Annotated in this window: 45 protein-coding genes (2 of these 45 running past the window's edge); 18 read left to right on the top strand and 27 right to left on the bottom strand. The window is 74.2% G+C overall.

Annotated features, from left to right (window positions below; all coding sequences use genetic code 11):
* Positions 1-223, top strand: partial view of an ATP-binding protein gene (locus ACFYNS_RS06150; RefSeq protein WP_360299890.1) — the final stretch only. The gene continues 245 nt to the left of window position 1, outside the view; only the last 223 of its 468 coding nucleotides appear in the window; its start codon lies off the left edge, out of view; it ends in the stop codon at positions 221-223.
* A 239-nt stretch (positions 224-462) separates the two neighbouring features.
* Positions 463-1,284, top strand: a complete 822-nt coding sequence (locus ACFYNS_RS06145) for an SAM-dependent methyltransferase (protein ID WP_360299887.1) — start codon at positions 463-465, stop codon at positions 1,282-1,284.
* A gap of 145 nt (positions 1,285-1,429) precedes the next feature.
* Here the strand turns inward: ACFYNS_RS06145 and ACFYNS_RS06140 are convergent, their stop codons facing one another.
* The 9 genes from ACFYNS_RS06140 to ACFYNS_RS06100 form a co-directional block, all read right to left on the bottom strand.
* Complete coding sequence (locus ACFYNS_RS06140) at positions 1,430-2,668, bottom strand: ATP-grasp domain-containing protein (protein WP_360299884.1); 1,239 nt, start codon at positions 2,666-2,668, stop codon at positions 1,430-1,432.
* Positions 2,665-5,493: an amino acid adenylation domain-containing protein gene (locus ACFYNS_RS06135; RefSeq protein ID WP_388601106.1), complete on the bottom strand. Its 2,829-nt coding sequence runs from the start codon at positions 5,491-5,493 to the stop codon at positions 2,665-2,667. Before ACFYNS_RS06135 ends, ACFYNS_RS06140 begins: the two co-directional genes overlap by 4 nt.
* A 53-nt stretch (positions 5,494-5,546) precedes the next feature.
* Complete coding sequence (locus ACFYNS_RS06130; RefSeq protein ID WP_360300168.1) at positions 5,547-6,371, bottom strand: SDR family oxidoreductase; 825 nt, start codon at positions 6,369-6,371, stop codon at positions 5,547-5,549.
* Between the two features lie 71 nt (positions 6,372-6,442).
* On the bottom strand, positions 6,443-7,174 hold the full coding sequence (locus ACFYNS_RS06125; protein WP_360300163.1) for an alpha/beta fold hydrolase: 732 nt from the start codon (positions 7,172-7,174) through the stop codon (positions 6,443-6,445).
* 1 nt (position 7,175) lies between these two features.
* Complete coding sequence (locus ACFYNS_RS06120) at positions 7,176-12,260, bottom strand: amino acid adenylation domain-containing protein (RefSeq protein ID WP_388601104.1); 5,085 nt, start codon at positions 12,258-12,260, stop codon at positions 7,176-7,178.
* A gap of 99 nt (positions 12,261-12,359) precedes the next feature.
* Entirely contained in the window at positions 12,360-16,181 is a 3,822-nt protein-coding gene (locus ACFYNS_RS06115; RefSeq protein WP_388601102.1) for an amino acid adenylation domain-containing protein, read from the bottom strand.
* On the bottom strand, positions 16,117-17,415 hold the full coding sequence (locus ACFYNS_RS06110; RefSeq protein WP_388601100.1) for an MFS transporter: 1,299 nt from the start codon (positions 17,413-17,415) through the stop codon (positions 16,117-16,119). Before ACFYNS_RS06110 ends, ACFYNS_RS06115 begins: the two co-directional genes overlap by 65 nt.
* Positions 17,416-18,526: 1,111 nt before the next feature.
* Positions 18,527-19,429: a helix-turn-helix transcriptional regulator gene (locus tag ACFYNS_RS06105; RefSeq protein WP_360302863.1), complete on the bottom strand. Its 903-nt coding sequence runs from the start codon at positions 19,427-19,429 to the stop codon at positions 18,527-18,529.
* 403 nt (positions 19,430-19,832) lie between these two features.
* Positions 19,833-20,069, bottom strand: a complete 237-nt coding sequence (locus tag ACFYNS_RS06100) for a DUF397 domain-containing protein (protein ID WP_360302860.1) — start codon at positions 20,067-20,069, stop codon at positions 19,833-19,835.
* 214 nt (positions 20,070-20,283) lie between these two features.
* On the opposite strand from ACFYNS_RS06100, the gene ACFYNS_RS06095 reads away from it, so the two are divergent.
* The gene (locus ACFYNS_RS06095) at positions 20,284-20,454 is read left to right on the top strand and encodes a hypothetical protein (protein ID WP_360302858.1); all 171 of its coding nucleotides are present in this window, start codon (positions 20,284-20,286) and stop codon (positions 20,452-20,454) included.
* On the opposite strand, the gene ACFYNS_RS06090 is transcribed toward ACFYNS_RS06095, so the two are convergent.
* The gene (locus ACFYNS_RS06090; protein ID WP_388601097.1) at positions 20,431-22,608 is read right to left on the bottom strand and encodes a HelD family protein; all 2,178 of its coding nucleotides are present in this window, start codon (positions 22,606-22,608) and stop codon (positions 20,431-20,433) included. The two genes, ACFYNS_RS06095 and ACFYNS_RS06090, sit on opposite strands and share 24 nt — an antisense overlap.
* A gap of 207 nt (positions 22,609-22,815) precedes the next feature.
* Positions 22,816-23,475 (bottom strand): TetR family transcriptional regulator, encoded by a 660-nt coding sequence (locus ACFYNS_RS06085; protein ID WP_360302852.1) that lies wholly within the window; start codon positions 23,473-23,475, stop codon positions 22,816-22,818.
* A 406-nt stretch (positions 23,476-23,881) separates the two neighbouring features.
* Between ACFYNS_RS06085 and ACFYNS_RS06080 the strand changes: the two genes are divergently transcribed.
* The 4 genes from ACFYNS_RS06080 to ACFYNS_RS06065 all read left to right on the top strand — a co-directional run bounded on the left by ACFYNS_RS06080 (position 23,882) and on the right by ACFYNS_RS06065 (position 28,236).
* Positions 23,882-24,793, top strand: coding sequence for a universal stress protein (locus ACFYNS_RS06080; protein ID WP_360302849.1), 912 nt, complete (start codon positions 23,882-23,884; stop codon positions 24,791-24,793).
* Between the two features lie 390 nt (positions 24,794-25,183).
* Positions 25,184-26,734 carry a cytosine permease gene (locus tag ACFYNS_RS06075; protein ID WP_360303390.1) on the top strand — a complete coding sequence of 517 codons (1,551 nt, stop codon included), beginning with the start codon at positions 25,184-25,186 and terminating at the stop codon, positions 26,732-26,734.
* Positions 26,735-27,015: 281 nt separating this feature from the next.
* On the top strand, positions 27,016-27,801 hold the full coding sequence (locus tag ACFYNS_RS06070) for an aldo/keto reductase (protein WP_360303392.1): 786 nt from the start codon (positions 27,016-27,018) through the stop codon (positions 27,799-27,801).
* A gap of 3 nt (positions 27,802-27,804) precedes the next feature.
* Entirely contained in the window at positions 27,805-28,236 is a 432-nt protein-coding gene (locus ACFYNS_RS06065) for an HIT domain-containing protein (RefSeq protein ID WP_360303388.1), read from the top strand.
* Between the two features lie 66 nt (positions 28,237-28,302).
* Here ACFYNS_RS06065 and ACFYNS_RS06060 read toward each other — a convergent pair whose 3' ends face one another.
* Entirely contained in the window at positions 28,303-29,838 is a 1,536-nt protein-coding gene (locus ACFYNS_RS06060; RefSeq protein ID WP_388601093.1) for an ATP-dependent DNA ligase, read from the bottom strand.
* Between the two features lie 370 nt (positions 29,839-30,208).
* Here ACFYNS_RS06060 and ACFYNS_RS06055 point away from each other — a divergent pair, with 370 nt between their 5' ends.
* Positions 30,209-31,276, top strand: a complete 1,068-nt coding sequence (locus ACFYNS_RS06055; RefSeq protein ID WP_388601091.1) for an ATP-dependent DNA ligase — start codon at positions 30,209-30,211, stop codon at positions 31,274-31,276.
* 138 nt (positions 31,277-31,414) lie between these two features.
* On the opposite strand, the gene ACFYNS_RS06050 is transcribed toward ACFYNS_RS06055, so the two are convergent.
* On the bottom strand, positions 31,415-32,056 hold the full coding sequence (locus ACFYNS_RS06050) for a TetR family transcriptional regulator (RefSeq protein ID WP_360303463.1): 642 nt from the start codon (positions 32,054-32,056) through the stop codon (positions 31,415-31,417).
* A 157-nt stretch (positions 32,057-32,213) separates the two neighbouring features.
* Between ACFYNS_RS06050 and ACFYNS_RS06045 the strand changes: the two genes are divergently transcribed.
* Positions 32,214-33,596 carry a carboxypeptidase regulatory-like domain-containing protein gene (locus ACFYNS_RS06045; protein ID WP_360303461.1) on the top strand — a complete coding sequence of 461 codons (1,383 nt, stop codon included), beginning with the start codon at positions 32,214-32,216 and terminating at the stop codon, positions 33,594-33,596.
* A gap of 146 nt (positions 33,597-33,742) precedes the next feature.
* Here the strand turns inward: ACFYNS_RS06045 and trxA are convergent, their stop codons facing one another.
* Complete coding sequence (trxA, locus tag ACFYNS_RS06040) at positions 33,743-34,135, bottom strand: thioredoxin (protein ID WP_360302936.1); 393 nt, start codon at positions 34,133-34,135, stop codon at positions 33,743-33,745.
* A 707-nt stretch (positions 34,136-34,842) separates the two neighbouring features.
* On the opposite strand from trxA, the gene egtA reads away from it, so the two are divergent.
* From egtA to egtD, 4 genes are read left to right on the top strand one after another with little or no spacing between them, the layout of a single operon-like run.
* Positions 34,843-36,396: an ergothioneine biosynthesis glutamate--cysteine ligase EgtA gene (gene egtA, locus ACFYNS_RS06035; RefSeq protein ID WP_388601088.1), complete on the top strand. Its 1,554-nt coding sequence runs from the start codon at positions 34,843-34,845 to the stop codon at positions 36,394-36,396.
* Positions 36,390-37,724 carry an ergothioneine biosynthesis protein EgtB gene (egtB, locus tag ACFYNS_RS06030; RefSeq protein WP_388601087.1) on the top strand — a complete coding sequence of 445 codons (1,335 nt, stop codon included), beginning with the start codon at positions 36,390-36,392 and terminating at the stop codon, positions 37,722-37,724. The genes egtA and egtB overlap by 7 nt, the downstream gene beginning before the upstream one ends.
* Positions 37,725-37,764: 40 nt before the next feature.
* Positions 37,765-38,520: an ergothioneine biosynthesis protein EgtC gene (gene egtC / locus ACFYNS_RS06025; protein WP_388601085.1), complete on the top strand. Its 756-nt coding sequence runs from the start codon at positions 37,765-37,767 to the stop codon at positions 38,518-38,520.
* Positions 38,517-39,512, top strand: a complete 996-nt coding sequence (gene egtD, locus ACFYNS_RS06020; protein ID WP_360302929.1) for an L-histidine N(alpha)-methyltransferase — start codon at positions 38,517-38,519, stop codon at positions 39,510-39,512. The genes egtC and egtD overlap by 4 nt, the downstream gene beginning before the upstream one ends.
* A gap of 114 nt (positions 39,513-39,626) precedes the next feature.
* Here the strand turns inward: egtD and ACFYNS_RS06015 are convergent, their stop codons facing one another.
* Both ACFYNS_RS06015 and ACFYNS_RS06010 read right to left on the bottom strand, forming a co-directional pair.
* Positions 39,627-39,842 carry a hypothetical protein gene (locus ACFYNS_RS06015; protein WP_360302927.1) on the bottom strand — a complete coding sequence of 72 codons (216 nt, stop codon included), beginning with the start codon at positions 39,840-39,842 and terminating at the stop codon, positions 39,627-39,629.
* Positions 39,843-40,191: 349 nt separating this feature from the next.
* Positions 40,192-40,476 (bottom strand): hypothetical protein, encoded by a 285-nt coding sequence (locus tag ACFYNS_RS06010; RefSeq protein WP_360290040.1) that lies wholly within the window; start codon positions 40,474-40,476, stop codon positions 40,192-40,194.
* Between the two features lie 366 nt (positions 40,477-40,842).
* Here ACFYNS_RS06010 and ACFYNS_RS06005 point away from each other — a divergent pair, with 366 nt between their 5' ends.
* The 3 genes from ACFYNS_RS06005 (at position 40,843) to ACFYNS_RS05995 (ending at position 43,191) form a co-directional block, all read left to right on the top strand.
* A complete protein-coding gene (locus tag ACFYNS_RS06005; RefSeq protein WP_388601081.1) occupies positions 40,843-41,730 on the top strand; it encodes an ATP-binding cassette domain-containing protein in 888 nt (295 codons plus the stop codon).
* Complete coding sequence (locus ACFYNS_RS06000) at positions 41,727-42,386, top strand: hypothetical protein (protein ID WP_360290038.1); 660 nt, start codon at positions 41,727-41,729, stop codon at positions 42,384-42,386. Before ACFYNS_RS06005 ends, ACFYNS_RS06000 begins: the two co-directional genes overlap by 4 nt.
* Positions 42,387-42,954: 568 nt before the next feature.
* A complete protein-coding gene (locus ACFYNS_RS05995) occupies positions 42,955-43,191 on the top strand; it encodes a chaplin (protein WP_075000811.1) in 237 nt (78 codons plus the stop codon).
* Between the two features lie 128 nt (positions 43,192-43,319).
* Here ACFYNS_RS05995 and ACFYNS_RS05990 read toward each other — a convergent pair whose 3' ends face one another.
* From ACFYNS_RS05990 to ACFYNS_RS05940, 11 genes are all read right to left on the bottom strand, one after another.
* Entirely contained in the window at positions 43,320-45,002 is a 1,683-nt protein-coding gene (locus ACFYNS_RS05990) for an enoyl-CoA hydratase-related protein (protein ID WP_360290036.1), read from the bottom strand.
* A 101-nt stretch (positions 45,003-45,103) separates the two neighbouring features.
* Positions 45,104-46,093 (bottom strand): hydrogenase expression/formation protein HypE, encoded by a 990-nt coding sequence (gene hypE, locus ACFYNS_RS05985; protein WP_388601430.1) that lies wholly within the window; start codon positions 46,091-46,093, stop codon positions 45,104-45,106.
* 130 nt (positions 46,094-46,223) lie between these two features.
* The gene (gene hypD, locus ACFYNS_RS05980; RefSeq protein ID WP_388601077.1) at positions 46,224-47,351 is read right to left on the bottom strand and encodes a hydrogenase formation protein HypD; all 1,128 of its coding nucleotides are present in this window, start codon (positions 47,349-47,351) and stop codon (positions 46,224-46,226) included.
* Positions 47,348-47,671, bottom strand: a complete 324-nt coding sequence (locus ACFYNS_RS05975; RefSeq protein WP_360303053.1) for a HypC/HybG/HupF family hydrogenase formation chaperone — start codon at positions 47,669-47,671, stop codon at positions 47,348-47,350. The genes hypD and ACFYNS_RS05975 overlap by 4 nt, the downstream gene beginning before the upstream one ends.
* A gap of 23 nt (positions 47,672-47,694) precedes the next feature.
* A complete protein-coding gene (hypF, locus tag ACFYNS_RS05970; RefSeq protein WP_388601075.1) occupies positions 47,695-50,109 on the bottom strand; it encodes a carbamoyltransferase HypF in 2,415 nt (804 codons plus the stop codon).
* Positions 50,096-50,893, bottom strand: coding sequence for a hydrogenase nickel incorporation protein HypB (gene hypB / locus ACFYNS_RS05965; RefSeq protein WP_388601073.1), 798 nt, complete (start codon positions 50,891-50,893; stop codon positions 50,096-50,098). The genes hypF and hypB overlap by 14 nt, the downstream gene beginning before the upstream one ends.
* Positions 50,894-50,897: 4 nt before the next feature.
* On the bottom strand, positions 50,898-51,278 hold the full coding sequence (locus ACFYNS_RS05960) for a hydrogenase maturation nickel metallochaperone HypA (RefSeq protein WP_360303059.1): 381 nt from the start codon (positions 51,276-51,278) through the stop codon (positions 50,898-50,900).
* A gap of 64 nt (positions 51,279-51,342) precedes the next feature.
* On the bottom strand, positions 51,343-51,972 hold the full coding sequence (locus ACFYNS_RS05955) for a hydrogenase maturation protease (protein ID WP_388601070.1): 630 nt from the start codon (positions 51,970-51,972) through the stop codon (positions 51,343-51,345).
* An 89-nt stretch (positions 51,973-52,061) separates the two neighbouring features.
* On the bottom strand, positions 52,062-52,652 hold the full coding sequence (locus tag ACFYNS_RS05950; protein ID WP_388601067.1) for a hypothetical protein: 591 nt from the start codon (positions 52,650-52,652) through the stop codon (positions 52,062-52,064).
* A gap of 241 nt (positions 52,653-52,893) precedes the next feature.
* Positions 52,894-53,856 carry a LuxR C-terminal-related transcriptional regulator gene (locus ACFYNS_RS05945; protein ID WP_388601065.1) on the bottom strand — a complete coding sequence of 321 codons (963 nt, stop codon included), beginning with the start codon at positions 53,854-53,856 and terminating at the stop codon, positions 52,894-52,896.
* Positions 53,857-53,879: 23 nt separating this feature from the next.
* Positions 53,880-55,610: an AMP-binding protein gene (locus ACFYNS_RS05940; RefSeq protein ID WP_388601063.1), complete on the bottom strand. Its 1,731-nt coding sequence runs from the start codon at positions 55,608-55,610 to the stop codon at positions 53,880-53,882.
* Between the two features lie 476 nt (positions 55,611-56,086).
* Between ACFYNS_RS05940 and ACFYNS_RS05935 the strand changes: the two genes are divergently transcribed.
* On the top strand, positions 56,087-57,166 hold the full coding sequence (locus ACFYNS_RS05935) for a PP2C family protein-serine/threonine phosphatase (protein ID WP_360298545.1): 1,080 nt from the start codon (positions 56,087-56,089) through the stop codon (positions 57,164-57,166).
* A gap of 202 nt (positions 57,167-57,368) precedes the next feature.
* On the top strand, positions 57,369-57,671 hold the 5' portion of the coding sequence (locus ACFYNS_RS05930; RefSeq protein ID WP_388601061.1) for a lytic polysaccharide monooxygenase auxiliary activity family 9 protein. It continues 213 nt past the right edge of the window; only the first 303 of its 516 coding nucleotides appear in the window; the start codon lies at positions 57,369-57,371; its stop codon lies beyond the right edge, outside the window.

Genomic DNA, 57,671 nt, shown 5'->3' with positions numbered 1-57,671 from the left:
GTGCCGCATCCATCTGGACGCCGAACGCCTGCGGATAGAGGTCACCGACGAGGGCACTCAGAGCTGTGCGCCGCAGCCGCGCAGCGCGGCCCCCGAAGAGGTGAACGGCCGGGGGCTGCAGCTCGTCGGCGCCCTCGCGCAGCGCTGGGGCGTCTCCGCGCACGGCGGCCGGTGCGGCCGCGTGGTGTGGGCCGAACTGGGTACGGCCGACGGCGCACTGTAGGGCCCGGCCCCCGGCGGGGGGCGCGCGGCCCGGTGCGGAAACGGCCCTCGCGTCGCGACCCTCCCGAGGCGCCGCGACCCTCCCGGCTCCTCCCGTTCTGTCCCGGCCCCCTGGTCAAATTCCCCCGGGTGAGGGCCACTTGACGTTGGTCCGGACCGCACCGGCGTGACATGCTGCCCGCCAGGGCAGGTGCCCGCGCGGTCGGTGCGCGGTGTGCCGGTGAACACACTGGGGCGCGTATGCGGGACGAGACGGCCGGAACCGGGCAGCACACGGTGGACATCAACGTCCCGAGCGTGGCCCGGATGTACGACCACTACCTCGGCGGCAAGGACAACTACGCCGTGGACCGGGAAGCCGTCGCGGCGCTGGACGAGAAGGTGCCGCGCACCCGCCATCTCGCCCGTAACAACCGCCGCTTCCTGCAGCGGGTCGTGCGCATCCTGGTGCGCGAGTACGGCATCCGCCAGTTCCTCGACCACGGTTCGGGTCTGCCCACCCAGGACAACGTCCACCAGGTCGCCCAGCGCGCGGCCCCCGGATCCCGCGCGGTCTACGTGGACAACGACCCCATCGTGCTCGCCCACGGACGGGCACTGCTGGAGGAGAACGCCGACACCGCGGTGATCCAGGCCGACATGCGCGACACCGACGCGATCTTCGACAGCCCCGAGGTCAAGCGCCTGATCGACCTCTCCCGGCCGGTGGCGCTGCTCTTCGTCTCGGTGATGCACTGCATCCCCGACCACTCCGACCCCGCCGCCGTGGTGCGCCGCGCTCTGGAGCGCGTTCCCTCCGGCAGCTTCGTCGTCCTCAACCAACTCGTCAGCCACGACCAGGAGACCCGCGACTTCGTCACCGGGTTCATGGACCGCAGCACCCACGGCCAGTGGGGCCGGGTGCGCGAGCCGCACGATGTCGAGGCGTACTTCACCGGCCTCGACGTGCTGGAACCCGGCCTGGTCGAGGTCAACGACTGGCGGCCCGACTCCGACCTGTGCGCACGCCAGTTGGAGGACGAGACCTGGTTCGAGTTCGGCGGCGTGGCGCGGAAGCCGTAGCCCCGCGCCGGCTCCGGCCGCCGACCCGCGGAACGCCGGACGGGCGTCGGACCCGCCCGGCCCCGCCCACGACGGACGGGCGCCCGCGCTGCCGGTCCGGAGCCACAGGCATCTGCGGACCCCGGCCGGCAGCGGTGGTGGTCCGCTATCCGCGTCCCCCGCGCGGTGGCCCCAGCGGGCGGAGCACCTCCAGCCGCACCGCCTCGGCACCCTTCTCCAGCGCGGCACAGCACTCCTGAGCCGTCTCCGCGACGGCGGTGACCAGACCGTACCGGCCCGCGACCGCGCCGTGCGGCGGCAGCCGCAGCTCCTGCCCCGGCAGGGCGATCGCGAGTGCCTCGGTCACCTCCGGCGGCAGCGCCGCCGTGTCCACCCGCACCGCGCGGGCCAGGCAGTCCGCCTCGGGGTAGCGGAACCGGACTCCCGCCACCCGCCGGGGGCCGGGGCGGAGGTCGGGCGGCTCCGCGCCGCAGGCCAGCTGAGCCGCCGCCAGCGCCGCGTCGGTGCCCAGCGCCAGCCGCCCGAGGTCGGGGATGCGGTCACCGCCGATCCGGGCGTTGATCTCGACCACCTTCGGGCCCTCGGCGGTCAGTCGCAGCTCGGTGTGGGTCCACCCGGTGCCGAACCCGACAGCGGCGTGCGCCCGTTCCACCACCTCCAGCACGTCCGCGTCGTCCTGCAGCGGGTCGCGGCCGTCGACCAGATGACCGACCTCCTCGAAGGAGGGCGCGAACCCGCACTCCTTGCGGGCCACGAATCCGGGCGTCATCCGGCCCCGGGCCCAGGCCGCGTCCACGCTGATCTCCGGACCGTCCAGATACTCCTCGACCAGCACGTCCCCCGGGGCCACCTCCACGGCGCCGGGCGCCGTGGCTCCCCTGGCCAGCCGGAACCCGGCCGGCAGCCGGTCGGCCGAAGCCACCAGCACCACGCCGGCACTGGCGTTGAGCGCCCGCGGTTTGAGTACCACCGGATAGCCGATCCGGGCCGCGGCGGCCCGCGCCTGCGGCAGCGAGGCCACCGGCACCGAACGGGCCTGCGGCACCCCCGCCGCGTCCAGCGCTATCCGGGTCGCCCGTTTGTCGCGGCAGGTCAGAGCCGCCTCCGCCGTACTGCCCGGCAGCCCCAGGCGCGCGGCGAGCTCAGCGGTCTGCACCACTCTGGTGTCGTCCCACGTGAGCACCCCCTCGACCGCGAACTGCCGCGCGACCGCCGCCATCGCGGCCACGTCCGTGGTGTCCAGCACCGTGTGCCCGGCCAGATGGGCCGACTCCCAGGCGGGGGCCCGCTCCGCCAGGAGATGGACGTCGTGGACGGCGGCGACCGAAGCCAGCAGATACTCGCGGTACACCTGCGACCCGGCACCGATCAGCAGCAGCGTCATGCGGGCACCCCCTCGGCGGCCAGCACCGGGGCGAGCCGGCGCACGGTGCGGTGCAGATAGAGCTGCGGCAGCGGGAAGCCGGGGAGTCCCGCGGCCTTCAGGGCCGCCAGCAGCCGCACCCCGAGCAGCGAGTTGCCGCCGAGGGCGAAGAAGTCGTCGTCCAGCCCGACGCGGAAGCCGAACACCCGCTCCCACGCCACGCGCAGCCGCGACTCGACGTCGTCCCCGGCCGGTCCGTCCTCCTCCTCGGCGGCGACCGCACCGGTCAGCGGCAGCGGCAGCCGCGCCGTGTCCACCTTCCCGTTGGGGGTCAGCGGCAGCGCGGGCAGCGCGGTGACGGTGGCGGGCACCATGTGCGCGGGCAGGAAGCGGGCGGTGTGCTGCCGCACCTCCTCGCCGTCGCCGCCCCGCTCGCCCGCCGCCCCGTCCGGGCGCAGCACGACGTAGGCGTCCAGCCGGGCCCCGGCCGGGTCGCCGTCCGCACCCGGGCGCAGCACCACAGCCGCCGCCGTCACCGCCGGCGCGTCCAGCAGCCGTGCGCGGATCTCGTCCAGTTCGATACGGAATCCCCGCAGCTTCACCTGGTTGTCCAGCCGCCCCAGGTGCTCCAGCCTGCCGTCCGGCAGCAGTCGCCCCCGGTCCCCGCTGCGGTACATCGGGCCCGGCGCGTGCGGATCGGGCAGGAAGCGCTGCGCGGTCAGCTCCGGGCGGTTGAGGTAGCGGCCGGCCACACCGGCCCCGCCGACATGGATCTCGCCGGGCACCCCGGGCGGCAGCTCCCGGCCCTCGGGGTCGAGGACGTACACATGCCAGCCGGGCAGCGGCCGCCCCACCGAGCGGGAACCCGCCAGTGCCGCACCGCGGGTGACGGTCTGCGCCGTCACGTGCACGGTGGTCTCCGTGATGCCGAACATGTTGACCAGGCGGCACTCCCGCTCCGGATGCCGGTCCAGCCAGGACCGCAGCGGCCGGGTGTCCAGCGGCTCACCACCCAGGACGACCAGCCGCACCGAGTCGCTGACCCGGCTCTCCCGGTCGGCCTGGCTCAACTGGGCGAACGCGCTCGGCGTCTGACTGAGCACCGTCACCCGTTCGTCCGCCAGCAGCGCGGCGAACCGGGCCGGTTCGCGCGCCGCCCAGTACGGCACCACCACCAGCTTGCCGCCCGTCGTCAGACAGCCCCAGATCTCCCAGACCGAGAAGTCGAACGCACTGGAGTGGAAGAGGGTCCACACCTCGTCCCCGCCCAGCCCGAAGTCCCCCTCGGTGGCCGCGAGCAGCGCGGCCACGTTGCGGTGCGGCACCACGACACCTTTGGGACGCCCCGTCGAGCCGGACGTGTAGATGACGTAGGCCGCGTCGTCGGGGGAGAGCGCTCGCGGTACACCGGCGTCCTGCACCGGGTTCGGCCGTCCGCTGCCGCCGCGGGCCGCTTCCTCCAGCGCGGCCGGCCGGAGGAGACGCACCCCCTCCGGCTGCGGAAAGCTCTCCGACTCCGTCACGACGAGGGGTACAGCGGAGTCCTCGGCGGTGAACGCGAGCCGCTCCGCCGGATACGCCGGATCCATCGGCACGTACGCGGCGCCCGCCTTCAGCACCGCCAGCAGCACCACCACCAGATCCGTGGAGCGCTCCAGGCAGACGCCCACCCGGTCGCCGGGCACCACCCCGAGGCGGCGCAGCCCCTCGGCGAACCGGTCAGCGCGCCGGTCGAGCTGCCGGTAGCTGAGGGTCTCCCCCTCGCAGACGAGAGCCGGCGCGTCGGGTGCCCTCGCGGCCCGGCGCCCCACGGCCTCCTCGATCCGCTCGTCCGGTACCCGCGGTGCCCGGCCCAGCCCGCCCAGCCGGGCCAGCGCCTGGCGGTGCTCCTCCTCGAACAGGGGCACTTCGCCCACCAGGGCCTCCGGGGCCGCCGCGGTCAGCGTCCGGTGCGCGGTCGCCAGCATGCCGGTCAGCCACTCCGCAGCCGCGTCGCCGAACACGTCGCGCCGGTAGGCGCACCCGGCCCGCAGCGCGGTTGAGCCGTCGTCGGCGACCCACAGCGAGAGCGGATGCACGGGGGCGAGGAACGGCCGCACGTCGAGCGGTTCCGCCTTCACCCCCTCCCCGCCGAGCACCTCGGCGGGCGGCAGGACCGTCAGCCCCACGGCGGGTGCGGGGCCCGGCGCGGGGACCGCCCGGCCGACCTCCGCCAGATACTCCGCCACGGTCCGGCCCGGTGCCGCGGAGAAGGCCACCCGCTGCTCCGCGTCCACCCCCAACTCCACCTCGGAGGCCCCGGTGCAGCGCGCGAGGACCAGCCCGAGCGCCGCCCGCAGCGAGACCGGGTCAGCCGCCCGGCCGCGGGCCGGGACGGTGAAGCCGCGGTGCCCCACGGTCGGAGCCCCGGCCTCGCCCAGGCCCCACTCCGGTGCCGGGCGGCGGTCGAGGTCCCGCAGCGCCGACCGCAGACGCGCCTCCCGTTCGGCTGCCGCGTCGCCGGCCCGGACCGCCGGGTCCACCGTCTCGCCCAGCAGGGCCCGGGCCAGGTCGCAGGGGTCGGCCAGCACCGCCCGGTGGGCGACCACGACCAGGTCCGCCGCCCCGTCCGCGTACCGCAGCAGCACCGCCCGCAGCCCCGGTCCGGTGCGCGGGTCGGCGGGCCGGGAGAGCTCCCGCTCCCGCCGTGCCGCCGCGATGTCCGCGTCCGCGCCCCCTGGCACGTCCTGCACCCACAGCCGTACCCCGTCCGCCGCGCGGGCGAGCGCCCGCTCCATCGGCCCGGTGCCGGCTTCCGCGTGCAGGCGTACGGCGAGCGCCTGGCACAGCCGGCCGGTGTCGTCCATCGTCCCTCTCTCCCCGCTGTCGCTGTGCTGCCCGATGTGACCTGTGCCGCCGCTCATCGGCTGGTGAACCCGCCGTCGACGGTGACGGTGGAACCCGTCACCTGCCGGGAGCCGTCGGAGCCGAGCCACAGCGCGGCCCCCGCCACGTCCTCGGGCTCGATCAGGCGGTTCATCGGCTGCGCGGCCACGAAGGTCTCCTCGTGCTCGGCCACCGGCACCTCCAGCGAGCGGGCGATCTCGCTGAGCATCCGGCCCTCCGCGGCGCCGTCGTCCCGCACCGAGCCGGGGCACAGCGCGTTCACCCGGACCGCGAACGGGGCGAAGTCCAGCGCCGCGGACTTGGTCAGCCCGATCAGCGCGTGCTTCGCGGTGACGTACCCGGCGAAGTGCCGGTAGCCCACCAGCCCGGCCGTCGAGGAGACGTTGATGATGCTTCCCGCACGCTGTGCGGCCATCGCGGAGCCCGCGGCGCGGATCATCCGCCAGGCACCCGAGACGTCGACGTCCAGCATCAGCTCCCACTCGGAGGGTGTGATGTCCTGCACCGTCTTGCCCGAGGGGGCTGCGATACCGGCGTTGTTGAGCAGGATGTCGATCCGCCCGAACCGGTCCAGTGCCCCGTCCACCACCTCGCGCACGGCGTCCAGGTCGCGTACGTCCGCCTCGGCGGTGACCACGGTGGCGGTCGGGGACAGCTCCTGGCACAGCCGCGCGGTGTGCGCCAACTGGTCCGCGTTGCCCAGGGGGTAGGGCACGCCCGCCAGGTCGTGGCCGATGTCGGTCAGGAGCAGCTCCGCCCCGGCGCGGGCGTAGGCCACCGCGCACGCCCGTCCGATGCCGCGCGCTGCCCCCGTGATGACCGCCGTCTTGCCCGCCAGCTGTCCGGTGGTCGGGCCCCCGGCGCCGGCGGCGTCCGCCGGGGCGGGCGGGGGAGAGGCGAGTACCCCGTTCACCGTGCCACCCCCTGCGAGGCGAGCTCCGCGTCGAGCAGCCGCACCAGGGCGGCGGGCTCGTCCACCAGATACATGTGTCCGCCCGGCAGTTCGACCTGCCGGCAGCCTGCCGTGGTGGCGGACCCCCACTCGACCGCCTCCGCACGGGAGACCAGTTCGTCCTCCGCGCCGCGGATCGAGACGATGGGGACCGCCAGCGGCTTCTCGGAGGGGGCCAGGTAGTTCTCGTGCATCTCGACGTCCGCACGCAGCGGCGGCAGCAGCATCTCCCGCAGCTCCGGATGCTCGAGGGCCGGGTGGGTGTATCCGGCGAACTCCCGCACCCGCTCCAGGAACAGCGCGTCGGACAGCCCCGTGGCGCGGATCCGGCGCCGCGTCCACGGCCCGGGGGAGCCGCTCACGAAGAGCTTGACCACCGCGGGATGGCCCAGCGCCGCGATCCGGTGGGCGGTCTCGTAGGCCACCACGGCCCCGAGACTGTGCCCGAACAGCGCCACGGTGGGTTCCCCGGCGAGCTGGTCCAGGATCCCGGGCAGCAGCCCGTCCGCCGCCTGGGCGACGTCGGTGTACAGCGGCTCCCCGAACCGCTCCTCGCGGCCGGGCAGTTGCACCGGGCAGATCCGGACGGTGTCGCTGCCGTATTCCTGGCAGCGGCGGAAGGCGGACGCCCCCGCTCCCGCGAACGGGAAGCACAGCACGGGGATCGGTCCGGATACGGGAACCGGCATCTCAGTCCTCCCTCTCGGTCGCGGACACCCAGGCCCGCTCGATCAGTTCCGCCGTCCCGGCGGGGTTGCCCCGGACGAAGTAGTGGCCGCCGGAGCCGAGCCGGTGGAAGTCCACCTCCCGCGCCACCCGCTCCCAGCAGCGGTACTCCTGGGCGGCGTGCGCCAGGCCCGTGTCGTCCTCGGCGACGACCACGGTGAAGGGGGCCTCGATCCGCCATCCCGGGTCCCGCTCGGTCAGCCCGATGAAGTAGCGGTAGCCGCCGCACACGTCGTGCCGGAACAGGTCGCCCATGAATGCGGTGTAGCGCCGGTCGAGGCCGTCCATCTCCGAGTAGCCGGTCTCCTCGACCATGTAGGTGATGATGTCCTCGTCGCTCCAGCTCTCGATCATCGCGATCGACTCGCGCATGTCGGCGGGGGACGGCAGCAGCTTCGAGCCGACGAAGACCCGCCGCAGGTCGAAGCCGCGCTCCTCCAGGACCCGGGCCAGCTCGACCGTCACCGCGGCGCCGCCGCAGTGGCCCCACAGGATCAGCGGCAGGTCGGGCAGCGATCCCTTCCCCTCCAGCTCCGCGACGGTGCGCTCCACCGTCTCGGCCACGTCGGTGAATCCGCCGGCACCGCCCGGTGTGTGGCCCGGCGGCTCCAGGCCGTAGACGGCGAGGTGCGGGGCGCGCTGCTGCACGGCCTCCGCCAGCGGCTTGAAGTTCACCGGGTGCCCGCACGGGTAGGGCACGCACAGCACCGCGGCCCTGGCCTCCGCGGCGCCCGAGGAGAGCAGTTGCAGCAGTTCCTCGGTCTCCTGGCCCTGCGCGCCGCCGTCGACGAGCGCCGCCAGTTCGCCGAGCCGGGGGACCCGGGTCAGGTCGGAGAGCGTGATCAGTCCGTCCAGCTCCAGCACGACGCGCAGCGCCGAGAGCGAGTTGCCGCCCAGGGCGAAGAAGTCGTCCGCCTCGCCGATCTCCTCCGCCGGGAGGTCGAGGACCTGCTGCCAGGCCGCACGGACCCGCGCGACGGTCTCCGGCGAGGCCACAGTGCCGGGCGGTGCGGTCGGCGCCGGGCGCGCATCCGCCGGAGTACCGCTGTCCCGCAGGGCACCCTCGCCCGCCTCCGCGTCCCCGGCCACCGGCAGGTGCGCCTCGTGCGGCGCGTCGGGCTCGCTCGCCATCAGCTCCAGGACGCGCACGAAGAGGGCGCCGATCCGGTCGATGCGGGCCTCGTCGTAGAGGTGCGTGTGGTAGTGCAGGCACAGCCGCAGCTCGTCGTCGTGGAAGTCGCGGGAGAACTCGGTACGGAAGGGGAACTCCGTCTCGGAGTCCACCCGCATCTCCAGCAGCGAGAACTCCGGCAGCCGCCGCAGGTTCTTCAGCAGGTAGAAGTGGGTGAAGTTGAAGGTGGTGCTGAACAGCTGCCGCCGGGTGGCCAGGTCCTGCTTCATCTGGGCCATCGGGTAGCGCCGGTGCGGCAGCAGCTCCAGTTCCGCGCGGTAGACGCGGCGCACCAGCTCGCCCCAGCTGCCGCCCGCCACCCGGACCTGGAACGGCACGGTGTTCAGATGCAGGCCCAGCGTGGTCTCCGCGTCCGGCAGCTCCGGACGCCCGCTGTGCTCGTAGCCGGTCAGCACCGTCTCCTGCCCGGACACCAGGCCGAGCACCTTCATATGGGCCGCCAGCAGCACGTCCTTGACGGGCACCGACAGCGCGTCCGCCGCCGCCTCGACGCGCCGGGTCAGCCCGGCGGGCAGTGGGACGTCCCGCAGGACGACGCGGAAGTCGTCGGTGGCGACCGCGTCCGGCCGGTGCGGAACGTCGGCGGGGTGCGGATCCGCCAGCACACCGCGCCAGAACGCCGCGGACTGCGGGGAGCGCAGCGCCTCGGTCTCCAGCCCGACGAAGTTGCGCAGGTGGTTGTCGACCGCGGGCCGGGAGGTGTCGGCGCCCTCCCGCACCTGGTGGTACAGCTCGAACAACTGGGTGTGCAGCAGGGAGATCGACCAGCCGTCCAGCGCCGAGTTGTGCTGGCTGACCGTGTACCGGTACCGCTCGTCGTCGAGCACCTGGATGTGCAGGGTGACCAGGCCGCCCGCCTCCCAGTCGAACCTGCGGGCCTTCTCCCGGGCCAGCCACTGCTCGTGCCACTCCTCCTGCGCGGCCGGATCCAGCCGGCGCAGGTCCTCGATCGTCAGCGGCGGCGCCACCTCGCGGTGCACCACCTGCAGGAACTCGCTGTACCCCGTCAGGTGGTAGGTGGTGCGCAGGATCGGGTGCCTGCGCGTCAGCAGCCGCACCGCCTCGGTGAACGCCGCGGCGTCGAACGCGCCGGTGACCCCGTAGCTGAGCACGTCGTGGTACTGGCCGAGGCCGCCGGTGATCTCCGTCTGGAAGATCAGCCCGGCCTGCAGCATCGACAGCGGGTAGGCGTCCTCCGCGTCCGCCGGAAGCAGCGCCCGGTCCTCGTCCGAGACCAGCTCGAACGGCTGGAAGGCGCCGCGGGCCGCGACGTCCTCCTCGGCCGGTGCCGTCCCGGACCCCTCCGCCATCGACGCCGCCAGCAGCGCGATCGTCTGGTGCCGGAAGAGCTGCTGGAAGGTGAAGTCCAGGCCCGCCTCGCGGGACTTGGCCAGCACCGGCACGAAGTGGATCGAGTTGCCGCCGAGGGCGAAGAAGTTGTCGTGCACCCCGATCCGCTCCCGGCCCAGCACCTCGCGCCAGATCCCCGCGAGCACCTCCTCGGTCCTGTTGCGCGGGGCCGTGTGCGACGGTGTCCTCCGGCGCAGTGCGGCCGGGTCGCGCAGCGCCGCCCGGTCCAGCTTGCCGTTGGGCGTGAGCGGCAGTGCGTCCAGGACGAGGATCCGGCCCGGCACCATGTACGCGGGCAGGGCGGCGGCCAGATGCTCCTTGAGCCCGGTCTCGGTCGCCTCCGCGGCCGCTCCGGTGGCGGGGACGGCGAAGCCGCGCAGCGCGGTCTGCCAGCCGTCGTCGACGGCGACGACGGCCGCGTCCCGCACCGCGGGGTGGCTGCGCAGGTGTTCCTCGACCTCGCCGGGCTCGACGCGGAAGCCGCGCACCTTCACCTGCTCGTCCATCCGCCCCAGGTAGTCGAGGCTGCCGTCGGGCAGCCGCCGTGCCCGGTCTCCGGTGCGGTAGAGCCGGTCCTCGCCGGTGGCGGCGCGTGTGGCGGCGCCGGTGGTGAACTTCTCCGCCGTCAGCTCGGGCCGGCCGAGGTAGCCGCGCGCCAGCCCGACCCCGGCGATGTGCAGTTCACCCGGGATGCCGACCGGAGCCTGCCGCCCCCGGTCGTCCAGCACGTACAGCCGGAGGTTGTCCACCGGCCGTCCGATGGGCAGCCGGGCCCGGCCGGTGAGCCCTTCGACGGGCTGGTGGCTGACGTCCACGGTCGCCTCGGTGGGCCCGTAGAGGTTGACGAGTCGCGCTTCGGGCACCAGTTCGGCGAACCGGGCCGCCCGGTCCGGCGCGAGGGCCTCGCCGCTGGCGAAGACCTGACGGAGGGTGCGGATGGCACCTCCGCCGCCGAACCGGTCCAGATGGCCCAGGAACATGCTGAGCATCGAGGGCACGAAGTGCATCGTGGTCACCCCGTGCCGCTCGACGGCCGCGAGCAGCGCGGCCGGGTCCTTCTCCGCGCCCGGTGCGGGCAGGGCGAGCGCGGCGCCGGTGAACGACCACCAGAACAGCTCCCACACCGACACGTCGAAGGAGATGGAGGTCTTCTGCAGGACGACGTCGTCCGCGCCGATCGGATACGCGTCCTGCATCCACAGCAGCCGGTTGACGGCGCTGCGGTGCTCGATCTGCACCCCCTTGGGGCGGCCCGTCGAACCGGAGGTGTAGATGACGTAGGCGACATCCCGGGCTCGACCGCCCTCCCCGAGCGGACCGTCCGCGGACGCGTACGACGCGGTGTCCTCCAGGTCCAGGGCCGGCGTGCCGCCCGCCAGCGCGCCGAACCGGCTCTGGTGCAGCACGAGTCCGGCCGCGCTGTCGGCGAGCAGATGGTCGATGCGCGCCTGCGGATAGGACGGGTCGATCGGCAGGTAGGCCGCGCCCGCCTTCAGCACCGCGAGCACGCCGGCCATCATCGCGGGGCACCGTTCGGTGATCAGCGCCACCACCGAGCCGCGGCCGATGCCGTGCTCCCGCAGGGTGTGCGCCAGCCGGCCGGACCAGGCGTCGAGTTCTCCGTAGGTGACCGTTCCGTCCGCGCTCAGCAGCGCGGGCGCGTCCGGTGTGCGCACGGCCTGCCGGGTGAACAGGCCGTGCAGTGTGGCCTCTTCGTCGAACTCCCGCGCGGTGGCGTTGGCCGCGGCGACGACCTTCTCGTCGTCGGCCGTCCACAGGTCGATCGTCTCCACCGGCCGGTCAGGATCCGCGGTGGCGCCGTCCAGGAGCAGTGTGTAGTGGGCGCCGAGGCGGTCCACGGACTCCTCGGCGAACCGGTCGGCGTCATAGCCGAACTCCACCGCCAGACCGGACTCCTGCCGGAAGGCCGTGACCATGATCCCGGGCGCCCGGAATCCGGGTGCGTGGTGATCCGCGAGCGCCACGCCGGTGTCGAAGGCGTCGGGGCGGCCCGCCGCGGCGGCCAGGGCGGCCACGTCGCAGTCCTGGTGCTGTTCGGCCTCCCGCACCGCTGCCCCGACTCCGGCCAGCAGCTCCCGCAGCGGACCGGCCGACTCCGTGCACACCAGCAGCGGGCCGTCCGCGAACCGCGTGGAGCCCTCCTGCCTCGGCAGTGCGACGGCCACCTCCGGGCGGCCGGTGCTGCGGCCGAGCAGTGCGGCGAGCACCGAGGTCAGCAGCACGGTGAGCTGCTCGGGGCGGCCCCGGCTGATCCGGTCGAGCCGTTCGGTGAGCGGGCCGCCGAGGTCCAGGGTGCGGGTTGCGCGCCGGACCCCGTCGCCGGGACCGTGCGCGCCGGCTGCGCGGTCCTCCGCTGCGGGGGAGCGGAAATCGGCCGGAAAGCCGGAGGTCTCCGCGAGCGACGCCAGCCGGGAGCGCCAGTACGTGAGCTGCGGGGTCTGCGGTGACGGTGCGGAGGGTGCTGCGTCGGATTCGAGCAGAGGCATGGATGTCTCCTGCACTTGTGGTGAGAAGTCGACTCGGAGAGCGGAGAGCGCGGGTGGCGCGCGGACAGGGGCGGCGGCCGGGTGGGCCCGGACGGCGCCTCAGAGGTCGAAGTCGAAGCCCGGATCGGGGCCACGGCCCTGCGCGGGTTGCGGCATGGGCAGCGGGCCCGGGGCCCGGTCGGGGGCGAGCGAGCCGAGCGGAGCCGACGGGTCCGCGGCGAGGGCGTCCAGCAGGGCGACGAAATGCTCGCGCCACTCCTCGACGGTGTCCCGCCGCAGCAGCCGGGCGGCGTACTGCCAGGCGACCCGGAGGGTGTCGGTCCCCTCGTAGATCTGCATGTTCAGGTCGAAGACGGCCTGGCCGGTCTGCTCCAGGCGGAGCGGCACCCTGGTGCCCTGGAAGTCCACCGACAGGTAGCGCGCGCTGTGCAGCGCGATGAGCGCGTCGAAGACCGGCGTCCGGCTGTAGTCCCGCACCGGAGCCGCCAGGGCGACCAGGTCCTCGAAGGGGAAGTCCTGGTGGGCGAACGCCTCCTCGGCGGTCAGCGCCGTGCTGCGCAGGAAATCGGCGCCGGACCGGTCGGGTTCTGGCGCCGTGCGCAGGCACACCGTCCCGGCGCACATGCCCACGGTCCCTTCCAGCCCGGGCGCCGTGCGGCCGGAGACCGGGGTGCCGACCGTCACGTCGCCGGTCCGCTTGAGCCGGGACAGCAGGACGCTGTACGCGGACGCCAGCACGGCGAAGAGCGTCACGCCCTGACCGCGGGCCAGCGCACGCAGTTCGCTGGTCCTCTCCCGGCCCAGGTCGAAGGCGACCACCGCACCGTCCAGGGCCCGCAGGGCGGGCCGGGGCGCGTCGGTGGGCAGGTCCGCGGGGTCCGGTGGTGCGGCGAACGTCCGCTGCCAGTAGGGCCGCTGCGCGGTCCGCAGCGCCGCACCGGCGGGTCCGGCGAGCCACTCCGCGTAGTCCCGGTACTCCAGGCGCGGGGGCGGCGGCTCCGCGCCCGCGTACAGCGCGGACAGATCCGCGAACAGCGGTGCCAGGGAGAAGCCGTCGACCACGATGTGGTGCAGATCGAGGCGGAGTGTCACCGCCTCGGCGGTCCGGTGGATCCCGGCCCGCCACAGCGGCGCCCGGCCCAGGTCGAAGGGCCGCACGAAGTCCTCCGGCGGCCCCGGCGGTCCCTCGTGGACGGTGACGGGCACCTCGGGGTCGGCTTCGACGCGCTGCCTGATCTCGCCGTCCTGGGCGACGAAGCAGGTGCGCAGCGCGTCATGGCGCAGCGCGAGCCGCCGGAGTGCCGCGACGAGCCGCCGCGGATCGGTGCCGGCCGGCAGCGCCAGCGTGACCGGCACGTTGTAGTGCACCGCGCCCGCGTCCTTGGCCTGCTCGAAGTAGAGCTGCCGCTGCTGCGGGGCGAGCGGGTAGGTGGCCCGCGCCGGAGCGCGCGGTATCAGCGCCGTCCGGTGCGCGGCGGAGGCGCGCAGCAGCGCCGCGAGCCGGGCCGGGGTGCCGCAGCGCAGTACGGCGCTGACCGGGCACTCGCGGCCCAGCCGCTCCCGCGCACCGGCCGCCAGCAGCGTCGCGGTGAGCGAGTCGGCGCCCAGCTCCCGCAGGTCGTGCGCCGTGCCGATACCGCTGAGGCCCAGGGCCGCCTCGGCCAGCTCCAGCAGCACGCGCTCGATGTCGTCGGCGGGCGGTACGAAGGCCGTCCCGGCCAGCAGATGGGAGCCGTCCGGGTCGGGGAGGAGGGAGCGCTCGACCTTGCCGTTGCGGTTGAGGGGCAGTTCGGGCAGCGGCACCAGGTGGGCGGGGACCAGGTGGCCGGGCAGCGTCCGCGCGAGCAGGGCCCGCAGCTCCTCCGGCGCGGGTGGCGGGGTACCGGCCGGGCCGGTGTAGTAGCCGCACAGGTGCTTCTCGCTCCGGCCCGGTCGCGAGCCCGCCGTCACGACCGCCTCCGCCACGTCCGGATGGCCGAGCATGACGCTCTCGATCTCGGCGGGCTCCACCCGGAAGCCCCGGACCTTGACCTGGTGATCGCGACGGCCGAGGAACTCCAGGACGCCGTCGGACCGCCAGCGTGCCAGATCGCCGCTGCGGTAGAGCCGGCTGCCGCCGGGGGCCGGGGAGGGCGCGAAGGGGTCCTCGACAAAGCGCTCCGCGGTGAGTCCGGGGCGCCCGCGGTAGCCCCGCGCGACCCCGTCCCCGCCCAGGTGCAGCTCACCGGGCACCCCCACCGGGCAGGGCTCTCCGGCCTCGTCCAGCACGTACGCCGTGGAGTTGGCCACGGGCCGGCCGATCGGGATCCGTCCCAGGTCGGCCCGGGCCAGCCGGTGGGTGACGGAGAACGTGGTGTTCTCCGTCGGGCCGTAGCCGTTGACCAGCGACAGTTCGGGACAGGCGGTCATCACCTTCGCCACGTGGGCCGCGGAGAGGGCGTCCCCGCCGACCACGAGTTCCCGCAGCGGACGGAAGGCGGTGGCGTCCTGCTCGGCCAGTTGGTTGAAGAGCGGCGAGGTCAGCCACAGTGTGGTGATGCCGCGTACGGCCAGCTCCCGGCCCAGCGGGCCGGCGTCGAGGAGCGTGTCGCTGTCGGCCAGGTGCACCCGCCCGCCGTTCAGCAGCGGACCCCACAGCTCGAACGTGCTGGCGTCGAAGGCGATGGAGCCGGTCGGCATGACGCTCATCTCCGGCCCGAAGCGTACGTAGTCCGCGCCGCGCACCAGCCGCACCACGTTGCGGTGGGTCACCTCCACACCCTTGGGGTGTCCGGTCGTGCCGGAGGTGTAGCAGATGTACGCGAGATCTCCGGGCTCACCGGGTTCTCCGACTCCTTTGGGCCCCCCGGAATCGTCGGCCCCTTCGCCGGAGCCCGGTAACCGGTGCCGCTCGGCACGGCACCAGGGGTCGAGCACCGTCCCGGAGAACGCGAACGCGGTGGGCCGGTCCACGGCGGCCACCAGGAACCGGACGGCGGAGTCCGCGAGCAGCCACTCGGTCCGCTCCGCCGGGTACCCGGTGTCCAGCGGCAGATACGCGCACCCCGCCTTCAGGATGCCGAGCGCCCCCACCAGCAGTTCCGGTGTGCGCCCGGTGTGCAGCCCGACCCGGTCGCCCGGGCGCGCCCCGGCCGCCCGCAGCGCGTCGGCCAACCGGTCGGTGCGCGAGTCCAGTTCCGCGTAGCTGAGGGTGCGGTCCCGCCAGGTCACCGCCGGAGCCTGCGGGGCGCGCCGGGCCTGCTCCCGGAACAGCGCGGGGACCGTGGAGTGCGAGGGGTAGGGCCGAGCCGTGTCGTTGAAGCGGCGCAGCACGGTCTCCCGCTCGCCGTCGTCCAGCAGCGCCACCTCCCGTACCGCCGTGTGCGGCTGCTGCACCAGGCAGCGCAGTACACGTAGCACGTGCCGGCCGAAGCGCTCCGCGGTCTCCCGCGTGAAGAGCGAGGCGCGGTAGCCGAGCAGCAGGTCGGACCCGTCCAAGGTGAGGGCGAGTTCGTGGAGCCCCTCGTCGGACACGGGCCGGTCCGTGAACCGGACCGCCGTCGCACCGGAGCGGTCCCGCGGTCCTGCCGCCGCCTCGGCCGCCGCCGCGGCGCAGGCGCCGACCGGCTGGTGCGGAGCGACCTCGAGGGTGAGGGCGCCCGCGCCGCTCCCGGACAGGTCCGTGTCGAGCAGCAGCCGCCGCTGCCCGGTCCAGCGGTGCAGCACGACGGCGAAGGCGGCCAGGGCCGGTCCGCTGTGCCCGGAGCCGTGTGCTCCGGTGAGCCGGACGACCGCCCAGGGGCCGTGCGCCGCCTCCCGGGTGCGGGGGAGATCGGTGACGAGCTGTACCGCTTCCCCGCCCGTCGCGGGTGGCGCGTCAGGAAGCCGCGGGGACGGTTCCGGCGTCGTCGGGGTCGGAGTCCCGCTGCGTGTGCTGGTCATCGGCTGCTGTCACCTCCAGTCTGAAGGGGGTGTTGCGGAAGAGCAGCACGGTGAGCAGGCCGGGCGCGGTGGCCAGCGCGGCGACCACGAAGATCAGGCCGGTGTAGTGGCCGCCGCTCAGGAGTACTCCGCCGAGCGCCGAACCGGCCGGGAGGGCACCCGCCATGACGGTGCGCATCAGGGTCATCGCGCGGCCCCGCATCTCGTTGGGCACCCGCGTCATCCGGACCACTCCGCCGAGCACGGTCATCGGCGCGGAGAGGATGCCGTTGAGCGCGAGGCCCAGCAGGATCCACGGCAGTGCGGTGGGGATGAGCAGGAACAGCACGGCGCCGGAGAGCAGTTGGAGCACCCCGATGCGGAGCATCTGCTTCTCGCTGGTCTCCACGGCTCCGGAGACCAGCGAGCCGATGAGTTCACCGGCCGCCATCACGGCCAGCATCAGGCCGAGTACGCCGGGGCCGCTGGCGAACTCGTACTTCGTCAGCCAGGGGATCGCCACCACCAGCGCTCCGGCCGAGACGTTGAAGGCACCGAACGCGAGGGTGAGCACCAGCAGGAAACGGTCCCGCACGATGAGCAGGAACACCGGGGTCCAGCCCGGCTTCCGCATTCCGCCGCCCGCTTCGGACGCCGACTCGGGGCGGGCCAGCGGGGCCTTGATCCGGCTGATCAGCAGGGCGAAGACCAGATAGGTCGCGGCGTCCAGCAGCAGCACGTTCGGGGCGCCGAAGAGGGCGATCAGCCCCGCGCCGATGGGTGGGCCCAGCACGTTGGCGGCGCCCATGGCGGTGGCCTCCAGCCCGGATGCCGCCTGGAGCTTGTCCGCGGGGACCAGTTCCGGCAGGACGGCGGGGGTGCCGGCCAACGGAATGATCTTCAGTAGGCCGTAGACCAGGGCCACCATGTACAGGTGCCAGGCGTGCAGTGAGCCGGTCACGGCCAGCACCGGAACGAGTGCGACGACCGCGCTCCGGAAGACCGAGTCGTAGATGAAGAGCTTGCGCCGGGAGAACCGGTCGAGCAGGGGGCCGACGACGGCACCGCCCACGATCACCGGAAGGGTGAGGCAGACGCCGAGCACGCCCAGACCGGCGGCGCCCGCCTTCTCGAGCGTGATCCAGGCGAGGGCCGCGTAGGTCGCGCCGTCACCGAGGAGGTTGAGCACCAGGGCCGACCAGAGCAGCCGGTAGTCCCCGATACGTAAAATGCTCAGATAAGCTTTCACGTCCACACCGTTCAGTAGGCCGAGAAGGGCAGAAGTGACAGCCGGGCAGGCGTGCGGTGCACGTCGACGTCGGCCGGTGGGTGTGCGAAAGAAATGCGCCAGGCAGGATCGAGCCGCACATCGGAGCGCCGTGCGGTGGTGATCAAGGATTCTGCGGCGTCACAGGAAGCAGTTGCCGTTCCTGGTGTGTCCGGCTTGCCGGGGCCGGAATTCCCCGTGGTTCGAACCCCCCAAGTTCCCCCGTGAAGATCCCCCGTTGTGGCGCCCCGCCGACGGCGATGCGCGATTACGGCAAGTGTTCTAACAGGTCGCTCAGAACCTGGTCAAGAAGCGCCTTGTGCGGAAAAACGACTCTTTCCAGGCTTGTGATCAAAGGGCGCGTTGTGAAGTGGCAGGGGGTGCGACCGCCGGGACCCGCAGCCCGCGCGGGTGGCGATGAGCGCAGGCGATCAGGCTGCGCGGCGCGGCGCCGCGCGGTACGGACGTCTCCGGGGGAGGGGCGGCCGGGGCACGCGGCGGGCCGACGCCGCCTGCCGCATACGGCGCGAAATCGCCCCCCGCGTGTCGGATGGGCGGTTCCGGGAGCGACCTGGGCACTGGTGTCGCCGTCCACCCGGCTCGCTCCTGGCCGGCAGCGGGCTTTCTCCCGTCGGTCTCCCAGGGCACGGCCCGGGCGTCGGCGCGCGGAGCCGACGTGGCGCCGGCACGGCGGTCCGAGCACGAAGCGAACGCAGCGGCTGACGCCCGCCGAGCACGAACCCCGTCGAGGGGTGAGCCCGCGGAGTGCCGCGCTCCGCGGTGCCGGATCGCGGAACCGGGTCCGGCGGGCCGGGCCGGGCGCCCGGCGGCTTCGTGCGGCGCGCGATGGACAGCGCGTCGTACGGCGTGGGGTGTCCCGGCGCGAAGCGGATGTTCCGGCACGGTCCGGTGCGGCGCCTCGATTCCAGCAGGGGGAGGCCAAGCACACCGGGGCGCGACCGCGGGATGCGGCAGGTGCGGCGCCTGCAGGCGGGGCAGCGGGGCAGCGGGAACGACGTGGCAGCGGGGCCGGCGGTGGGCGCTCCGGCCGCAGCCGCGGGGAGTGGCGGTGCGGACCCGGTGAAGCGGCCCCGCCGGGTCAGTACTCGCTCAGCAGCTTCTCCAGGAACGCCACGGTTCTGTTCGGGGGTTCGGCCATCGCGCACAGCCGGTCCATGACCACCAGGTAGCCCTCCACCTCGTCCCGCTTCTCCAGGTAGAGCGACGAGGTGAGCTGTTCGAGGTAGACGATGTCCGGGAGGTCGGGCTCCAGGAAGCGCAGGATGGTGACCGGGCCGCCCGCGGCGGCGAGCCCGCCCATGCTGAACGGGGCGATCTGCAGCGTGACGTTGGGCCGCCGGGCGACATCGATGAGGTGCTCGAGCTGGGCGCGCATCACCTCCCGGGACCCCAGCGGGCGGCGCAGCGCGGCCTCGTCCATCACGGCCCACAGCCGTGGGGAGTGCGGCTGGTCGAGGATCGACTGGCGTTCCATGCGCAGCTCGATACGGCGTTCGCTGCGCCGGCTGTCGTCGCGGGGGTGGCCGAGCCGGATCACCTCGCGGGCGTAGTCGCGGGTCTGCAGGAGCCCGGGCACGAACTGCACCTCATAGGTGCGGATGACGGATGCGGCCTCCTCCAGGCCGAGCAGCCGGTCGAACCACGGCGACATCACATCGCTGTACTTCTGCCACCAGCCCGGTGAGCCCGCCTGCCGGGCCAGCTCCAGATACTCCTCGCGCTGCTGCTGGTCCCACACCTCGTACAGCGTCAGCAGATCGGCGATGTCCCGCTCCTTGCAGCCGACCCGCCCCAGCTCCAGGCGGCTGATCTTGGCGTGCGAACCGCGGATCGCCTCGCCTGCGGTTTCCCGGGAGATGCCCTGTTCCTCGCGCAGCCGGCGCAGTTGGGTGCCCAGGACGATACGCAGGATCGTCGGTCCGCCCCTGGGATGGTCCAGGATGCGTCCGGGCGACGCCTCGCGTCGCGGCTGTGCCTCCATCGCGCCCGCCTAGCTTCCCTGAGTGACTGCTCGGATGCTCAGTGTCCCATTCCGCCGACTGAGCGTACAGCCATACAGGTTGTACGGCCGGATTTGACGGCCGGGTGGCGGGGACCTGTCTGCCGGCGCGCGGAGGCCCTCCCGGTGCCGTACGTGCCCGGGTCGGGGCCGGGTTCGGCGCGCGCCCCGGTGCGTGGCTGCGCCGGAGGCGAACCGCCGCCACACGTCCGTGTCGTGTGGCGGCGGTGTCCGTGGTGCTGTTCGGTTGTGGTCGGTTGTCAGCTGTGGGCGGCTCGGCGGTCGGCCGTCGCGGGCGTGGTCCGGATCGGGGTCCGCGGGGCGGGACCTGCCGACCCCGCCGGGTCCGGCACGCCCGGGTTCGGCCCGGCCCGGGTGGAAGGCCCTAGACGTCCAGCAGGTCGTCGAAGTCGCCGTCCTTGGCGCCCTGGACGAACGCCGCGATCTCGGCCGGCGTGTAGACCAGGGCGGGTCCCGAGGGGAACCGGGAGTTGCGGACGGCGACTCCCTGGCCCGGAAGCGCTGCGACCTCCACGCAGTTGCCGTTCGGGTTGCTGCGGCGGCTCTTGCGCCAGGCGGCACCCTCGATCTTCGTGGCCTCGATGCCGTTCTCGATCTGCATGTACGACTCTCCCTACGTCACTTGCATCCCCCGTGGCGGTTGCGACGTCCGGAAGCGTCTCACAGCTGGGCGTGCTTGCAGATGTACTTGCAGATGTACTTGCAGAAGTAAGTGCGGACCCCCGACAATGCCCGTCATGCCCGAGCCCCGATGGGCTCAACTCCGCCACCGGACAATGGAGTTCATGATCTTCCGTCCGTCCTCAGGAGCCCCCGTGACCACACCAGGCGCTGAATTCACCACCTCTGACGGCCCGGCGGGCGACGGTCCAGGCTGCGACCACCCGCTCACCCGGCTGCTGCTCCTGCTGGAGATCGCCGATCAGCCGGACTGGCTCCGCGATCTGGCCGCCCCCGCCGGATCAGCCCCGCAGAGCCTCCGGTAGTTCGGCGGCGTGCACGATCTCCAGCCGGGACACCGCGCGGGTCAGCGCCACGTACAGGTGCCGTAGGCCCAGCGGGCCGCAGCCCGCCAGTTCGGCCGGTTCCACCAGCACCACATGGTCGTACTCCAGGCCCTTGGCGTATTCCGCCTCCACCACCGCGACCCGCTCCGGCTCGCCTCCCGGGGCGCCGGTCGTGATCCCGGCCGCCTCCAGGGCCGCGCGCACGGTTGCGGCCCGTGCCCCGGTCGCGATCACCCCGACCGAGCCCTCACGCTCCAGGGCCGCGGCGACCCGCTCCGGCACGGCCCGGACAAGCTCGGCAGCCGTCGCCACCCGGACCGTACGCAGTTCGCCCCCGGTGCGCAGCGAACGGGCTGGCGGTACCGGCACCTCCAGCGCTTCCAGCAACCGGTTGGCGGGCCCGAGCAGTTCGGACGGTACCCGGAAGCCGGTGCTCAGCGGAGTGACAGCCGCCCCGGGTGCACCCAGGTGCGCCAACTGCTCCGGCCAGTCGCGCGCCGCCCAGGGCGTCGTCCCCTGCGCCAGGTCGCCCAGTACGGTCAGTGAGCCGAAACGGGTCCGGCGTGCCAGAACGCGGCACTGCATGGGGGAGAGGTCCTGTGCCTCGTCCACCACCACGTGCCGGAAACTCTCCTCGGGATGGGCGATCAGCCCCGCCGCCTCGTCCAGCAGCAGCAGATCCGCCTGCGACCAGCGGGCCGTGCGCGGCGACCGCGGGCGGCGCCCCTGCCACAGCAGCGCTCGCTGCTCCTCCTCGCTCAGCAGCCCGTCCGCGGCCCGGGCCAGCGTTTCCGCGTCGCCCAGCAAACCGGCGACGGCCTCTTCCGGCTTCGTCCGCGGCCACACCGAGTCGAGGAACCCGGTGAGTGCCCTGGTCCGGCCCATCCGCCGCAGCCAGGCACCGCCGGGCGGCCCGGCGCGGTGCTCGGCCTGCTCCCGCAGCAGCGCCGCCGTGCGGGCCCGCACCCGCTCCCTCCCCACCTCGTAGGGCGGCCGCTGCGCCAGCGCCTCCTCGACGAGCGCACGCAGCTCGGCTTCGTCCAGCCGCCAGCGGTAGGAGCCGTCCGGCACCGCCAGCGGGCTGTCCGGCAGCCGTACGCGCCCGTAGAGGGCCCGTCGCAGCACCTCGGCCATCCGGGCACTGTGCTTCAGCTCCACCACCCGCGGCGCGTCCTCGGCCCGCACCGGGAGCCCGGGCAGCAGGTCCCCTACGGTGCACTGGCGTACCCCTCCCTCGCCGAGGGCGGGCAGCACGGCCGAGATGTAGCCCAGGAAGGCCGGGTTGGGGCCGACGACGAGCATGCCGCCCCGCTCGATCCGCCGGGGATGGGTGTAGAGCAGATACGCGGCGCGGTGCAGTCCGACCGCGGTCTTCCCCGTGCCCGGCGCGCCCTGGACGCACATCGAACTGTCGGGGCCCGAACGCACCAGGTCGTCCTGCTCGGGCTGGATGGTGGCGACGATGTCGCGCATCGGCCCGACCCGCGGACGTTCGATCTCTCCGGCGACGATCCGTGAGGCGAGGGCGGGCTCGCCTGCTGTGCCAGGGGAATCCGGCCCCTCGCCGGCGGGCTCCCGCGGCGGCTCCGCCAGCCGCTCGTCCTCCAGTCCGGTCAGGTCCGCTGCGGTGCCGGTTCCCTCCGGCGCCCAGCCGAACCGGCGCCGGGAGCCCACTCCCTGCGGGTGCACGGCGGTCGCCTGGTAGAAGGCCCGGGAGACCGGGGCGCGCCAGTCCAGCACCAGCGGTGGTGCCGAAGGGTGTTCGCTGACGCGCCGCCGGCCGATGTAGTAGCGCTGCCCGCGGTGCTCGCCTGCCTCCTCGCCGCCGGGCCCCGCGCCGAGGAAGTCGAGCCGCCCGAAGAACGGCGGCCCGTCCGGCTCCCTGTGCAGTTCCGCGGCCCGGCTGCGCAGATGGCGGCCCAGGGCCTCCGCGCTCGCCCCGTCGCCGGCCACGCCCTCGGCGGCCGCCTCGCCCGAGTGCTGCCCGGTCAGTACTCCGGCGCCCTCCCGGACCCGGTCCCGGGCTGCGGCGTCCGCCGTGCCGAGCGCGGCGCGGCACAGGTCGGTGTAGGCGCGCTCGGCGGCCAGTTCGGCCCGGAGCGCGTTCTTCTCTGCGGTGTCTTCCCCCGGCATGGGGCGGTGCTCCTCACTGCCCGGTCCATTGCTCGGCCGGGCTCGGTACCGGTGTCGGATGGTGCTCGCCGTGCGGCGCTCGGGCGGTGTGCGCGGGTTCGGCGTTCCGGTGGGCCGGCGTCCGCCGGCAGTGGTGTCGGGTGGCGGTGCGGGCGCGGTCCGGGCCGGCTACGGGCCCGCCGCCGCCCGGCCCGCCGCTCGGTCCGGTCAGGTGAACGGCGTCAGGCCGGTGCGCAGCAGTGCGAAGGCGCGGTGGGCATCCTCCCGGGCTGCCCCCGACACGCTGTCCGCGCTCGCGCCGTCCGCGATGCGCCGCCAGTTGGCGGTCGCGAGCACCCGCTGGGACGTCACGAGCTGCCCGGCCGCCAGCCGCGCCGTCAGGCCGGGTGCGGCGCCGGCGTCCGCGGAGCCGTCGGCCGCACCGTCCGCCAGTGCGACCGCCAGCGCCTCCTCCGACCGCGCGGTGTAGGAGTGCAGCCGTGCGACCAGTTCGGGGGTGCCGTAGAGCAGCCGGTGGAAGGAGAGCACCTCCGGCTCGTCGCACAGTCCGGTGACCGGGTCGCGGGCTTCGAGCCCGGCCAGGAAGTGGTGCTCCAGCGCGGTGAGCGGCGACTCCCCGGCCGGGCGCCCCGCCACCACGCGTGCGGCTTCGTCCTCGTGGTCGGCGAAGCGGTGCAGCGCCATGTCCTCCTTGGTGGGGAAGTAGCGGAAGAGGGTCGGTTTGGAGACCTCGGCGGCCTCGGCGATCTCGGAGACGGAGACGGTGTCGAAGCCCTTCTCCAGGAAGAGGGAGACGGCCGCGTCGGAGATCGCCCGGTAGGTGCGCTGTCGCTTGCGTGCGCGCAGTCCGGTGCCGTGTTCGCTCATGGGGCGACCGTAGCAGGAAAATGTGACTCAGTTAAATTTATACCCTGGTTGTGTTTGTGTGCGGTGGGCTGCGGCCCGCCGCGGAGGGCGGCGCCGCGGGAACTGCGCCCGGCGGCGAGCCGGAACGGCGGAGGGGAGCAGTGAAGGGGGACGGTGGAGGGGAACACTGAAGGGGGACGGCGGAGGGGAACACTCCGGAAGTCGGTGCCGGGCCGCTGAATTGCGGTTCCCGGGCCCAACTGCCGCCTCGCACAGGCCGATTCGGAGGCCGGTCCGGACGGATGTCCAGGCGGGTGCCGGCCGGCGGGTACGACCGGTTGCCGAAGCTTCTACCGCATCCGTCCCGTGTGCACCACACTGGCGGGGTACCCACGCATCGAGGCGAGGACGCGAGGAGAGGACGGACATGTCGGAGAGCAACGAGCGCCCCGCAGGAATATCCGCGCCCGCCGACGGAATCGGCCGTGTCGTGGTCGGGGTCGACGGTTCCCCGCACTCGCTGCGCGCGCTGGACCGGGCTGCCGACGAGGCCGAACGGCGGGGCGCCGAACTGGAGGTGCTCTGCGGAGGGGTGCCCGCGCGGCGCGGTGCCTACCCCGAGACGGAGGCCGACCGGGAGCGGATGCGGCAGGCGACCCGCGAGGTCGCCGACAGTGCCGCGGAGCGGGCCCGCGAGCGCGTGCCGGGGCTCACGGTCGTGGCGAGCGGTGTCAGCGAACCCGCGGCCGACGCCCTGGTGGGCCGCAGCCGTACCGCGGAGCTGACCGTCGTGGGGACTCGCGGGCACGGCGGCTTCCGCGGGCTGCTGCTCGGTTCCGTCAGCCTGCGCCTGGCCGCGCACGCCGCGGGGCCGCTGATGGTCGTGCGCGGCGCGCTCCCCGAGCCCGGCACTGCCCCCGGCGACGTGGTCGTCGGTGTGAAGTCGGAGAGTGCGACGCAGCCGGTGGAGTACGGATTCCAGGCGGCGCAGCGGTCCGGTTCGGCGGTGCGGGTGGCGCACTGCTGGATCTATCCGATGCTGCCCGGGGTGGCCCTGCGGCTGTCGCCGCAGGAGCCCTCCACGGAGACCAAGCGCGCCGAGCAGTTCGTTGAGGACACCCTCCGGCCGTTCCGGAAGCGGTACCCGCAGGTGCCGCTGAGCGCCGAGCAGCACCAGGGGCAGCCGGCCGAGCACCTGATCAAGCTGAGCGAGGGTGCGGACACGGTCGTGCTGGGGGTGCGGCGCCAGGCGCGGCGCCTCAGCCTCCAGGTGGGCCCGGTGGTGCACGCGGTGCTGCACCACGCGAAGTGCTCGGTGGTATTGATCCCCGTGCCGTGACGCCCTGACCGCTCGCCGGCGCCTCCGGGGGGCCGTCCCCGGAGGCGCCGCAGGGCTGCCCCGCCCCGGGGGCGACCTGGCGCCGTCTTCTTCGAATCCATCGCGTTCCCGGGGACCGGGTGTTGCGACGTTCATTAGAACCCAAGGTGCACGGGCGGGGCGCTCCGCCCGTGCGCCTGGCCCGGTGCCGGGGCCGCTGGAACGGGTGAGCCGGAGCCGGGGTCCGCGGTCCTGGACCCGTTGGAGGATCACCCGAGGTCAAGGGGGTCGATCGTGGCACTCTGTACGATGGAAGGCCCTGTGCAACGCGCGTAGAGTCCCTTCCCAGTCCTGGTCAGGACTCTGCAATGACGCACGTCGCACCAGAGAACCACGCACGGAGCCCCACCCATGGCAGTCTCCCCCGGCGTCACCGGCGCCGACGGCGCCGCCTCGGCGCCCTCCTCAGCACCCGCGTCCCCGGCCGCCGCCGAGACGGTCGGCGCGCTCGACGAGACCGTCGAGACCCGCGGCATCGAGCCCGTCCCCGACCATGAACGGCGCGGCCGGGTCCGCGAACTCTTCCCCACCTGGGTGGCCGCCAACATCAGCGTCCTGCTGCTGACCATGGGCGCCGGCCTCGTGGTCTTCAACGGCCTCAACTTCTGGCAGGTCCTGCTCGCGGCCGCCATCGCGGGCGGCATCTCCTTCGGGCTGGTCGGGCTGTTGTCCGTCTCCGGTAAGTGGGGCGGCGCACCGGGGGCCATGCTCTCCCGGGCCACCTTCGGTGTCCGGGGCAACTACTTTCCCGGCATGATCCTGTGGGTGGCCCGCTTCGGCTGGGAGACCATCAACGCCGTCACCGGTGCCTACGCCGTCCTGACGGTGCTCCGCCTGCTCTTCGGCGTCCGCAGCAGCACCCCGCTGATCGCCGTCACGCTGCTGCTGTTCGTCGGGGTGACCTTCGTGGTCAGCGGTATGGGCCGCAAGGTCCTCAACCTCTGCAACACCTGGTCGACCTACCTCTTCGGGCTCTTCACGGTGCTGGTCCTGGGCTACCTGGTCACCACCATGGACTGGGGCGCGGTCTTCTCCCGGCCCGCCGGGGGCACCGCCATGTTCATCGCGGGGATCGGCACCATCGCGGCCGGGGGGATCAGCTGGATCCCCACGGGGCCCGACTTCGCCCGGTACCTGCCGCACAGTGCCGACGGGCGGAAGATCTTCGGCACCACCCTGTCCGGCGCCCTGCTGGTGCTGGTTCCGATGGTGCTGATGGGTGGCGTGATGTCGGTCAAGGACCCGGCACTGGCCAAGACCGACGACCCCGTCTCCTTCCTCGGCGAGGCGCTGCCGATGTGGCTGGCCGTGCCGTACCTGGTCGTCGCGCTCATCGGGATGGTGCTGATCAACAGCCTCTCGATGTACTCGGCCGGTTTCACGGCGCAGACGATGGGCGTCAAGCTGCCGCGCGCCTGGGCCGTGAGCATCAACGCGGGCATCAGCCTGGTCGGCGGGCTGCTGCTGATGCTGGTCGCCAAGAGCTTCTACGGCTCGTTCATCTCCTTCCTGTCGCTGCTCGCCGTCTCCTTCTCCGCCTGGGTCGGCGTCTACGGGATCGACATGCTGCGGCGCCGCAACCGGACCGTCCGCTACGACCCCGCCGGACTGCTCGACACCTCGCGCAGCAGCCGCTACTGGTACGTCGGCGGCTACTGCTGGCAGGCCATGACGGCCTGGGGCGTCGCGCTGCTGCTGGGCCTGGGCTTCACCAAGTGCGACTGGTTCACCGGGCCCCTCGTCTCCACCTGGATCGGCGAGAACGGGCTCGGCTGGGCCGCCACCGCGCTGCTGGCCGCAGTGCTCTACGCGGCGCTGCCCGTGCCCCGCGAGGGCGCGGCGCCCGCGCCGGTCCCGGCGCCCCGCACGGAGGAGGCGTCCGCCGGGACGCGCCGGGACTGAAATCGACGCGCGGAGGCCGGAGAAGCACCGGCCCGCCGAGGTCGAACGCCGCTGGGACCGAACCGTCGGCCGGGACCGGGACGGCGCAGCACCGGGCTCGCGGGGCACAGGAAACCCCGCGAGCCCGGTGCGGTATGCGTGAATGGAGCGGGCCGGAGCGGAAACCCCGGTCCAGGGGCGGCGGCACCCGACCGCCGCCCGGGAAGCCCTCTCCGAGGAAGCCGAGGTCCACAGTGAGCAGCACCCAGGTCCCCACCCTCCTGCTGAACAGCGGAACGGAGATGCCGCAGCTCGGGTTCGGCGTGTACCAGGTGCCGGACGACGAGGCGACGGCCACCGTCTCCGCCGCGCTGGAGGCCGGATACCGCAGCGTGGACACCGCCGCGCTCTACGGCAACGAAGGCGGCACCGGCAAGGCGCTCCGCGAGTCCGGAATCCCCCGCGAGGAGCTGTTCGTCACGACCAAGCTCTGGAACACCGACCAGGGCCACGACACCGCGCTGCGCGCCTTCGACGACTCGCTGGAGCGGCTGGGGCTCGACTACGTCGACCTCTACCTCATCCACTGGCCCGCGCCCGGCCGGGACCGCTACCTGCAGACCTGGCGGGCACTGGCCGAGATCCACGACAGCGGCCGGGCACGCGCCATCGGCGTCTCCAACTTCGAGACCGACCACCTCCAGCGGCTCCTCGACGAGACGGGAGTCGCCCCCGCGGTCAACCAGATCGAACTGCACCCCCGGCTCCAGCAGCCGGAGCTGCGCCGCTTCGACGCGGAGCGCCGCATCGCCACCGAGGCATGGTCCCCGCTGGGCCGCGGCAACGGCGTCCTGGACGATCCCGCCGTCCGCCGGGCCGCCGCCAAGCACGGCAAGACGCCCGCCCAGGTGGTCCTGCGCTGGCACATCCAGCTCGGCAACGTCGTCATCCCGAAGTCCGTCACCCCCTCGCGGATCAAGGAGAACATCGACGTCTTCGACTTCGAACTGGACGGCGAGGATCTGCGCGAGATCCAGCGGCTGGAGACCGGCACCCGTGTCGGCCCCGACCCGCGCACCCTGGACTGACGCGTGTCCGCCGACCCCGCCGACGGCAGCGGGTGCGTCTTCTGCCGGATCGTCGACGGCGAACTGCCCGCCTACCGCGTCCACGAGGACGGCGCCGTGGTCGCCTTTCTCGACCGGCGTCCGCTCTTCCCCGGCCACACCCTGGTGGTGCCGCGCAGCCACGTGGAGACCCTGACCGACCTGCCCGAGGAGTCGGTCGGCCCCTACTTCGGCGCCGTCCGCCGGGTCACCGGCGCGGTGGAGCGGGCGATGGAGGCCGAGGGCTCGTTCGTGGCGGGGAACAACCGGGTCAGCCAGTCGGTGCCGCACCTGCACATGCACGTCGTGCCGCGCAGGCGCAAGGACGGGCTGCGCGGGTTCTTCTGGCCGCGCGGCAGTTACCCCGACGAGTCCGAGGCACGGCGTGTGGCCGCACGTGTCCGCGCGGAGTTGTGACCCGGTGCCGGTGCCGGTGCCGGTGCCGGTGCCGGGGTCCGTGTCCGCTCGGTGGGGAAGGACCGCTCAGCGCAGCAGCGCCGTGACCGCCCCGACCGTGTCGGCCTCCTCCGGGCGTTTGTCCTCCCGGTAGCGGACGACGCGCGCGAACCGCAGGGTGACGCCCTCCGGGTAGCGGGTCGAGCGCTGCACACCGTCGAAGGCGATCTCGACCACCAGCTCGGGCGCCACCAGTAGTCCCCAGGGCTCCTCCCGGACGGCCAGCTCCCGCAGCCGCCCGGTCTGCCAGGCCAGCAGCGCGTCGGTCAGCCCCTTGAAGGTCTTGCCGAGCATCGCGAAGCTGCCGTCCGGGCGGCGCGCCCCCAGGTGCAGGTTCGACAGCCGGCCGGTGCGCCGCCCATGCCCCCACTCGGCACCGAGCACCACCAGATCGAGGGTGTGCACCGGTTTGACCTTCAGCCAGGAGGCCCCGCGCCGTCCGGCGCTGTACCCCGAGTCGAGCGCCTTGATCACCACTCCCTCGTGCCCGCGGGCCAGCACCTCCTCGGCGAAACCGCGCGCGGCGGCACGCGCCTGTGCCGAGGCCGGATCGGGCACCGGCAGCCGCCGCACCCGCAGCTCCTCGGGCAGTACCCGGGCCAGTGCCGCGTGTCGCTGGACGGCCGGCTGGTCGAGCAGGTCCCGGCCGTCCAGCAGCAGCACGTCGAAGAAGACCGGGTGCAGCGGCAGTTCGCTGCTGGCCCCGGGGACGTCCAGCCGGGAGGCGACCCGCCCGGACACGTCCTGGAAGGGATGGGGCCAACCGTCCGGGCGCAGGGCGATCACCTCGCCGTCGAGGACCGCCTGCGCGGCGTCGATCCTGCGTGCGGCCGCCGCGGCCTCCGGCAGCCGGTCGGTGATCTCCTCCAGCGTCCGGGTGTAGACACGGACGTCGCCGCCGTCCTTGTGCACCTGCACCCGGATGCCGTCCAGCTTCTCCTCGACCGCGCACGGGCCGAGCCTGCCGAGCGCCTCCTCGACGTCCTTCGCGGACTGCGCCAGCATCGGCAGCACCGGCCTGCCCACCTCCAGCGTGAAACCGGCCAGCGCCTCCGGGCCCTCGGCCAGCAGCGCCCGGGCGACCGCGCCGAGCGAGCCGCCGAGCATCACCGCGCGCCGCACCGCTCCCGGGTCGGCGCCCGCAGCCGCGGCCAGGCCCTCCACCGCGAACGCGTCCAGCGCGCCCTGCCGCAGTTCGCCGCCGACCAGCCGGACGAGGAAGTGCTGCTCCTCCTCCGTGGCCGCCGCCAGCAGCCCGTCCAGCAGCCGTTTGCGCTCGGCCTGTGCGCCCTTCCCGCTCACCTGTGCGATCCGGTCGAAGGCGGTGTCCGCGGCCGTGATGGTCAGCGACGGTTCGGCCGCGGGCGGCGGCAGTTCGCGCAGGGTGCGCCACCCGACGCCGGTGCGGCGCTGCGGAAGGCGCCCCGCGAGGTAGGTGACGACGAGGGGCGCCTCGGACGGCTCGGCCCGCCCGAACAGTTCCGCGAGCAGCGTCACCTTCTCGTTGCGGCCCGCGGCCCGGGCGATCCGCGCGGAGGTCCGCGCGATGTCTGCGAGCAACATGGCACACCTCGCGAGAAGGGCCGGACGGGGCGTGGACGACCTGGCCGGAGGCGGTTCCGGCCCCTGCGGCCACCGGTCCCCCGGACCCGTCGGCGGGTCCGCGAGGACGACGGCTCCGCGGGCCCCCAGGCTAGCCGCGGGACCCGTTCGGGCCCCGCAGCCCGCACCGTACGGCGAGGCCCGGCTGCCGCTCCCGTGCCGCGGGGCGGGTCCCCAGCCTTCGTACCGGCCGGGGCGCGGCGGCGCGGGAACATGCCGGGGCGTTCACCGGCACCGTGCGGGCGCGGTGTGCTCACCGGCACCGTGCGGGCGCTCACCGGGAAGGATCACCTGGCGCGCGGGAATCGCCGCCGGTCCGCACAGTCGGAGTATGCGACTGCCTGTCATGCCTCCGGTCCGCCCGATGCTCGCCAAGGCCGTGTCCGCCGTCCCGGAGGGCATGCAGTACGAGGCCAAGTGGGACGGCTTCCGCTGCGTGGTCTTCCGGGACGGCGACGAGGTCGAGCTGCTCAGCCGGACCGGCAAGTCCCTGGTCCGCTACTTCCCCGAACTCGTCGCGACGCTGCGGGAACGGCTGCCGGAGCGCTGCGTGCTGGACGGCGAGATCGTGCTGCCGGCGGGCGGGCGGCTGGACTTCGAGGCGCTCCAGCAGCGCATCCACCCGGCCGCCTCCCGGGTGCGGCTGCTGGCCGAGCGGACGCCCGCCTCCTACGTCGCCTTCGACCTGCTGGCGCTGGGCGACACCGACGCCATGGCGGAGCCCCTCTCCGAGCGCCGCCGGATGCTGGAGTCCGCGCTGGAGGGGTGCCGCCCGCCGCTGCACCTGGCGCCGGTGACCCACGACAGCGCGGTGGCGCGGGAGTGGTTCGCGCAGTACGAGGGCGCCGGACTCGACGGCGTGGTGGCCAAGCGGACGGATCTGCCCTACCGGCCGGGGGAGCGGGTGATGCTCAAGGTCAAGCACGAGCGCACGGCCGACTGCGTGCTGGCCGGACTGCGTCCCCACAAGAGCGGCCCCGAGGCGCTCGGGTCCCTGCTGCTCGGGCTGTACGACGCCTCGGGTGTGCTCCAGTACGTGGGTGCCTCCTCCTCGTTCCCGGCGGCGCGCAGGCGCGAGCTGATGCGGGAGCTGGCACCGCTGCGCACGGACCGCCCGGAGGGGCACCCGTGGGCTCGCTGGGCGGAGGAGGAAGCGCAGCAGGAGGGCAGGATGCCGGGCGCGCCCAGCAGGTGGAGCGGCGGCAAGGACGCCTCCTGGACGCCGCTGCGGCCCGAGCGGGTGTGCGAGGTGGCCTACGACCACATGGAGGGCGAGCGCTTCCGGCACACGGTGCTCTTCCGCCGCTGGCGCCCGGACCGCGAGCCGCGCTCGTGCACGTACGAGCAGCTGGAGCAGCCGGTGCACTACGACCTGGAGGCGGCGCTGGGCGGCCGCTGACACCTCGTGCCGCGGCCACCTCGGGCCGCTCCTCCGGCCGTGAGGTGCCACCGGCCGGCGCCGGAGGGGCGGTGCGCCGGGGGCGTCGCGCCTGCGGCGCCCCCGGGCGGCAGCGCGCCGGGTGCCCCCAGGGGGCCTTCAGCGCGCCGAGTGCACCGGGTCGTCGGCTTCGGGGCGCGGAAGCCCGGCGGCCAGCGAGGCGAAGCAGGAGTCGAGCACGGCCAGCAGGTCCTCGGCCGGGGACTCCGGGTCCCAGGCCCGGATCGAGGAGCGCAGGACCGTCAGTCCGGCGCCGGCCAGCAGGCGGGGGTAGAGGGCGTCCGGGGGCAGTCCGGTGCGCTGGGCGACCGCCTCGGCCAGGGCCTCCGCCAGATGGCTGCTGCTGTGCAGCAGCTTGGGGACCAGCTCCGGATAGGTGCCCAGCAGCCGTCGGCGCTCCCGCCAGCCCGCGTCGGCGACCAGGGCCGGGATGGCGGAGCGGAGTGTCCGGTGCACGGCCTCCAGTGGGGGCTCGCTCGCGGGGCGGGCGGTGAGCAGTTCCACGAGCTGGTCGGCCAGTCGGCGGTCCCAGTCGAAGACCGCGTCGTCCTTGGTCTCGAAGTAGTTGAAGAAGGTGCGCTGCGAGACTCCCGCTGCCTCGCAGATGTCCTGCACGGTGACGGCTGCCGGACCGCGCTCCAGGTACATCCGTACCGCCGCGGCGCGCAGCGCCGAACGGGTCTCCAGTTTCTTGCGCTCCCGGAGCCCTCGGGTGTCGGCTCCGGCGGACTGGGCGGCCATCTGTGCTCCCCGTGCTGATTCCCGGTCACTGCCCGTGTTGCGGCAGTTCTACAGTAGTGCATTTTTGCAGCACTGCAGTTTTCTGTTAGCCTCTCTAATCATTGGCTATGCCACATATTTTGCCGCGCTGTACGCACCGAGGAGGCGGACCCTGTCCATGGCGGAACACAAGGCGGACGCGGAGCGCACCGACGGCAGTCCCTCGGCGCTCGGCGCGACCGTCCGCACCCTGGCGGAGACGCTCTGGTTCCCGGCGTTCTTCTTCACCGGCTTCCTTGTCTGCTACCTGCTGCCCTTCCACAACCCGGTGCCGCACCACGTGGACGTGGCCGTCGCCGGGCCGACCGCCCACCAGCTCGGACAGGCCCTCGAACAGCAGAGTCCCGGAGCGTTCGACGTCCACCAGGTCGCCGACGCGCAGGCGGCACACGACGCGGTCACCGACCGGGCGGCCACGGCGGGCTTCGTGCCCGACGCCGAGCACCCCCGGCTCTACGTCGCCAAGGCGGACGGCTACTCGCTCGAAGCGGTCCTCCAGAAGACCTTCACCGGCGTGGCGCAGCACAGCGGCGGCACGCTCCAGGTCCACGAGGCGGCCCCCACCGCACCCGGCGACGGCATGGGCACCGGACTCTTCTACCTCGTCCTCGCCTGCACCATCCCGTCCTACATCAGCGTCATGATGCTGCTGCGCGCCACCACCCTGGGGCGCGGCAGGAAGGTCCTCACCCTGGTGTCCGTCGGGGTGGTGGAGAGCGTCGTCGCCTTCCTCGTGGCGCGCTCCATGGACGTGATACCGGACGACCTGCTGGCCGTTCCGCTGGTCTTCCTGATGACCCAGGCCGTCGCCCTCACCTCCTACGGGCTCGTCCCGTTCTGCAAGCAGTTCTTCCCCGGCGTGGCGATGGGCCTGTTCGTCCTGCTCAGCATGCCCTCCAGCGGCGGCGCGATCCCCGTCCAGATGGTGCCCGGCTTCTTCCGGGCCCTGCATCCGGTCATGCCGATGGGCAACCTGATCGAGGCGCTCCGCGGGCTGTTCTACTTCGACGGGAAGGACGTCTGGCGGCACACCCTGGTCATCTGCGCATGGGTCGTCGCCGGGGCCGCCCTCATCGCCCTCGGCGCGTGGAAGGAGCGCCGCGCGGCCCGCAAGGAGGCGCGGGAGGCCGCCGAGGAGACCGAGCCCGCCGAGCCGCCGGTCGAGGACCCGGCCTTCGAACTGCCGCAGCCCAGCGCCGTCGCCCCGCACCACCACCGGCCGGGCCTGCCGGACCCCGGGCTGACGGGACAGGTCACCGACGAGGACGGGCGGCCGCTGGCCGGGGTCGCCATCACGGTCACCGGAGCGCACGGCAGGGAGCTGGTGCGCGCGATCACCGACGGGCGCGGCGAGTACGCGGCGGCCGGCCTCGCCGACCAGTACGTGAACGTCATCGCCAGCAGCCCCGACCGGCTCGCCGCCGTCGCCCGGATACGCGTCCGCGACGGCCACCCGGTCCGCCACGACGTCCGGCTGGCCTCCCGGCACGTGCCCGCCTGACGCCCGCCTCCCGGGCCGCTACCCTTCCGGCGCCCGGGGTGCCACCGTCCCGTGGGCGGTGGGTGGTGGGCGAGTGCGGAACCACATGAGGACGGCCGCCCGGCAAGCGCCGGGCGGCCGTCCTCATACGGTTCCGCTGTGGTGGCTCAGGCGCCGGGGTTCTCCCCGCCTTCCGCGGCCTGGGCCTCGGCCTCCGCGGCGCGCCGCACCTCTTCCATGTCCAGCTCACGGGCCTGGCCGATCAGGTCCTCCAGCGCGGCCTCGGGCAGCGCGCCGGGCTGCGAGAACACCAGGGTGCGGTCCCGGATGATCGCGAGGGTCGGGATCGACTGCACCTCGAAGGCGGCAGCGATCTCCTGCTGGGCCTCCGTGTCCACCTTGGCGAACGTCAGGTCCGAGTGCCGCTCCGCGGCGGCCTCGTAGACCGGCGCGAAGCTGCGGCACGGGCCGCACCAGGACGCCCAGAAGTCGATCAGGACGAAGTCGTTCCCGGAGACCGTCTCCTCGAAGTTTTCCTTGGTCAGCTCGATGGTGCTCATGCTGTCTCCTGCGGTGGGGGCATCAGGGCGGGCCGCGCCCTGGCACCGGACAACGGTCTGTGCCGGGGTCCACATTCCCCGAGACCGTTTCCGGCACAGCCATCGCACCACACCCCGGCCCGTGGCGGCGCGGCCGGGTGTGTGACCGGCGGGGATTCCCCCGGCGGCCCGCGCGGACCGGCGGGGGTTCCGCACGGCCCGCGAGGCCGCACCGGTGCGGAGAGTGGTACGGCATATGCGCGGCGAAGCGGCACGGCACCCGCCCGGCGGCGGAGGCCGACCGGGCCCGGTCGGCCGGTCGGCCGGTCCGGCCCGCGGTCCGGCACGCGCGCACCGGAGAACTGCGCTCCTGGCGGGACGCCCCGGCCCCGGAGAGGCCTCCGGCGGTGCGCCGGACACCGGACGGACGAGCCCGCGGACGTCCGCCGCCGCGCCGGTGGAGCGGGGCCCGGGGAGCGGAACTTTCCGCCAACTCTGCGCACCCGCACGGAGCTCGGCGCCGCGGGTACCGGCGGGCCCCGCACCCTCGCACTCCGTCGCCGGGCCGCACCGCCGGCAGTGCGGGCACGACCGGTTGCGGCCCGGCCGGATTCGTGCGGTGGGGTGGCCGGGCAGGTGTTTCCGGGTACGGGAATGGGGACCGGCTCTGATGGAGGCGGGCAGCTCCGTTCCGCCCGGCAGACCATCGGCTTGACGAGGGGTGGCGGATGACCGGCGACGGGCACGCGTACCGGGCCGAACCGCTCAGCGAAGCGGCGGCGCTCGCCTATGTACACGGCATCTGCTTCAAGACCGGACCGCCGCGCCGGGTCGGGGTCGAACTCGAATGGCTCGTCCGCCCGCTGCCGTCCGCGTCCGACGGCGACCCCGGGCACCGCGCACCGCAGCCCGCTCCGCACTCCCCGCCCCTCGGGGCCGGAAGCCCCGCACCGCCCCACCGGTCCGGGGCGCCGCAGCCCCCGCACCCTCACCGCCCCCCGCACGCCGGGTCCCCCCACCGACCCGCCGCCCGGGTCGGGGCAACCGCCCTCCGCGCAGCCGCCACCGCGCTGCGCGAGGTGCCGCTCTCCTCCGCGATCTCCGTCGAGCCCGGCGGACAGTTGGAGTTCAGCTCCCAGCCCGCGCCCTCACTGGCCGCCTGCGTCCGCACGGTCTCGGCGGACCTGACCGCCGCCCGGGCCCGGCTGCACCGGCACGGCATCGCGCTGGTGGGCCACGGGCTCGATTCCCGCCCACCGCTCCGGCTGCTGGAGGACCGGCGGTACCGTGCCATGGAGGCGTACTTCGACCGCACCGGCCCCGCCGGTCGCGCGATGATGTGCTCCACCGCGTCCGTGCAGGTCTGCCTGGACGCCGGTACGGCCGAGCCGGGGCCGTTCGGGATGGGCCGCCGCTGGCTGCTCGCGCACCTGCTGGGTGCCGTGCTCACCGCGGCGTTCGCCAACTCCCCGGCCACAGACGGGCCCTGGGCCGGATGGCGCTCCGCGCGGCAGGGCGTCTGGGCCGCGCTCGACGGATACCGCAACCTCGCCCCTCCCGGGGGCGGGCACAGTCCCCGGGAGGCATGGGCGCGGTACGTGCTGGACGCGCCCCTGCTCTGCGTCCGCTCCGCGCGGGGCCCGTGGACGGTCCCGGCGGACGGGATGACGTTCCGTCAGTGGATCCGGCGCAGCAGCCGCCTCGGAACCGGACCCGGCGCCCTCCGTCCGCCCCTGCTCGACGATCTCGTCTACCACCTGACCACCCTCTTCCCGCCCGTGCGCCCCCGGGGCCATCTGGAGCTGCGGATGATCGACGCGCAGCCGGGCCCGGACGGCTGGATCGTCCCGCTCGCGGTGACCACGGCCCTGTTCGACGACGCGGAGGCGAGCGAGAGCGCCTACCGGGTGGTCAAGCCGCTGGCCGAACTCACCGCCGAAGGGCCGGCGCCCCGCAACGCGCTGTGGGAGCGCGCGGCCAGGGACGGGCTGGCCGACCCCGAACTGCACGCCGCGGCCCGCGACTGCTTCGGCCTCGCCCGCCGGGCACTGCCCCGTCTCGGTGCGGGGCGGCGGGTGCGGGCCGCGGTGGCGGACTTCGAAGCCCGCTACATCGGCCCCGGCCGCTGCCCCGCCGACGACCGTACGGACCCGGTCGGCTGTGCGGGCACCGGCGGCCGTACGGATACCGGCGGCCGTACGGGCACTGCCGGCCGTGCGGGCACCCGCCACCGGCCCGACCCCTCCGAGACCGCCCCCCGCCAGCAGGGAGAACCATGGTGACCGCCGACCACGGGCGTGCCGAGCTGCGCGCCCACGCCCACGACGCCCTCACCCGGGCCCGCACCCGCACCCTGGCGCTCTCCGACTGCGTCGAGGACGCCGAACTGACGGCCCAGCACTCGCCGCTGATGTCCCCGCTGGTGTGGGACATGGCGCACATCGGCAACCAGGAGGAGCAGTGGCTGCTGCGTGCCGTGGGCGGGGAGGCACCGCTGCGGCCCGAGATCGACTCGCTCTACGACGCCTTCGAGCACCCGCGGGCCGAGCGCCCCGCGCTGCCGCTGCTGCCGCCCAACGAGGCCCGCTCCTACCTGGCGAAGGTCCGCGGGCACGCGTTCCGGGTGCTGGAGCGCGCGGAACTGGCCGGGCGCCCGCTGGAGGCGGACGGCTTCGCGTTCGGCATGATCGCCCAGCATGAGCAGCAGCACGCCGAGACCATGCTCATCACCCACCAGCTCCGGCGCGGCCCGGCCGCGCTGAGCGCACCGCCGCCGCCCGCCCCTCCCGGCGGCTGTGGCCCGCTCCGCGGTGAAGTGCTGGTGCCCGCAGGAGCGTTCACCATGGGAACCGACGACGACCCCTGGGCGCTGGACAACGAACGCCCCGCGCACCGCCGGGAGGTACCGGCCTTCTGCATCGACACCGCCCCGGTCGGCAACGCCGACTACCTCCGGTTCGTCGAGGACGGCGGCTACGCCGACCGGCGCTGGTGGTCGGCGGCGGGCTGGGACCACGTACGGCGCAACGGGCTGCGGACGCCGCTGTTCTGGAAGCGGGAGCCCGGCGGCTGGTGGCGGCGCCGCTTCGGGGTACGCGAACCCGTGCCGGAAGCGGAGCCGGTGATGCATGTCAGCTGGTACGAGGCCGACGCCTACGCCCGCTGGGCGGGACGGCGGCTGCCCACCGAGGCCGAATGGGAGAAGGCGGCCCGCCACGACCCGCGCACCGGCCGTGACCTCCGCTTCCCCTGGGGCGAGGCGGAGCCCGGAGCCGACCGCGCGAACCTGGGTCAGCGGCACCTGGGCCCGGCGCCCGCCGGCGCCTACCCTCAGGGGGCCTCCCCGCTCGGGGTACGGCAGCTCATGGGCGACGTCTGGGAGTGGACCTCCAGCGATTTCGCCCCCTACCCGGGCTTCACCGCCTTCCCGTACCGGGAGTACTCGGAGGTCTTCTTCGGCCCCGCCTACAAGGTGCTGCGCGGCGGGTGCTTCGGCACCGACCCGGTGGTGGCCCGCGCGACGTTCCGCAACTGGGACCATCCGGTGCGCCGGCAGATCTTCGCCGGGTTCCGCACCGCCCGCACCCCGGCGCCCGAGGAGACGGCGTGAGCGCCGCCGGCCGGCCGGGCCGAGCCCCGGAGCACCGCTGATGTGCCGGCACCTGGCCCACCTGGGACCCGCCCGCACGGTGGGCGAGCTGCTGCTGGCGCCGCCGTACTCGCTGCACCGCCAGTCGTGGGCCCCGCGCCGCCAGGCGCACGGCACGGTCAACGCCGACGGCTTCGGCGTGGGCTGGTACGCCGACGGCGACCCGGTGCCGGCCCGCTACCGCAGATCCGGACCGATCTGGGCGGACGGCTTCTTCCCCGACCTGTGCCGGGTCGTACGCACCCGCGCGCTGCTCGCCGCCGTACGCGACGCGACCAGTGGCTGCGCCGCGGGCGAGGCGGCCGCCGCTCCCTATGCCGCCGGGCCGTGGCTCTTCAGCCACAACGGCGCGCTGACCGGCTGGCCCGCCTCCCTGGCGCCGCTGGCGGCCGCCCTGCCGCCCGAGGAACTGCTGGGCCTGGAGGCCCGCTGCGACTCGGCGCTGGCCTGGGCACTGGTGGGGCACCGGCTGCGGGCGGGCACGGCACCCGGCGCCGCGCTGGCCGCGACCGCGGTCGAGCTCGCCGACGCGGCGCCCGGCTCGCGGCTCAACTTCCTGCTGACCGACGGCCGCACTCTGGCCGCCACCGCCTCCGGCGACACCCTCTGGTACCTGCTGGAGCCCGGTATGTCCCTCACCGTCGCCTCCGAACCGCATGACGCGGATCCGGGGTGGCGGCCGGTTCCCGACACCCACCTGCTCACCGGCGACCCGGGCGGAATCGAGCTGACCGCCCTGAAGGAGTTCCGCGCGTGACCCCGTCCCGGTTCACCCTCACCCGTACCCTGCCCGCGAACGCGACCGCGGCCGCGCTGGCCGCGGACGTCACCCGGGGGCTGGCCCGCACCCCGAAGAGTCTGCCGCCCAAATGGTTCTACGACGCCCGGGGCAGCGAGCTCTTCGAGCAGATCACCAAGCTGTCCGTCTACTACCCCACCCGCGCCGAGGCGGGGATCCTGCGGGAGGCGGCACCGCGGATCGCCCGGCTGACCGGTGCCCGCACACTGGTCGAACTCGGCTCCGGCTCCTCGTACAAGACCCGGCTGCTGCTGACCGCGCTCGGTGCCCCGCTGACCTATGTGCCCGTCGACGTCAGCGAGTCCGCGCTGGCCGAGGCCGGACACGCGCTGCTGGCCGACCACCCCGGGCTGACCGTGCACGCGCTGGTCGCGGACTTCCAGCAGGAGCTGCCGCTGCCCGAGTGCCCCGAGCCGAAGGTCGTCGCCTTCCTCGGCGGCACGGTCGGCAACCTGCTGCCCGCCGACCGCGCCCGCTTCCTGGCCTCCCTGCGGTCCCGGCTCGGACCGCGGGACGCGCTGCTGCTGGGGACGGATCTGGTCAAGGACCCCGCTGTACTCGTCGCCGCCTACGACGACGCGGAGGGGATCACCGCGGAGTTCAACAAGAACGTCCTGCACGTCCTCAACCGCGAACTGGGCGCGGACTTCGACCCGGACGACTTCACGCATGTGGCGGTCTGGGACGAGGAGAACGAGTGGATCGAGATGCGGCTGCGGGCCCGCAGGGCGCTGAGCGCCAAGCTCCCCGCCGTCGACCTGAGTGTCGACTTCCGGTCGGGGGAGGAGTTGCGCACCGAGATCTCGGCGAAGTTCCGCAAGGAGTCCGTCCGCGCCGAGCTGGCGGCGGCCGGGATGCGGTTGTGCCAGTGGTGGACGGATTCCGGGGACCGCTTCGCGCTCAGCCTCGCCGTGCCGGAGCCCGACGCGCGCGTGCAGCCGGCCGGCTGAGCGGGCCGGGCACGACGAACGGCGTGGAGGGGCCCGGTCCTTGGAGGTTCGCGGGTGGGCCTCTCCACGCCCGTCACGGGTGCGACCGGTCTGCTGCGGACCGGCCCTCAGCCGTCAGTCGTTCTGCATCGGGCCGAAGACGAAGCCCACGGAGTTGCTGACGATGTGGTCGTCGTCCGAGATGTTGACGTGGACCTTCTTGTAGTGGATCTCCTTGTGAACCCAGTTGTGCCCGTGGCCCCCGGCCACCGCCGAGGCGGTGCCGGCAGCGGCCAGACCGAGAGTGGCCAGGCCGACGGCGAGGGAGCGCGTGAGGGTGCGCGTGCGCATGAAAACCTCCGAGAAGGTCCGAAAGAACAAGTACCGGTCCATCGTCACCACGCACCCGGGCATTACAGAGCACTATATGAAGGACACGGCATAACCGCCCCGAATGGCCGAGGGCACCGTCGCGGGCGTTCCCCCGTGCGGGCCACGGCCGACGGGTTCCGCGAAGCGGCACACCACCCCCCGTGGCCGGGGTCGCGGAGACCGCGCACGGCAGCCGTCCCCGCCACCGGGAGTCAGGTGGCGGGGACGGCCGGGTCACGGAGGCGGCGGTAGGGCCCGGAGCGCCGGGGGGCGCCGACCGGACGCCGCCCGGCGGCGCCTCAGCGCCTCAGCGCCTCAGCGCCGCGCCTCAGCGCATCCACTCCGAGTAGAAGTCGGGGAGACCGGGCTGCGGGTCGTGGACGCAGGTGGCCTCGTGGTACTGGGGGTTCAGCGGCAGGTCCGCCTGCATCTGGTCGTAGCAGGCCTGCCAGGAGTCGAAGGACTCGCCGCCGACCGGCTGCCAGCCGTCGCCGGGCGGAGGTCCGGCGGCGAAGGCGGCAGTGGCGGTCAGCGGCACGGTGACCGCTGCCGCACCGGCGGCGAGACCGAGAGCGATACGAGAGCGCCAGGACTTCATGAACTCCTCCGACAAGCAGCTTGTGTTCCTCTCACGCACGGCTCTCCCGGAGAGCCGCCGCGGCCCGGAGCCCGCGGCGCGGTGCGTCGTTCGCAGAGTTCGATGCGGGCTGCGGCGCGGAAGTTCACGCGGTGGCCGCTCTTTTCGCACCGGTGCTCCCCGCGGGTGCCGCGCGCCGGGAGAAGAGCGCCGCCGGTGGCGCGGATGGATCGCGACAGCGGAGAATCCGATCAGTCGTAGGGACGAGGCGGTTCGGGACGGCGGCGAGGCGTCCCGGCCGCGCGGAGGTGTCGCCGAGGCGCCGCGGAGGGGGCGCCGCCGCGACCGGCCGGTACCGCCGCGCACACATCCGGTGCCGCCGGACCGGACGGAGGAGTTCAGTTGGTGCATCTGCACGCGGTGAGCAAGCGCTACGGCCGGGGCGGTTGGCTGCTGCGCGACGTCGAGGTGGCCGTCCCCGCCGGAGAGATCGTGGCATTCACCGGCGGGAACGGCTCGGGCAAATCCACCCTGCTGCGCATCGCGGTGGGCCTGTCCCGGCCGACGCGCGGCCGGGTGGTGGCGCGGCCTGCGGTCGTGGGATACGTGCCCGACCGGTTCTCGCCCGGCGAACGCATGTCGGCGGCCGCCTACCTGACCCATCTGGGCCGGGTGCGCGGGCTGTCCACCCGGGCCGCCGCCGCGCGCGCGGACGAACTCCTGGAGAGACTGGCCCTGGTGGGCGGGGAACACACCCCGCTGCGCGAGCTGTCGAAGGGCAACGCACGGAAGGTCGCGCTCGCCCAGGCGCTGTTGGTGGAGCCCGGACTGCTCGTCCTCGACGAGCCGTGGTCGGGGCTGGATGCGCCCGCCCACGCGGTCGTGGCCGACATCATGACCGAGGTCGCCGACGCCGGCGGCACGGTGCTATTCACCGATCACCGGGAGTCGGTGACGCGGACCCGGGCCACGCGGACCTACACCGTCGGCGACGGACGCGTCTCGCTGCGCGGACCGGAGTCCGCCCCCACCGGTCCGGGGCCCTCCTGCGAAGTCGTCCTGACCGGGTACCCGGGCCGGCGCACGCCCCGGGAGCTGGTCTGGGAGGAGTTGGCCGGCGTGCTGTCGGTGCGCTGCGGAGCCTCGGGGACCACGCTGCGAGTGGCAGCCGAGGCCACCGACGCGCTGCTGCTCACCGCACTGCGGCACGGCTGGTCGGTGGCGCGGGTGACAGGCGGCGCTTCCGGCTCCCCGGAGCAGGACGCGGCCGGGCGGGGAGGCGTCCGGTGATCGCCCTGATCCGCTACACGTTCGCCACCGTGCTGCACACCCAGCGCTATGCCGCCCCGCTGCTCCTGTTCGCGGGCCTGCTGGGGGTGTTGACGGTCAACGGCAGTGGGGCGCTGCCTCCCGCCTACGCGTCCTCCGCCGGTGCGCTGTTCGTCTGCTCGACGTGGCTGACCGTCGCGCTGATGAGCCTGGACGAGCCGGCCCAGCGGGCGATCGTCGTCGTCGCCTCCGGCGGCCGCTCGCTCAAGGTCCTCCTCGCGGCGATCGGCACCGCTCTGCTGAGCTGTGGGGTGCTGATGGTCTTCGGACTGGTCCTCCCACTGTGGCTGGGGCGCTACCACGTGACCCTGGACGGTCTCCTGCTGGGCGTGGAGGCCCAGCTCACGTGCGCACTCGTCGGCACCGCGATCGGGGTGCTGTGCTCCCGCGCGGTTTTCGCACGCCAGGGGTACGCGCTGGTGAGCGCCGTCGCGCTGATGATGCTCGCCCTCCTCCCCAAGGGGATGCCGCCGGTCAACCGGCTGTTCACCCTGATGTCGACGACCCCCGACCCGGCGAAGCTGCTGGCCCCGGCGGGCGGCATGCTCGCGCTCGCTGCCGTGCTCCTGGCCGGGGCCGCCTCGCTCGCCCAGTTCGTCGCCGTCCGGAGGGGGTAGCCGGGGCGCCGCTGCACGCAGCGGGAGTCGCGGCCCCGCGGCGCCGGGTGGGGACACCGGGCGGGGTCACGGGTGCGCTTCCGGCCCGGGGCCCGGGCCGGCCGCGTCCGAGGCGACCTGGTAGGACAGCAGTTCCCGGAAGAGCCCGGGGGCCTCCGGGGTCCTTCAGGGAGGAGTCCACCCAGCAGCCAGCTGGGCACTGCCTCCAAGCCCGGTCCTTCAGGACCGGGTCAAGTCGACGGAGTGCCCGTCCGGACCCGCGCTCGGCAGCCCCTCGGCGCCCGGGGCCCGAGGGCCGCGGTCCCTGTGGGCAGCGGCCGACCGGCGACCGGCGACGGGCGACCGGCGACGGGCGACCGGCGACCGGTGTCCCGGGCGCGTGGCACGCCGTCCCTGCAGGGCGGGTTGTCCGGCGTCGGCCCCGCGGCGGCTGCGGTGGTGCGCCGTTGGCCGTGAGTTCGCCCGATCGAGTGGGCGCCCGGTGCGTGGGCGTGGCGACGGAATGCCCGGTTCGTACCCGGGTGCACTCTGGTCCGCGTCCGGCACATCGAACACAGGGAGGATCCCCATGCGCATCCGTACCGCGGTTGTCGCCTTCGGTCTCGCCGCCACCGCCGTGCTCGGCGGGGCCACGGCCGCGTCCGCCGACGCGGGCGCCCAGGGTGGCGCGGCGAACTCGCCGGGAGTGCTGTCCGGCAACGTCGTGCAGATCCCGGTGCACATTCCGGTCCAACTGTGCGGCAACACCGTCGACATCCTCGCGCTGCTCAACCCCTCCCTCGGCAACGTCTGCGTCAGCGACTGACGCGGCACCGCCCGGCGCCCGCCCGGGGCCCCGCGCCCCGCGCGGGTTCCGGGCAGCACACACGAACGCCCCGCCGACGGCGGGGCGTTCGTGTGTGGGGCGGCGCCGGGGTGGACGGCGCGGGAGCGCTACCCCCGCAGCGCAGGTGCGGTGCCGGGCGGAGGCTGCTTGCGCAGGAAGGCCCGGCGCAGCGCGTGGTGCGGGGCCGCCGGATCGAACAGCACCCGGTGCATCGCTGCCAGCTCCCGGTCGCGGTAGGCGGCCAGCGGCTCGGTGGCCTCGTCGCGCGCACGGTTGCTCTTCTTCACCGCCAGCCGCTGGTGGGTGGCCGGGTCCTCGGCCAGCGCCGCCGCGAGCTCCGCGACCCGCGGTGCGAAACCGCTCGGCGAGGTCGGCAGCACCCGGTCCACCAGTCCGATCCGGCGTGCCGTGGCGGCGCTCATCGGTTCGGCGTCCCGCATCAGCGCCTCGGTGATCTCCGGCCCGACGCGGCGCGGCAGTGTGTACGTCCAGAACTCCGACCCGGGCAGGCCCATGAGCCGGTAGTGCGGGTTGAGCACCGCTCCCGCCCTGCACCACACCTCGTCGGCCGCGGCGGCCAGCATCGCGCCCCCGGCCGCCGCGTTGCCGCCGAGCGCGGCGACGACCAGCCGGTCGGTGGTGGTCAGCACCGCCTCGACCACGTCGTCGAGGGCCTGGATGTTGGCCCAGCCCTCCGCGGCCGGATCGGAGGCGGCCTCGATGACCCCCAGATGGATGCCGTTGGAGAAGAAGTCCCGCCTGCCGCCCAGCACCACCACCCGGGTCGGCCGGGTGCACGCGTACCGGTAGGCGGCCAGCAGCCGCCGGCACTGCACCGTGCTCATCGCGCCGCCGGGAAAGGAGAAGCGGACGAACCCGACGCCGCTGCGTTCCCGGTAGCGGATCTCGGTGTGGGTGTGCCGTTCGGGCGCGAGCTCCAGGGGCGCGGGGCGCTCCGGTACGTCCGGCAGCCGCTCGCCCAGCGCCAGGGTCGCGGGCAGCCGGAAGGTCCGCGGCCCGCCCGCGGCGCGGCGCGGCCTCAGCTGCGGGATCCACACCGCGCCGTCGACCGTCGCGCGGCAGATCGCGCCGGCCCGGGTGGCGAGGATCTCGCCCGGGGTGCCGTACAGCTGGTCCTCGGCGTGTCCGCCGTGCAGGAACCACTCCGTGCCCAGCAGTTCGTCCAGCACCCCGGGCTGCGAGTCGGCGGCCCGCAGGGTGCGCAGCACATCGAGCGTCCGGAAGGTCTGCCAGTCGATCCGCCGCTCGTCCTGGCGCATCCGCGGACTCGCCGACGGCTCCACCCCGTCCTGGGTATCCGGACGGTGGCTGCCGGAGGCGAACCGGGACACCGCGCTCCGGAGCGCTTCGAGTGCCGCGTCGGCCACCTCCCCCCGGTACAGGTCGCTCTTGCTGGTCCCCTCCGGCAAGGTGCACTCCGCCGAGGCCCAGACGGGGCCCGCGTCCAGTTCCGCCTCGGCCTGCAGCACCGTCACCCCCCAGCGGGTGCGGCCCGCGTGGACGGCCCGGTCCAGCGAGGAGGGCCCGCGGTCGCCGGGCGGGCCGGGATGCACGATCAGGCAGGTGAGCCGGGACCACACGTCCGCGGGCACCGCGGTGCGCAGCATCGGCGCGACCACCAGCTCGGGGCTGTGCCGGTCGACCGCGCGCCGCACGTCGTCGCCGTCGCCGACCACCTCGGTCGCGACGGTGTGGCGGGCGTCCCGCAGTTCGGCCTGAACCCGCTGGGTCAGACTGTTGAAGGCGCTCGCGATGAGCAGGATCCGCACCACGACCTCCTGGTGATGGCTCGTTGGGGTGCTTCGGGGTCCGGCCCGGCGGATCCGTCCGGACGGATGCGCCGAGCACAGCGGGGCTGAGCGCACACGGCTCAGCAGATACGCGGGAGTTGTTCGCCCAGTGGCGGATCGACGACCCGGGTGCCGCCCAGCCCGGTGCGGGCGACGACCATCCCGGGGTGGTCCTCGACGCACTCGCCGATCACGGCGGCCTGGGCCCCCAGCGGATGCGCGCGCATCGCGGCGAGCACCGCGTCCGCCTCCGCACGGGGCACGAACGCCAGCAGCTTGCCCTCGTTCGCCACGTACAGCGGATCCAGGCCCAGCATGGAGCAGGCGGCGGCGACCTGTTCGGGCACCGGTACCGCCCGCTCCCTCAGGACGACGCCGACCGAGGCGGCCGCCGCGATCTCGTTGAGCGCGGCGGCGACGCCGCCGCGGGTCGGGTCGCGGAGGACGTGCAACTCGGGTGTGACCGCCAGCATGTCCGCCACCAGGGAGTTCAGGGCCGCGCAGTCGCTCTCGATGCCGACCTCGAACTCCAGCCCCGCACGCCGGCTCAGCACCGCGATCCCGTGCTCCCCGACCGCGCCGCTGACGATGACCACGTCGCCGGGTGCTGCCCGCTGTGGGCGGATGTCCACCCCGTCCGGGATCAGCCCGATCCCGGCGGTGTTGAGGTAGACGCCGTCGCCGCGCCCCGCCTCCACGACCTTGGTGTCCCCGGTGGCCACCTCGACACCGGCCGTCCGGGCCGCCGCTCCCAGCGCCTCGGCGATCCGTGCCACCAGGCCGAGCTCCACTCCCTCCTCCAGGATGAACCCGCAGGAGAGGTAGGCGGGCCGGGCGCCGCTCATCGCCAGATCGTTGACCGTGCCGTTGACGGCCAGGTCGCCGATGCTGCCGCCGGGGAAGAACAGCGGCTGCACCACGAAGGAGTCGGTGGAGAACGCCAGCCGGGCGCCGCCGAGCTCCAGCGCCGCGGAGTCGGCGAGCGCCGAGAGCGCAGGGCCGCCGAACGCGGGCGCGAAGATCTGCTCCACCAACTCCGCCGAGAGCGCTCCGCCCCCGCCGTGGCCCATCACGATCCGCTCGTGGCCGCGCAGCGGCGCCGGGCACGTCCAGCCGGACGGGTCCGGCGCGGCGCGGCCGCCGGCGGGGGCCTCGGGGGCCCCGGGGTCCCCGCCGGCCGTCGGGCCGACGGCCTCGATGCTAGTCAACGGTGCTCGCCTCCAGGGGTGCGGTCGTGGTCCCGCCGAGACGGCGGTAGAGGTAGTAGGCGGCGCAGGCACCCTCGCTGGAGACCATCGTGGCGCCCAGCGGGGTGCGGGGGGTGCAGGTGGTGCCGAACGCCTCGCACTCGTGCGGCTTCAGCAGCCCCTGCAGCACCTCGCCGCTGCGGCAGGCCGCGGGCTCCCGGGTGGTGATGCCCGCCACGCTGAACCGGTGCTCCGCGTCGAATGCCTCGAAGCGCGGCGCCAGCCGCCAGCCGCTGTCCGGGATGACGCCGATGCCGCGCCAGCCGCGGTCGGTCGTCGTGAACACCTCGTCCAGCATCGCCCGCGCCGCCGGGTTGCCCTGCGGCACGACGGCCCGCTGGTAGGCGTTCTCCACCGTCGCCCGGCCCGCCTCGAGCTGCCGCACCGCCCGGCGGACGCCCTCCAGGATGTCCAGCGGTTCGAAACCGGTGACGACGATCGGCACCCGATGGCGCTCGGCCAGCTCCGGATACTCCTCGGTGCCCATGACGCTGCACACGTGCCCGGCCGCCAGGAACGCGCGCACCCGGCAGTGCGGCGCGCTCATGATGGCCTCGATCGCGGGCGGTACCCGTACGTGGGAGACGAGCAGGCTGAAGTTGCGCAGCCCCTCCCGCGCCGCCAGGTGCACGGCCATGGCGTTGGGCGGGGCCGTCGTCTCGAAGCCGATGCCGAAGAAGACCACCTCGCGGTCCGGGTTCTCGCGGGCCAGCGCGAGCGCGTCCAGCGGCGAGTAGACGACCCGGACGTCGCCGCCCTCCGCGCGGACCCGGAACAGGTCCCGGCCGGTGCCCGGCACCCGCAGCATGTCGCCGAACGAGCAGAAGATCACCCCGGGCCGGGAGGCGATCTCCAGCGCCTTGTCGATCAGTTCGAGCGGGGTGACGCACACCGGGCAGCCGGGCCCGTGGATCAGCTCGACCTCCTCGGGCAGCAACTGGTCGATACCGTGCCGGATGATGGAATGCGTCTGCCCGCCGCACACCTCCATCAGCGCCCAGGGCCGGGTGACGGTCGCGTGGATGTCCTCCAGCAGCTTCCCGGCCAGCTCCGGGTCCTGGAACTCCTCGATGTACTTCACAGCCGCACCTCCCGCTGCGCGTCGCCGGGCTGCGGGACGCCGTCGGCGCGCTGCTCCGCCTCCGCGGCCTGCCACGGATCGCCGAACTCCTCCTCCAGCAGTCCGAGATTCTCGAACAGCTCCAGGGTCCTGCGCGCCGATTCCTCGTCCAGCCGCTGCAGTGCGAAGCCGACGTGGACGATCGTGTACTCACCGACCCGCAGATCCGGCACGTACTCCAGACACACCTCCTTGACCACTCCGCCGAAGTCGACGGACGCCATCCGGGTGCCGTCACGCTCCTCGATCCGCAGGACTTTTCCGGGTACCGCCAGACACATGGCCTCTCCTCGTTCGACGGTGGTCAGTGCGCCGCGGAACCGGTCGGCGGCGGGATACTGGGCGCGCCCGCCCCGGCGCGGGCCGCGACCACGAGCTGGCCCAGCGCCAGCCCGCCGTCCCCGGGCGGGACGAGCCGGTGCCGCAGCACCGTGAATCCGTCGGCGCGCAGCGCGCCGGTGCAGGCACGCAAGAGCACCGCGTTGGCGAACACCCCGCCGGTCAGGGCCACGGTCGTCACCCCGTACCGCTCGCGTGCCGCCGCGCAGGTGCGCCGGACCAGTGCGGCGACGGCTGTGTGGAACCGCGCGGCGATCGCCTCGCGCGGCACGCCCGTCCGCAGGTCCTCGACCACGGCCGTCAGCAGCGGCGTCGGGTCGGCGAGCCGCGGCGGGTCGGCCGCGCCGCTGCCGCCGTCCGCCGCGGCCGGGCGCAGCGGGAAGTCGTAGCCGCCCGGATCCGGCTCCGGGCAGGCCGCCGCGGCCGCCTCCAGCTCGATCGCCGCCTGCGCCTCGTATCCGGTCCGCTGGCACACCCCGACCAGCGAGGACACCGCGTCGAAGAGCCGCCCCATGCTGGAGGTCGGCACACAGCCCAGGTCCTGCTCCAACTGCCGCTGCAGCACCCGCCGCTCGGTGTCCGTGCAGGCCGCGACGGGCGGCAGTCCGGCGTCCCAGGGCAGTCCGGCGGCCCACAGGTGGGCCAGAGCCGTCCGGGAGGGATGCCGGATCGCCGCGTCACCGCCGGGCAGCGGGGCGTACCGCAGGTGCGCGTACCGGATGAATCCGTCGTAGTCGGCCAGGAGGAACTCGCCGCCCCACACGGCGCCGTCGTCGCCGTACCCGGTGCCGTCGAAGGCGACGCCCAGGACCGGCGCGGAGCCGTCCAGCCCGTGTTCGGCCAGCGCGGAGGCCACATGGGCGTGGTGGTGCTGGACGCGGTGCAGCGGCCGGCCCGCGGCGTTCCGTTCGGCCCACCCTGTCGACCGGTACCCGGGGTGGCGGTCGGCGGCCAGCACCTCGGGGGCGACGCCCGTGATCTCCTCGAGCTGTTGTTCGGCCCGGGCGAACGCGCGCAGCGTCGCGAGGTCGTCCATGTCCCCCACGTGCGCGGAGAGCCAGGCCTGCCGTCCCGTGCCCAGGCAGCAGGTGTTCTTCAGATCGCCGCCGACCGCCAGCGCGGGCCGGACCGGCACCGGCAGGGTCAGCGGCAGCGGCGCGTACCCGCGGGAGCGGCGCACCGGCAACTCCTCGCCGCCGCACACCCGCACCACCGAGTCCTCGCAGGGCACATGGATGGGCCGGTCGTGGGTCAGGAAGGCGTCGGCGAGGTGCGCCAGCCGCTCCAGGGCCTCCTCCTCGCCGGTGGCGATCGGCTCCCCGCCGAGATTGCCGCTGGTCAGGACGAGCAGCCGCGGCCCGGGCGGGTCGCCGGGCAGGCCCAGGAGCAGGTGGTGCAGCGGGGTGTAGGCCAGCAGCACCCCCAGGTCCGGGCTGCCGGGTGCGACCGAGGGAGCCGGAGCCGGACCGGCCGCCGCGGCGGCGGCGCGGCGGCGCAGCAGCACGATGGGGCGGCGGCCGCCGGTCAGCAGCGCCCGTTCCACCGGGTCGACGTGGGCGAGGTGTTCGATGTCGGCCACCTCGCGAGCCAGCACCGCGAACGGCTTGTCCCCGCGCGCCTTGCGGCGGCGCAGCAGCGCCACCGCCTGCTCGTCGGCCGCGTCGCAGGCCAGGTGGTAGCCGCCCAGGCCCTTCACCGCGACGACCGCGCCCTCGGCCAGCAGCCGCCGGGCCGCGGCCACCGGCTCGCCGGGGAGTTCGGCCGGACCCGACGCCGCGGTGGCGGGCCCCAGCAGCCGGACGCGGGGCCCGCAGTCGTGGCAGGCGACGGGCTGCGCGTGGAAGCGCCGGTCGCCCGGGTCCCGGTACTCGCGCGCGCAGCGCTCGCACATCGGGAACCGGGCCATCGTGGTGTTGGCGCGGTCGTAGGGCAGCCCGGTGACGATGGTGAAGCGCGGTCCGCAGTCCGTGCAGGTGATGAACGGATGCCGGTAGCGGCGGTCGGCCGGGTCGGTCATCTCGCGCAGACAGGCGTCGCAGGTCGCCGTGTCCGGCGCCACCAGGGTGCGGCGCCCTGCGGCCGGACGGGAGGCGAGGATGCGGAAGCCGGACCCGCCTGCGAGGGGCAGCGACCGGTGGCTGACCGACTCGATCACGGCGAGTGGCGGAGCCTCGGCTCCGATCCGCTCCCGGAAGGCGGCGACGGCCTCGCCGGCGCCCTCCACCTCGGCCACCACACCCTCGCCCGTGTTGGTGACATGGCCGGAGAGCCCCAGTCGGCCGGCGAGCGCGTACACGTGCGGGCGGAAGCCCACGCCCTGGACCACGCCGCGGACCAGCACGCGGCTGCGCTCGGCCGCGGAGAGGTCAGCCTCCGACATGGGCCTGCGATCCGTCGTGCGTGTGCGGTCCGCCGTGTCCTCGCGCCCCGTCGTCCGGTCCGCCGTGCGTGTGCGGTCCGTCGTGCGCGTGTCCGGCGGGGCGGGCCATCACCGGCCGGTGCGCGGCGGTTCCGGCGCCCACCGCCAGCGCGCGCTCCAGCAGCACACCGAGGTTCAGCCCGTCGCGCACCGAGGTGTCGACGACCTCCACGCCGGGATTGACCTGCCGGACGTTTGCCAGGAACGCCTCCCGGTCGAACCCGGCCGCCTGCGCCAGGTCCTGCTTGGTGACGACCACGAGCTGCGCGAGCCCGAAGGCGGTGGGGTACTTCAGCGGCTTGTCCTCGCCCTCGGTGACCGATGCGAGCACCACCCGCAGCGACTCGCCCAGGTCGTAGGAGGCGGGGCAGACCAGGTTGCCCACGTTCTCGACGAACAGCAGCCGGGTGGCGTCGGGCAGCCACCCGGCCAGGTGCCCGGCCAGCATGTCGGCCTCCAGATGGCACAGGCCGTCGGTCAGCACCTGCTTGACCGTCGCCCCGGACCGGGCCAGCCGTCGGGCGTCGTTCTCGGTGGCCAGATCCGCGGTCAGGGCCGCCACCGCGACGCCCCGCTCCCGCGCCAGCCGCAGCTCGGTCTCCAGCAGCGCCGTCTTGCCGCTGCCCGGGCTGGAGAGCAGGTTGACGACGACCGTGCCGCGCGCGGCCAGTTCGGCGCGCAGCCGTTCGGCGCGGGTGTCGTTGCGCTCCAGCACGGCCTGTCGCAGATCGGAGACACGGCACATGGCTTCACAGCTCCTCAAGGGCTCGGGTGCGCTGCGGGTCCTCGGCCCACCGCACGGTGGCGATCTGTAGCTCACGGCCGGACAGCAGCTCGGTGCGCGAGTCCGGGCACCGCGGGCAGCCCAACCGCGGGGGCAGCCCCGTCTCCCACTCCCGTGCGCAGGACGTGCACCGGGCGCGTCCCGCCACCTGGTCGGTGACCAGTTCGGCACCGGACAGGACGGTGCCCTCGCAGGCGAGCGCGAAGGAGAAGCGCAGTGCGTCGGGGACGACCCCGGCGAGTTCGCCCACCTGCAGGGTCACCGTCTCGACGCCCGCGGCTCCGTGGGTGCGCGCCGCCTCCTCGACCTGGCAGACCACTGCCATGGCGATGGACATCTCGTGCATCGGTCACTTCCCCTGCGCGGTACGGACCAGGCTGCGGCCCGCACCATTACAGGGGCACCGCCGGTCACCCCCGGGCCGCCACGCCGCTTTCCCGGGCGGCCGTCCGCCGTTCGGCGGCTTGTGCCGGCCCGGCCGATCCCGGCTGCCCGGCCGCCGCGGGGTCGTCGGCCGGAGCCGGGGCCTCCGGGGGCACGCAGGCGGATTCGTCCGCCAGCATCCGCTCCACCACCGTCACCGCCTCCTCCACCGCGGCGGCCACCGGGGCGCTCAGCCCGATGCCCTCCGCCAGGTCGGCGGGCTCGCAGCCGACGACGAACACCCGCCGGGGCGCACTGCCTCCGGTACCCTCCCGCAGCGTCTCCAGCAGGGCGAGCACGGCGTCCGGGGACATGTGGTGCCCGTCGACGGCCGGCACCCCGGCCGGGCAGGCGCGGTCCTCCTCGGCCACCTCGATCAGCCGCACCGTCCCGGGGGCGCCCCCGCGGTGCACGGCGTCCACCAGGATCAGCGTGTCGCAGCTGTCCAGCACCTGGTAGGCCAGGTGCACGCCGCGTACGCCGATGTCGAGGACCTGCACATGGCCGGGCAGCGGGCGCCGGGCCAGCCGCTGTACGACCTCGACACCGAAGCCGTCGTCGCCCAGGAAGATGTTGCCGATCCCCGCGACGAGGGTGCGGCCGGTCGGTTCGGTCATACGGACTCCGCAGGTGGGGGGAGCGGTCCGGTACGGCCTCTGCGCCGTACCGGACCGCGTGGCGGGGGCGGGGGAGCGGCCCGGGAACCTCAGGCGCCCTGTGGCACCCGGGACCGGTCCGGTGCGCCGTGCCGTCCGTCGTCCGCCTCCGCGCCGCCCTCGGGGACGGGGCGCCAGCGGCCGGGGCCGTGCTGCTCGGCGAGCCCGTGCTCGGCCAGGCCCAGCAGGTGCTTGAGCACGGTGCGCTCCTGGTACCCCACGCTGGCCGACAGCTCCTCGACTGTCGTGCCCGACGCGCCCGCGGCCCGCACCCGGTCCCACGTACGGCCCGCGCTCTGCCCGAGCCCTCCGTCGCGGGCGGGGGTGCGGAAGAGCTCGTCCGCCGCCTCGGATCCGGACGCCGGCCGCGGAGCGCTCTGCGCCCCCTGGCCCGGCCCGGTCCTCGGCGCGGTCTCGGGGGTGCCGCGCGGGGTGCCGCCGGGTGCGGGCACGGGCCGGGCCGCGGGAGCTTCGGTGCGCACGGCCGGGCCGGCCGCGGCTGTCCGGTCCGGGGCGGCCCTGTCCGCCGCTGTCAGGCCCGTCGCCGTCGCCCGGACGGGCCTCGTCCGGACGGCGGAACCCACCGGGCGCGGGGTGCGGTTGACCGTGCGGTGCTTGCGTCCCTTCTGCCGCTTGCTCATCGTGCGCCCGCCTCTCCTCCGTGCTGCGGCGGTGTCTCCAGGGCCGGAAGGGGGTGTCGTTGTGCAGTGATCATGTGGGGGTTAACGACCGACTCCGCTCCGCGTGGATCGGCCGATCGGGGCACCCGGACCGCGCGGTCCTCCCGGGGCGGCCACCCGGCCCGCCCCGGCAGGCGTCCCGTATCCGGCCGGGCACCTCCCGTCCAGGGCCGCGAGGGGTGCCCTTCGGCACGGCGGACCGTCAGGGCAGCAGGCCGTGCCGGCGGGCGGCCGCCACCGCGTGGTGCCGGCTGTGCACGCCCAGCTTGCGGGTCGCGCTGCGCAGGTAGGCCTTGACCGTCTCCGCCTCCAGCCCCAGGTACTGGGCCGCTTCGGCGTTGGTGCAGCCCAGCGCCACGTAGGAGAGCACGTCGAGTTCGCGCGGGGAGAGCCGCGGCCGGTCCGCGGCCGGGGCGTCCGGCCGGCCGCCGGGATCGGCGTCCGGGGCGCCGTCGCCGGAGCCGGACTCCGCCCCGGCCCGCAGGAAGCGGTCGCACGCCTGGCGCAGTCTGTCCCGCAGCGCCCTGTCCTCGATCTCCTGGGCGATGCCGCGCAGTTCCGCGTGCAGGTCGCGCAGCGCGTCGAGCCCGGGCGCGGCCGGCTCCGGGGCCGGGGCTTCGGCGGCGGCCTCGAGCAGCCGGACGCGCCGGTCCACCTCGTCGCGCACGGCCAGTTCGCTCGCCAGGCGCCGCGCCGCGTCCACGAGTGCCGCGGTCGCGCGATCGCCCAGCGGCGCGGTGTCGCGGGCCGCGGCGTAGAGCACGCCGCGCACCCCGCCCTGCACGGTGACCGGGGCCGCCACTATCGCGCGGATGCCCTCGCGGCGCACGGGGCTGTCGTAGTCGTGGGTGATGGTGGTCGCCGGTACGTAGTCGTTGACCGCGTAGGGGCGCTGGTGCGTCAGGACGTAGCCGCCCAGCCCCCGTCCGGGGACCACCCGCAGACCGCGCATGGAGTCGGTCAGGGTGCCGTTGAACTCCGTCAGCCGCAGCGCCCCGTCGGCGACCTCCCCGCCGAAGACCGTGCGCACACCGGTGCGCTGCCGCGCCAGCCGGAGGGCGTGCCGGTAGGCGTCGGTGTCCCCCTGCCGCAGCGGAGCGCGGGAGAAGGGCACTGCGCCGCCGGGGACGCGGGGGTGGGAACGGGAACGGTCGGGTGAAGGCAACCTCGACTCCTCCGCTGCGCTGGTCAGTTCGACGGGGTGTTCGACTGCGGGGCGGCTCGCTGCCCGGATCCGTCTCCCGGGCCGGGCTGCCGGGCCGCTTCCAGCAGCTCGATCGACCGCTCGCGCATCTCGACCTTGCGGATCTTGCCGGTCACGGTCATCGGGAACGCGTCGACCACATGGACGTAGCGCGGAATCTTGTAGTGGGCGAGCCTGCCGGAGCAGAACGCGCGGACGTCGTCCGCCGTCAGCGGTGCCGCGCCGTCCCGCATCCGTATCCACGCCATCAGTTCCTCACCGTAGCGTTCGTCGGGCACCCCGACGAGCTGCGCGTCGAGGACGTCGGGATGGGTGTGCAGGAACTCCTCGACCTCCCGCGGATAGATGTTCTCGCCGCCGCGGATGACCATGTCCTTGATCCGGCCCGTGACGCTGACGTACCCCTCCGCGTCCATCACCGCCAGGTCACCGGTGTGCATCCAGCGGGCGGCGTCGACGGCGGCCGCGGTCGCCTCCGGCTGCTCCCAGTAGCCGAGCATCACCGAGTAGCCGCGGGTGCACAGTTCGCCCGGCTCGCCGCGGGGCAGGCACCGGCCGGTGTCCGGGTCGACGACCTTGACCTCCAGGTGCGGACCGACCCGGCCCACCGTCGACACCCGGCGCTCGATCGAATCGTCGGCCCGGGTCTGGGTGGAGACCGGCGAGGTCTCCGTCATGCCGTAGCAGATCGACACCTCGGCCATCCCCATGCGTTCGATGACCTGCTTCATCACCTCGACCGGGCACGGTGAGCCGGCCATGATGCCGGTGCGCAGGCTGGTCAGGTCGTAGGAGTCGAAGTCCGGTTCGGCCAGCTCGGCGATGAACATCGTCGGCACCCCGTACAGCGAGGTGCAGCGCTCCCGCTGGACCGCCCGCAGCGCCGCCGCCGGATCGAAGGCGGCGGAGGGGATCACCATGCACGCGCCGTGGCTGGTGGCTGCCAGATTGCCCATCACCATGCCGAAGCAGTGGTAGAAGGGCACCGGCAGGCAGATCCGGTCGGCTTCGGTGTAGCGGCACAGCTCGCCGACGAAGTAGCCGTTGTTGAGGATGTTGTGGTGGGAGAGGGTGGCGCCCTTGGGGAAGCCGGTGGTGCCGGAGGTGTACTGGATGTTGACCGGGTCGTCGGCCGAGAGCGTGGCGGCGATGCCGTCCAGCACCTCCCGGGCCTGCTCGGGCTGGAGCGCCCGGCCGCCCTCCAGCAGCCCGGCCCACGCCTCCTCGCCGAGCAGGACGACGTCCCGCAGCGCGGGGCACTCGCCGCGCACCTGCTCGATCATCGCCGCGTAGTCGGAGTCCTTGTGGCTGCGGGCGGCCAGCAGGGTGCGGATCCCCGCCCGGGCGAGCACGTACGCCAGTTCGTGTGCGCGGTAGGCGGGGTTGATGTTGACGAGTACGGCGCCCAGCTTGGCCGTCGCGTACTGCGTCAGCGTCCACTCCGGGCAGTTGGGTGCCCAGATGCCCACCCGGTCGCCCTTGCGGACGCCCAGTTCGTGCAGCCCCAGCGCGAGGGCCTCGACCTCGACACCGAACTCGCGGTAGCTCCAGCGCCGTCCGCTGCCGACGTCCACCAGCGCGTCCCGCTCCCCGTGGGCGGCGACGGTCCGGTCCAGATTCTCCCCGATGGTGTCGCCCAGCAGCGGAGCCGTCGAAGGCCCGGAGGCGTAGCTGCGCGCAGCCGGGTGTGCGGGATGGGGTTCGGGCGCGGGCACGGCAGCCTCCACAGAAGCACGTCGGGTGTCGTGCGTCACACTTACCTGCCCCGCTGAGGGGGCCGCTACCCCTTGTCGGGGGTAGTGGCCGCCGGCCGTGCGGGGCGCCCGCCCCCGGAGTCGCTTCGCCGCGTCCGGTGCCGGTGCCGCGACCTGTCCCCGTGCCGGTGCCGGTCGCTTGCGGGGGCCGCTTTCGGCGCCCCCTTTTCGGCGCCGCCGGTGAACCGCCCCCGCCCCGCGGCCGGGGGCCCGCGGGTGGACGAGCCGTTTCGCGGGCCGGGTGCGGCTCGCGGGCCGAACGGGTGAATCCGGCCCCCGGACGGCCCGCGTAGGCCGGGCCGTTGGCGGGTCCGCCGCGCTCTTCCGCGGGTTTCCGGCCGCGAAGGCCATGCAGAAATATACGCAAATGGGAGAATCACCGGGACAAGGAATCGGCTCTGTCCGCGCGTCGGACCGACAGGAACAGGGAGGGCCGGGTGGGCGGGCCCGCGGATGGACTGGGCAGAGTGCCGTACGCGGCACCGCCGCTGCTGCTGCTCGGAGGCGTGGCTGCCGACGTGTTCTCACCCGAGCCGTACTACGGGCTGCCGCTGCTGGCCTGCACCTCGATGGTGGCCGGCCTGAGCTACTCCTTCCGGGTCAGCGCGCTGTTCGCGCTCGCGGCGGGGGTGGCGGCGGCGGGGGCGGCGGGATCCGCGGGCCGTGCCGGTTCGGCACTGCTGATCGACGTGGCGGCGGTGCTGTTCGTCAGTCTGGTGGGGCTCTGGATCAAGTGGCTCGTCGACCGGCAGGGCCGCAATCTGGCCGTCGCGCTGACGGTCGCCGAGGCCGCGCAGCGGGCCGTGCTGCCGGCGCCGCCCGCCGACGTGGGCCCGCTCGCGGTCGCCGACCGCTATGTGGCGGCCCAGCAGGGGGCGGCGATCGGTGGCGACCTCTACGCCCTGCAGGAGACGCCGTTCGGCATCCGCGCCGTGATCGGCGATGTGCGGGGCAAGGGCCTGCCCGCCGTCTCCGCGGTCTCGGTGGCCGTCGGCGCCTTCCGCGAGGCCGCCGAACACGCCCCGACCCTGCACGAGCTGGCCGACCGCCTCGATCGCGCCCTGGACCGGGAGGGGGAGCGCCGCCGGGGTTCGGAGGACGACGTCGAGGGGTTCGTCACGGCGCTCCTCGTCCAGATCCCGCCCGGCGGGGACACGGTCACCGTGCTCAACCGGGGGCATCCGCCGCCCTATCTGCTGCACGACGGCAATGCCGTCTGCCTGGAGCCCACGCATCCGGAGCTGCCGCTCTCCACCGGGCTCGGCTCCGCGACCGGCGCGCCGGTGGAGGAGACCTTCCCGCTGGCGCCGAACGACTCCCTGGTGCTGGTCACCGACGGGGTCACCGAGGCCCGCAACGCGCAGGGCGACTTCTTCGACGTCCGGTGGGGGCTGTGCTCCGCGGGGCTGAGCCGTGCGGACGAACTGGCCGACGCGCTGGTCAAGGCGGTCACGGAGTGGACGGGGGGCCAGCGGCAGGACGACATGGCGCTGCTGGTGCTCACCCGCGGCGCGTGAGGCCGCCGGTCGCCCGCGGTGCTGTGACTGCTGTGACCGCATGGTGTCCGATGTCTTGACCGTGCGCGGTCACTTGCTTAAGTCTAGACCAATCGGATGACCCCCCCACCGGGATCCGGGGTGCCGCACTCGGTGCCGCGCTCGGCAGTGCCGCCGGGTGCGCCGCGGCGGCTCGCCGGTCCTGCCGCCGAAGGAGTTTGACATGCACAAGACACGAAAGCTGGCCACGCTCGTCGGTGCCGGGCTCTCGCCCCTGCTCGTCCTCGGTCTGTCCGTGACCCCCGCCAGCGCCCACGGCTACATCAGCGACCCCGCCAGCCGGCAGGCGCAGTGTGCCGCCGGCGTCGTGGAGTGCGGCTCCATCAAGTACGAGCCGCAGAGCGTCGAAGGCCCCAAGGGGCTCCAGGACTGTGCCGGCGGCCACGACGAGTGGGCCGAGCTGCGCGACGACGACCACGGCTGGAACGTGGCCGACGTCGGCAGCTCCGCCACCTTCAACTGGACG

It is taken from the genome of Streptomyces sp. NPDC006925 (genome assembly GCF_042869575.1).
In the GTDB taxonomy this organism is placed as follows: Bacteria; Actinomycetota; Actinomycetes; order Streptomycetales; family Streptomycetaceae; genus Streptomyces.
The sequence above is the reverse complement of the archived record's forward strand: the minus strand, read 5'-3'. Positions and strand labels throughout refer to the sequence as shown.

Excerpts from the sequence above, each read along its gene's own strand:
- ACFYNS_RS06080 (WP_360302849.1), top strand. The coding sequence starts at position 23,882 with ATGTCGGAGAGCAACGAGCGCCCCGCAGGAATATCCGCGCCCGCCGAC.
- ACFYNS_RS06060 (WP_388601093.1), bottom strand. The coding sequence starts at position 29,838 with ATGTTGCTCGCAGACATCGCGCGGACCTCCGCGCGGATCGCCCGGGCC.
- ACFYNS_RS06045 (WP_360303461.1), top strand. The coding sequence starts at position 32,214 with ATGGCGGAACACAAGGCGGACGCGGAGCGCACCGACGGCAGTCCCTCG.
- ACFYNS_RS05950 (WP_388601067.1), bottom strand. The coding sequence starts at position 52,652 with ATGAGCAAGCGGCAGAAGGGACGCAAGCACCGCACGGTCAACCGCACC.
- ACFYNS_RS06100 (WP_360302860.1), bottom strand. The coding sequence starts at position 20,069 with ATGCAGATCGAGAACGGCATCGAGGCCACGAAGATCGAGGGTGCCGCC.
- ACFYNS_RS06050 (WP_360303463.1), bottom strand. The coding sequence starts at position 32,056 with ATGGCCGCCCAGTCCGCCGGAGCCGACACCCGAGGGCTCCGGGAGCGC.
- ACFYNS_RS06105 (WP_360302863.1), bottom strand. The coding sequence starts at position 19,429 with ATGGAGGCACAGCCGCGACGCGAGGCGTCGCCCGGACGCATCCTGGAC.
- ACFYNS_RS06125 (WP_360300163.1), bottom strand. The coding sequence starts at position 7,174 with ATGCCGGTTCCCGTATCCGGACCGATCCCCGTGCTGTGCTTCCCGTTC.
- ACFYNS_RS06085 (WP_360302852.1), bottom strand. The coding sequence starts at position 23,475 with ATGAGCGAACACGGCACCGGACTGCGCGCACGCAAGCGACAGCGCACC.
- ACFYNS_RS06140 (WP_360299884.1), bottom strand. The coding sequence starts at position 2,668 with ATGACGCTGCTGCTGATCGGTGCCGGGTCGCAGGTGTACCGCGAGTAT.
- hypB (WP_388601073.1), bottom strand. The coding sequence starts at position 50,893 with ATGTGCCGTGTCTCCGATCTGCGACAGGCCGTGCTGGAGCGCAACGAC.
- ACFYNS_RS06075 (WP_360303390.1), top strand. The coding sequence starts at position 25,184 with ATGGCAGTCTCCCCCGGCGTCACCGGCGCCGACGGCGCCGCCTCGGCG.
- ACFYNS_RS05975 (WP_360303053.1), bottom strand. The coding sequence starts at position 47,671 with ATGTGTCTGGCGGTACCCGGAAAAGTCCTGCGGATCGAGGAGCGTGAC.
- ACFYNS_RS06145 (WP_360299887.1), top strand. The coding sequence starts at position 463 with ATGCGGGACGAGACGGCCGGAACCGGGCAGCACACGGTGGACATCAAC.
- ACFYNS_RS05960 (WP_360303059.1), bottom strand. The coding sequence starts at position 51,278 with ATGCACGAGATGTCCATCGCCATGGCAGTGGTCTGCCAGGTCGAGGAG.
- egtB (WP_388601087.1), top strand. The coding sequence starts at position 36,390 with ATGGTGACCGCCGACCACGGGCGTGCCGAGCTGCGCGCCCACGCCCAC.
- ACFYNS_RS05955 (WP_388601070.1), bottom strand. The coding sequence starts at position 51,972 with ATGACCGAACCGACCGGCCGCACCCTCGTCGCGGGGATCGGCAACATC.
- hypE (WP_388601430.1), bottom strand. The coding sequence starts at position 46,093 with ATGGGCCACGGCGGGGGCGGAGCGCTCTCGGCGGAGTTGGTGGAGCAG.
- ACFYNS_RS06115 (WP_388601102.1), bottom strand. The coding sequence starts at position 16,181 with ATGACCAGCACACGCAGCGGGACTCCGACCCCGACGACGCCGGAACCG.
- ACFYNS_RS06015 (WP_360302927.1), bottom strand. The coding sequence starts at position 39,842 with ATGCGCACGCGCACCCTCACGCGCTCCCTCGCCGTCGGCCTGGCCACT.
- hypF (WP_388601075.1), bottom strand. The coding sequence starts at position 50,109 with ATGTCGGAGGCTGACCTCTCCGCGGCCGAGCGCAGCCGCGTGCTGGTC.
- egtA (WP_388601088.1), top strand. The coding sequence starts at position 34,843 with ATGACCGGCGACGGGCACGCGTACCGGGCCGAACCGCTCAGCGAAGCG.
- ACFYNS_RS05995 (WP_075000811.1), top strand. The coding sequence starts at position 42,955 with ATGCGCATCCGTACCGCGGTTGTCGCCTTCGGTCTCGCCGCCACCGCC.
- ACFYNS_RS06055 (WP_388601091.1), top strand. The coding sequence starts at position 30,209 with ATGCGACTGCCTGTCATGCCTCCGGTCCGCCCGATGCTCGCCAAGGCC.
- ACFYNS_RS06135 (WP_388601106.1), bottom strand. The coding sequence starts at position 5,493 with ATGGACGACACCGGCCGGCTGTGCCAGGCGCTCGCCGTACGCCTGCAC.
- ACFYNS_RS06070 (WP_360303392.1), top strand. The coding sequence starts at position 27,016 with ATGCCGCAGCTCGGGTTCGGCGTGTACCAGGTGCCGGACGACGAGGCG.
- ACFYNS_RS06120 (WP_388601104.1), bottom strand. The coding sequence starts at position 12,260 with ATGCCTCTGCTCGAATCCGACGCAGCACCCTCCGCACCGTCACCGCAG.
- ACFYNS_RS06090 (WP_388601097.1), bottom strand. The coding sequence starts at position 22,608 with ATGCCGGGGGAAGACACCGCAGAGAAGAACGCGCTCCGGGCCGAACTG.
- egtC (WP_388601085.1), top strand. The coding sequence starts at position 37,765 with ATGTGCCGGCACCTGGCCCACCTGGGACCCGCCCGCACGGTGGGCGAG.
- trxA (WP_360302936.1), bottom strand. The coding sequence starts at position 34,135 with ATGAGCACCATCGAGCTGACCAAGGAAAACTTCGAGGAGACGGTCTCC.